Source organism: Pseudonocardia sp. D17 (assembly GCF_036984265.1).
Lineage (GTDB): Bacteria > Actinomycetota > Actinomycetes > Mycobacteriales > Pseudonocardiaceae > Pseudonocardia > Pseudonocardia benzenivorans.
In genome coordinates this window covers 1-54275 of sequence record NZ_BPRG01000064.1, presented here as the reverse complement: position 1 = coordinate 54275, position 54275 = coordinate 1, and the positions used below count along the sequence as shown (strand labels likewise).

The 54275-nt window shown below is 73.6% G+C and carries 54 protein-coding genes; 19 read left to right on the top strand and 35 right to left on the bottom strand.

From position 1 onward, the window contains the following. From PSD17_RS13220 to PSD17_RS13210, 3 genes are all read right to left on the bottom strand, one after another. Positions 1 to 933 (bottom strand): hypothetical protein (locus tag PSD17_RS13220; RefSeq protein WP_339122785.1); only part of this gene is annotated, 933 nt, incomplete at its 3' end. Between the two features lie 1731 nt (positions 934 to 2664). Continuing rightward, a complete protein-coding gene (gene moeZ / locus PSD17_RS13215) occupies positions 2665 to 3837 on the bottom strand; it encodes an adenylyltransferase/sulfurtransferase MoeZ (protein WP_013673274.1) in 1173 nt (390 codons plus the stop codon). Between the two features lie 65 nt (positions 3838 to 3902). Then, entirely contained in the window at positions 3903 to 4961 is a 1059-nt protein-coding gene (locus tag PSD17_RS13210) for an alpha/beta fold hydrolase (protein ID WP_339122784.1), read from the bottom strand. Between the two features lie 197 nt (positions 4962 to 5158). On the opposite strand from PSD17_RS13210, the gene PSD17_RS13205 reads away from it, so the two are divergent. The 3 genes from PSD17_RS13205 to PSD17_RS13195 all read left to right on the top strand — a co-directional run bounded on the left by PSD17_RS13205 (position 5159) and on the right by PSD17_RS13195 (position 9167). Further along, on the top strand, positions 5159 to 6139 hold the full coding sequence (locus tag PSD17_RS13205; RefSeq protein WP_339122783.1) for a hypothetical protein: 981 nt from the start codon (positions 5159 to 5161) through the stop codon (positions 6137 to 6139). Continuing rightward, entirely contained in the window at positions 6139 to 8466 is a 2328-nt protein-coding gene (locus tag PSD17_RS13200; protein ID WP_339122782.1) for a heavy metal translocating P-type ATPase, read from the top strand. The genes PSD17_RS13205 and PSD17_RS13200 overlap by 1 nt, the downstream gene beginning before the upstream one ends. 83 nt (positions 8467 to 8549) lie before the next feature. Beyond that, positions 8550 to 9167 carry a TetR/AcrR family transcriptional regulator gene (locus tag PSD17_RS13195; RefSeq protein WP_339122781.1) on the top strand — a complete coding sequence of 206 codons (618 nt, stop codon included), beginning with the start codon at positions 8550 to 8552 and terminating at the stop codon, positions 9165 to 9167. 39 nt (positions 9168 to 9206) lie between these two features. On the opposite strand, the gene PSD17_RS13190 is transcribed toward PSD17_RS13195, so the two are convergent. Genes PSD17_RS13190 through PSD17_RS13180 form a run of 3 tightly spaced genes read right to left on the bottom strand, consistent with a single transcriptional unit; the run spans position 9207 to position 11907 of the window. Then, the gene (locus PSD17_RS13190) at positions 9207 to 10109 is read right to left on the bottom strand and encodes an alpha/beta fold hydrolase (RefSeq protein ID WP_339122780.1); all 903 of its coding nucleotides are present in this window, start codon (positions 10107 to 10109) and stop codon (positions 9207 to 9209) included. Beyond that, complete coding sequence (locus PSD17_RS13185; RefSeq protein WP_013673268.1) at positions 10106 to 11005, bottom strand: AurF N-oxygenase family protein; 900 nt, start codon at positions 11003 to 11005, stop codon at positions 10106 to 10108. Before PSD17_RS13185 ends, PSD17_RS13190 begins: the two co-directional genes overlap by 4 nt. Then, the gene (locus tag PSD17_RS13180; protein ID WP_339122779.1) at positions 11002 to 11907 is read right to left on the bottom strand and encodes an SDR family NAD(P)-dependent oxidoreductase; all 906 of its coding nucleotides are present in this window, start codon (positions 11905 to 11907) and stop codon (positions 11002 to 11004) included. Before PSD17_RS13180 ends, PSD17_RS13185 begins: the two co-directional genes overlap by 4 nt. 128 nt (positions 11908 to 12035) lie before the next feature. Between PSD17_RS13180 and PSD17_RS13175 the strand changes: the two genes are divergently transcribed. The 4 genes from PSD17_RS13175 (at position 12036) to PSD17_RS13160 (ending at position 15791) form a co-directional block, all read left to right on the top strand. Continuing rightward, positions 12036 to 12779 (top strand): TetR/AcrR family transcriptional regulator, encoded by a 744-nt coding sequence (locus PSD17_RS13175; RefSeq protein WP_339122778.1) that lies wholly within the window; start codon positions 12036 to 12038, stop codon positions 12777 to 12779. After that, positions 12776 to 13084 carry a DUF4873 domain-containing protein gene (locus tag PSD17_RS13170; protein ID WP_013673265.1) on the top strand — a complete coding sequence of 103 codons (309 nt, stop codon included), beginning with the start codon at positions 12776 to 12778 and terminating at the stop codon, positions 13082 to 13084. Before PSD17_RS13175 ends, PSD17_RS13170 begins: the two co-directional genes overlap by 4 nt. A 61-nt stretch (positions 13085 to 13145) precedes the next feature. Next, complete coding sequence (locus PSD17_RS13165) at positions 13146 to 13820, top strand: ATP-binding cassette domain-containing protein (RefSeq protein ID WP_013673264.1); 675 nt, start codon at positions 13146 to 13148, stop codon at positions 13818 to 13820. Positions 13821 to 13850: 30 nt separating this feature from the next. Then, positions 13851 to 15791: a YhgE/Pip domain-containing protein gene (locus tag PSD17_RS13160; protein ID WP_339122777.1), complete on the top strand. Its 1941-nt coding sequence runs from the start codon at positions 13851 to 13853 to the stop codon at positions 15789 to 15791. A gap of 63 nt (positions 15792 to 15854) precedes the next feature. On the opposite strand, the gene PSD17_RS13155 is transcribed toward PSD17_RS13160, so the two are convergent. Together PSD17_RS13155 and PSD17_RS13150 are read right to left on the bottom strand one after the other, a co-directional pair. Then, positions 15855 to 16085, bottom strand: coding sequence for a DUF3107 domain-containing protein (locus PSD17_RS13155; protein ID WP_013673262.1), 231 nt, complete (start codon positions 16083 to 16085; stop codon positions 15855 to 15857). Between the two features lie 161 nt (positions 16086 to 16246). Beyond that, complete coding sequence (locus PSD17_RS13150; RefSeq protein ID WP_013673261.1) at positions 16247 to 16906, bottom strand: ferritin-like fold-containing protein; 660 nt, start codon at positions 16904 to 16906, stop codon at positions 16247 to 16249. 276 nt (positions 16907 to 17182) lie between these two features. On the opposite strand from PSD17_RS13150, the gene PSD17_RS13145 reads away from it, so the two are divergent. Then, entirely contained in the window at positions 17183 to 19033 is a 1851-nt protein-coding gene (locus tag PSD17_RS13145; protein ID WP_339122776.1) for a DEAD/DEAH box helicase, read from the top strand. A 3-nt stretch (positions 19034 to 19036) separates the two neighbouring features. Next, the gene (locus PSD17_RS13140; protein WP_428835519.1) at positions 19037 to 20290 is read left to right on the top strand and encodes an Rv3212 family protein; all 1254 of its coding nucleotides are present in this window, start codon (positions 19037 to 19039) and stop codon (positions 20288 to 20290) included. A 46-nt stretch (positions 20291 to 20336) separates the two neighbouring features. Here the strand turns inward: PSD17_RS13140 and PSD17_RS13135 are convergent, their stop codons facing one another. From PSD17_RS13135 to PSD17_RS13115, 5 genes are read right to left on the bottom strand one after another with little or no spacing between them, the layout of a single operon-like run. Then, positions 20337 to 20630 carry a hypothetical protein gene (locus PSD17_RS13135; protein ID WP_339122774.1) on the bottom strand — a complete coding sequence of 98 codons (294 nt, stop codon included), beginning with the start codon at positions 20628 to 20630 and terminating at the stop codon, positions 20337 to 20339. Further along, positions 20627 to 21517 carry a RecB family exonuclease gene (locus tag PSD17_RS13130; RefSeq protein WP_013673257.1) on the bottom strand — a complete coding sequence of 297 codons (891 nt, stop codon included), beginning with the start codon at positions 21515 to 21517 and terminating at the stop codon, positions 20627 to 20629. The genes PSD17_RS13135 and PSD17_RS13130 overlap by 4 nt, the downstream gene beginning before the upstream one ends. Positions 21518 to 21560: 43 nt before the next feature. Next, on the bottom strand, positions 21561 to 22424 hold the full coding sequence (locus PSD17_RS13125) for a PHP domain-containing protein (RefSeq protein ID WP_103380388.1): 864 nt from the start codon (positions 22422 to 22424) through the stop codon (positions 21561 to 21563). A 51-nt stretch (positions 22425 to 22475) separates the two neighbouring features. Then, positions 22476 to 23012 (bottom strand): PH domain-containing protein, encoded by a 537-nt coding sequence (locus tag PSD17_RS13120; RefSeq protein WP_013673255.1) that lies wholly within the window; start codon positions 23010 to 23012, stop codon positions 22476 to 22478. Positions 23013 to 23016: 4 nt separating this feature from the next. After that, complete coding sequence (locus PSD17_RS13115; protein WP_013673254.1) at positions 23017 to 23175, bottom strand: hypothetical protein; 159 nt, start codon at positions 23173 to 23175, stop codon at positions 23017 to 23019. A gap of 101 nt (positions 23176 to 23276) precedes the next feature. On the opposite strand from PSD17_RS13115, the gene PSD17_RS13110 reads away from it, so the two are divergent. Next, positions 23277 to 23672, top strand: coding sequence for an NUDIX hydrolase (locus PSD17_RS13110; protein ID WP_013673253.1), 396 nt, complete (start codon positions 23277 to 23279; stop codon positions 23670 to 23672). A 13-nt stretch (positions 23673 to 23685) separates the two neighbouring features. Here the strand turns inward: PSD17_RS13110 and PSD17_RS13105 are convergent, their stop codons facing one another. After that, positions 23686 to 24204, bottom strand: coding sequence for a MaoC family dehydratase (locus PSD17_RS13105; protein ID WP_325051295.1), 519 nt, complete (start codon positions 24202 to 24204; stop codon positions 23686 to 23688). Between the two features lie 292 nt (positions 24205 to 24496). Here PSD17_RS13105 and corA point away from each other — a divergent pair, with 292 nt between their 5' ends. Together corA and PSD17_RS13095 are read left to right on the top strand one after the other, a co-directional pair. Continuing rightward, positions 24497 to 25600: a magnesium/cobalt transporter CorA gene (gene corA / locus PSD17_RS13100; RefSeq protein WP_013673251.1), complete on the top strand. Its 1104-nt coding sequence runs from the start codon at positions 24497 to 24499 to the stop codon at positions 25598 to 25600. A gap of 18 nt (positions 25601 to 25618) precedes the next feature. Beyond that, positions 25619 to 26611 carry a DUF5914 domain-containing protein gene (locus PSD17_RS13095; RefSeq protein ID WP_103380389.1) on the top strand — a complete coding sequence of 331 codons (993 nt, stop codon included), beginning with the start codon at positions 25619 to 25621 and terminating at the stop codon, positions 26609 to 26611. On the opposite strand, the gene PSD17_RS13090 is transcribed toward PSD17_RS13095, so the two are convergent. After that, the gene (locus tag PSD17_RS13090; protein ID WP_013673249.1) at positions 26612 to 27406 is read right to left on the bottom strand and encodes a class I SAM-dependent methyltransferase; all 795 of its coding nucleotides are present in this window, start codon (positions 27404 to 27406) and stop codon (positions 26612 to 26614) included. It lies immediately after the preceding gene. A 66-nt stretch (positions 27407 to 27472) separates the two neighbouring features. Here PSD17_RS13090 and PSD17_RS13085 point away from each other — a divergent pair, with 66 nt between their 5' ends. Next, complete coding sequence (locus PSD17_RS13085) at positions 27473 to 28120, top strand: metallophosphoesterase family protein (protein WP_103380390.1); 648 nt, start codon at positions 27473 to 27475, stop codon at positions 28118 to 28120. 4 nt (positions 28121 to 28124) lie between these two features. Beyond that, positions 28125 to 28964 (top strand): chromosome partitioning protein ParB, encoded by an 840-nt coding sequence (locus PSD17_RS13080; RefSeq protein WP_339122773.1) that lies wholly within the window; start codon positions 28125 to 28127, stop codon positions 28962 to 28964. Positions 28965 to 29137: 173 nt separating this feature from the next. On the opposite strand, the gene PSD17_RS13075 is transcribed toward PSD17_RS13080, so the two are convergent. From PSD17_RS13075 to PSD17_RS13030, 10 genes are all read right to left on the bottom strand, one after another. Continuing rightward, on the bottom strand, positions 29138 to 30148 hold the full coding sequence (locus PSD17_RS13075; protein WP_339122772.1) for a 1-aminocyclopropane-1-carboxylate deaminase: 1011 nt from the start codon (positions 30146 to 30148) through the stop codon (positions 29138 to 29140). Between the two features lie 3 nt (positions 30149 to 30151). After that, on the bottom strand, positions 30152 to 30820 hold the full coding sequence (locus PSD17_RS13070; RefSeq protein WP_013673244.1) for a GntR family transcriptional regulator: 669 nt from the start codon (positions 30818 to 30820) through the stop codon (positions 30152 to 30154). A gap of 288 nt (positions 30821 to 31108) precedes the next feature. Further along, the gene (locus tag PSD17_RS13065; RefSeq protein WP_013673243.1) at positions 31109 to 32308 is read right to left on the bottom strand and encodes an ABC transporter ATP-binding protein; all 1200 of its coding nucleotides are present in this window, start codon (positions 32306 to 32308) and stop codon (positions 31109 to 31111) included. A gap of 7 nt (positions 32309 to 32315) precedes the next feature. Then, entirely contained in the window at positions 32316 to 33152 is an 837-nt protein-coding gene (locus tag PSD17_RS13060; protein WP_013673242.1) for a carbohydrate ABC transporter permease, read from the bottom strand. A 14-nt stretch (positions 33153 to 33166) separates the two neighbouring features. Continuing rightward, positions 33167 to 34126: a carbohydrate ABC transporter permease gene (locus PSD17_RS13055; protein WP_013673241.1), complete on the bottom strand. Its 960-nt coding sequence runs from the start codon at positions 34124 to 34126 to the stop codon at positions 33167 to 33169. Continuing rightward, on the bottom strand, positions 34123 to 35502 hold the full coding sequence (locus tag PSD17_RS13050) for an ABC transporter substrate-binding protein (protein ID WP_339122771.1): 1380 nt from the start codon (positions 35500 to 35502) through the stop codon (positions 34123 to 34125). The genes PSD17_RS13055 and PSD17_RS13050 overlap by 4 nt, the downstream gene beginning before the upstream one ends. A gap of 226 nt (positions 35503 to 35728) precedes the next feature. After that, positions 35729 to 36265: a general stress protein gene (locus tag PSD17_RS13045; RefSeq protein ID WP_013673239.1), complete on the bottom strand. Its 537-nt coding sequence runs from the start codon at positions 36263 to 36265 to the stop codon at positions 35729 to 35731. A 310-nt stretch (positions 36266 to 36575) separates the two neighbouring features. After that, positions 36576 to 37769 (bottom strand): acyl-CoA dehydrogenase family protein, encoded by a 1194-nt coding sequence (locus tag PSD17_RS13040; protein WP_013673238.1) that lies wholly within the window; start codon positions 37767 to 37769, stop codon positions 36576 to 36578. 42 nt (positions 37770 to 37811) lie between these two features. Then, positions 37812 to 38771, bottom strand: coding sequence for an HpcH/HpaI aldolase/citrate lyase family protein (locus tag PSD17_RS13035; RefSeq protein ID WP_013673237.1), 960 nt, complete (start codon positions 38769 to 38771; stop codon positions 37812 to 37814). A gap of 149 nt (positions 38772 to 38920) precedes the next feature. Next, complete coding sequence (locus PSD17_RS13030) at positions 38921 to 39808, bottom strand: PhzF family phenazine biosynthesis protein (protein ID WP_339122770.1); 888 nt, start codon at positions 39806 to 39808, stop codon at positions 38921 to 38923. Positions 39809 to 39858: 50 nt separating this feature from the next. Here PSD17_RS13030 and PSD17_RS13025 point away from each other — a divergent pair, with 50 nt between their 5' ends. Next, positions 39859 to 41169 (top strand): magnesium transporter MgtE N-terminal domain-containing protein, encoded by a 1311-nt coding sequence (locus PSD17_RS13025; protein WP_013673235.1) that lies wholly within the window; start codon positions 39859 to 39861, stop codon positions 41167 to 41169. Then, the gene (locus PSD17_RS13020) at positions 41162 to 41680 is read left to right on the top strand and encodes a DUF1003 domain-containing protein (protein WP_013673234.1); all 519 of its coding nucleotides are present in this window, start codon (positions 41162 to 41164) and stop codon (positions 41678 to 41680) included. Before PSD17_RS13025 ends, PSD17_RS13020 begins: the two co-directional genes overlap by 8 nt. Before the next feature lie 24 nt (positions 41681 to 41704). Here PSD17_RS13020 and PSD17_RS13015 read toward each other — a convergent pair whose 3' ends face one another. Then, positions 41705 to 42199, bottom strand: a complete 495-nt coding sequence (locus PSD17_RS13015; RefSeq protein WP_445261011.1) for a MarR family winged helix-turn-helix transcriptional regulator — start codon at positions 42197 to 42199, stop codon at positions 41705 to 41707. Positions 42200 to 42347: 148 nt separating this feature from the next. On the opposite strand from PSD17_RS13015, the gene PSD17_RS13010 reads away from it, so the two are divergent. Beyond that, complete coding sequence (locus tag PSD17_RS13010) at positions 42348 to 43502, top strand: Mrp/NBP35 family ATP-binding protein (RefSeq protein WP_013673232.1); 1155 nt, start codon at positions 42348 to 42350, stop codon at positions 43500 to 43502. A 57-nt stretch (positions 43503 to 43559) separates the two neighbouring features. Here PSD17_RS13010 and PSD17_RS13005 read toward each other — a convergent pair whose 3' ends face one another. The 6 genes from PSD17_RS13005 to PSD17_RS12980 all read right to left on the bottom strand — a co-directional run bounded on the left by PSD17_RS13005 (position 43560) and on the right by PSD17_RS12980 (position 48886). Continuing rightward, on the bottom strand, positions 43560 to 44816 hold the full coding sequence (locus PSD17_RS13005) for an aspartate aminotransferase family protein (RefSeq protein WP_339122769.1): 1257 nt from the start codon (positions 44814 to 44816) through the stop codon (positions 43560 to 43562). A 132-nt stretch (positions 44817 to 44948) separates the two neighbouring features. Continuing rightward, positions 44949 to 45875, bottom strand: coding sequence for an AEC family transporter (locus PSD17_RS13000; RefSeq protein ID WP_339122768.1), 927 nt, complete (start codon positions 45873 to 45875; stop codon positions 44949 to 44951). Between the two features lie 175 nt (positions 45876 to 46050). Beyond that, complete coding sequence (locus tag PSD17_RS12995; RefSeq protein WP_202946409.1) at positions 46051 to 46761, bottom strand: GntR family transcriptional regulator; 711 nt, start codon at positions 46759 to 46761, stop codon at positions 46051 to 46053. 57 nt (positions 46762 to 46818) lie between these two features. Continuing rightward, the gene (locus PSD17_RS12990) at positions 46819 to 47553 is read right to left on the bottom strand and encodes a maleate cis-trans isomerase family protein (protein WP_013673228.1); all 735 of its coding nucleotides are present in this window, start codon (positions 47551 to 47553) and stop codon (positions 46819 to 46821) included. A 34-nt stretch (positions 47554 to 47587) separates the two neighbouring features. Then, positions 47588 to 48355 (bottom strand): maleate cis-trans isomerase family protein, encoded by a 768-nt coding sequence (locus PSD17_RS12985; protein ID WP_013673227.1) that lies wholly within the window; start codon positions 48353 to 48355, stop codon positions 47588 to 47590. 15 nt (positions 48356 to 48370) lie between these two features. After that, a complete protein-coding gene (locus PSD17_RS12980) occupies positions 48371 to 48886 on the bottom strand; it encodes a DUF3830 family protein (RefSeq protein ID WP_339122767.1) in 516 nt (171 codons plus the stop codon). A 162-nt stretch (positions 48887 to 49048) separates the two neighbouring features. Between PSD17_RS12980 and PSD17_RS12975 the strand changes: the two genes are divergently transcribed. Both PSD17_RS12975 and PSD17_RS12970 read left to right on the top strand, forming a co-directional pair. Next, positions 49049 to 49993, top strand: a complete 945-nt coding sequence (locus PSD17_RS12975) for an NAD(P)-dependent oxidoreductase (protein ID WP_199796528.1) — start codon at positions 49049 to 49051, stop codon at positions 49991 to 49993. Then, on the top strand, positions 49990 to 51378 hold the full coding sequence (locus PSD17_RS12970) for an amidase (protein ID WP_339122766.1): 1389 nt from the start codon (positions 49990 to 49992) through the stop codon (positions 51376 to 51378). The genes PSD17_RS12975 and PSD17_RS12970 overlap by 4 nt, the downstream gene beginning before the upstream one ends. Before the next feature lie 73 nt (positions 51379 to 51451). Here the strand turns inward: PSD17_RS12970 and merB are convergent, their stop codons facing one another. Genes merB through PSD17_RS12955 form a run of 3 tightly spaced genes read right to left on the bottom strand, consistent with a single transcriptional unit; the run spans position 51452 to position 54229 of the window. Then, the gene (gene merB / locus PSD17_RS12965; protein WP_339122786.1) at positions 51452 to 52186 is read right to left on the bottom strand and encodes an organomercurial lyase; all 735 of its coding nucleotides are present in this window, start codon (positions 52184 to 52186) and stop codon (positions 51452 to 51454) included. A 40-nt stretch (positions 52187 to 52226) separates the two neighbouring features. Beyond that, a complete protein-coding gene (tatB, locus tag PSD17_RS12960; protein WP_013673222.1) occupies positions 52227 to 52658 on the bottom strand; it encodes a Sec-independent protein translocase protein TatB in 432 nt (143 codons plus the stop codon). Positions 52659 to 52696: 38 nt separating this feature from the next. Further along, a complete protein-coding gene (locus PSD17_RS12955; RefSeq protein ID WP_339122765.1) occupies positions 52697 to 54229 on the bottom strand; it encodes a S1C family serine protease in 1533 nt (510 codons plus the stop codon). Between the last annotated feature and the right edge of the window lie 46 nt (positions 54230 to 54275).

The following is a 54275-nucleotide window of genomic DNA, read 5'->3' as shown; positions in this document are numbered from 1 at the left end:
CCGGACCTCGGCCGGCGGGGCCTGCGGCTGGTCGGCGGACGCGGCACGGAACGACGGCGCACGGTTCGGGGGCGGGTCGTCCGACGACGCCCGGCCCGGCGCGGGCACCGACTCGGCGTGGGCCACCGGCTCGACGACGCGTTCGACGGGCCCGCGCGACGAGGCGAGCGCCGAGACGTCGTCCGACGCCCGGCCGGGGTCCGGTGGCGCGCCGGTGCCGATCTCCGGCACGGGCGAGCCGTCGCGGTGCTGGCCGCGGCCGCTGACGGCGTCCGGCCGCTGGTCGGCACCGCCCGTGCGGTGCGGCGGCGGGGCCGTCGGGTCCTCTACGACGCGACGCACCTCGGCGGCTGCACGGTCGGTGAGCGCGGGGTCGTCGACGAGCGGGACCGTCGCGGCCCCTGCCACGTCGCCGGACAGGCCCTGCACCTCCGCGCGCTTGGCGTCGCGCCGACGCTCCAGCGTCCGCCGGTTCTCCTCCAGCGCGGCGACCAGCGCCGCCTGCGCCGGGGTGCGCCGCGCGGGGTCGGTCGCGATGTCGAGCTCGCGCCGGATGTAGGCCAGCTGCTGCTCGGTGCGTCGCAGATCGTCGTTGGCGCTGGTCAAGGACTTGTACGTGGCGAGCTGGGTCTGCAGCAGCGTTCGCTGTGTCTCCAGGTAGGCCTTGCGGCGGAGCAACCGGTCGAGCGCGTCGGCGCGGGTCGCGCGCAGCGAGGCGGGGACGGCGTACCACTCGGACTCGGCCTTCGCGATCACGTCGAGCTGCGAGTCGACCGACGCCAGCACGACCTGCGCCCGGTCGGCCCACTCCCGCTCGCCCGACAGCTGCGGGACGGCCAGTACCGACGGGCTGGTCGCGCCGATGTCGGGGCTCGACGCGGTCAGTCCGTAGCCCGCGACCAGGAGGCCCACCGCGCCGAGGGCGACGAGCACCCGACGGCGGCGGCCGGTCGGCGCCGATGGGGTCCGCGACGGCCGAGGGGCGCGCGGCCGGCCGGTGACCGGTCCCTCCGGCCGCGGGCGGGGCAGCACGACGCCCCGTCGAGTGGCCTGGGAACGCGGCGCCTCGGCTACCGTCCCCGCCCTCCCGGGCGCCGTCGACGCCGGTGCAGGCGGTCCGGACGACGGCGATTCCGGCGCCGAGGACCCGAGTGGCCCGCGGCCCGCGGGTTCGTCGCCGGACGCTTCGACGCCAGACGCTTCGACGGCGGACAGTCCGCCGTCGGACCGCTCGGAACGCGACGGTCCCGGAGCCGGCAACTCGGCCGGCGCTCCCCCGTCCCCACCGGATCTGTCGAGAGTCGATTCCTCTGACGGTGTACCGGGGAGAACGGCGTCGTCGTCCTGCGCCGCACGCCCCGGGCACGTGGCTGTTCCTCCGAGCACGGACGGGTCCGCGGGCGCATCGGCCCCGGCCCCGGGCGCGTCCGCCCGACCGTCGAGCACCCCGCTGCCCGACCTCACGCGCCGCCACAGCTCGCCGCCCGGGTCCGAACCAGGGGCGGGCGCGTCGGGCGGCGGGTCGATCCTGGCCAGCCCCAACGCGACGAGTGCGGCGGCCGCGATCCCGACGGCAGAGGGTCCGGCGGCCGCAACCCCGTCCGTCGACGCCATACCTGCGACCGGCGCAGGCTCGCCGGGCGCGGAACTGCGAGGCGCTGCACTGCCAGGCGCGGCGCCGCTGGGCGGAGCATCGCCAGGCGCCGCGCCGCCCGCCGCCGGGCGGCCGGCGACAGCGCCCCCAGGCAGAGACACAGCTGCCGCGGCATTACCCGGCGCCACGCCCCCGGGCGCCACACCTCCAGGCGCAGAACCTGCAGGCGCAGCACTTCCAGGCGCAACACCCCCAGGCGCAGGGTCGACGACCGCGGCAGTCCGGAGCACAGGAGGTGCGGGCACGGGCCGGGCCCGTTGATCGAGGGGCAAGGCGTCGGGGTCGTCCGGCGACGCGACAACGACATCGCAGGCGTCGCGGCTCGCCGGAACCGGCGCGACCCGGACGGGGGCGGGCGGCACTCCGGCCGCACCGCCCGGCGCCGGCGCCGGGGTCGAGGTCGGCTCAGCGGCGCCGGTCGGCGGAACCAACGCGGCGTCGGCGGTCGGCGCGACCAACCCGGCACCGGCGGTCGGCGGCACCAACCCCGCGGCGCCCGTCGGCGGAACCAACCCCGCGGCGGCGAGCACCGCCCAGATCTCCGAGTCGACCGTCCGCCCGGGAGGAGGCGGCGCGGGCTGCGCCGCCGCGGCCCGGCTCTGCCGGCTCGCTTCGCGCCGGGCCTGCCGCGCGGCCGCGCGGTGCGTCGGCGAGCAGTAGAGCCGATCGGGCCGCCCGGGATTGGCGCTCGTGATCAGTATTCCGCAACCGGACAGCCCACAACGCTGCAGTCCGTCCACAACCGACACCCCCCAGGCTGCGACGGAGGACGTGTCACCCGGTCGCACAGATCGACGACACAGCACCGTCTTGATCTTCGTAGCCGAACGGTACCGGCCGAACGGGACAGATGTCGATGCTCCGACAGGAGTGACGAACCAGGCCGCCGTGACGCTGTGTACCTGCGAGTTCGCCCGATTCGGCAGCGTGCGCACGAACGACCGCGCCGCCGGTACCCGATGCGGTACCGGCGGCGCGGCGTGCCCGATCCGATGTGGACCGGCGGGAGATCAGTAGACGGGCTGCGAGGGGTCGATCTGCTTGATCCAGGCCAGCACCCCGCCGCCGACGTGCACGGCGTCGGCGAAGCCGGCCTTGTGCAGGGCCGAGAGCGCCTCGGCCGAGCGCACGCCCGACTTGCAGTGCAGGACGATCGGCTTGTCCTGCGGAATCTCGGCGAGTGCCTCGCCCGAGAGGATGCGGTCCTTGGGGATCAGCGTCGCACCCGGGATCCGGACGATGTCCCACTCGTTCTGCTCGCGGACGTCGATCAGCGCGAAGTCCTTGCCCGCGTCGATCATCTCCTTGAGCTCGGTCACGGTGATGGTGTGACCGGCCGCCGCCGACGCCGCCTCGTCGGTGACGACACCGCAGAACGAGTCGTAGTCGATCAGCTCGGTGATCTTCGGCGTGTTCGGGTCCTTGCGGATCTTGATGGTCCGCCAGGTGGTCTCGAGCGCGTCGTACGCGACGAGCCGGCCGAGCAGGGGCTCACCGATGCCGGTGATCAGCTTGATGGCCTCGTTGACCATGATCGAGCCGATCGACGCGCACAGCACGCCCAGCACGCCGCCCTCGGCGCACGAGGGGACCATCCCGGGGGGCGGGGGCACCGGGTAGAGGTCGCGGTAGTTCAGGCCCTTGCCGTCGGGAGCGTCCTCCCAGAACACCGAGGCCTGGCCCTCGAAACGGAAGATCGAACCCCAGACGTAGGGCTTGCCGAGGAGCACGGCCGCGTCGTTGACGAGGTAGCGCGTCGCGAAGTTGTCGGTGCCGTCGAGGATCAGGTCGTAGTCGCGGAAGATGTCGAGGACGTTGCTCGCCTCGAGCCGCGTCTGGTGCAGCCGCACTTCGACCAGCGGGTTGACCTCGCGGATCGAGTCCCGGGCGGACTCGGCCTTGGAGCGGCCCACGTCGGACTGGCCGTGGATGATCTGGCGCTGCAGGTTCGACGCGTCGACCTCGTCGAACTCGACGATCCCCAGCGTCCCGACACCCGCGGCGGCCAGGTACAGCAGCGCGGGCGAGCCGAGCCCGCCGGCGCCGATGACCAGCACCTTCGCGTTCTTCAGCCGCTTCTGCCCGGCCATCCCGACATCCGGGATGATGAGATGGCGGCTGTAGCGCTCCACCTCTTCCTTGGTCAGCTCGGCGGCCGGCTCCACGAGCGGCGGTAGCGGCATGCTTGCACTCCTCGGTATCGCGTGCGGTTCGCGCGTTCGGTGTCACGGCGGCGTGACGCCCGGTGTCACGACTCGACGTTGTCAACGCGCGTGACTGCGTCCATCTTCCCATCCCGTGACCGGTGCCCGGCCTCCACCGCGTCCCACATCCCCGCGACGGCGCAGGCCACGGCCTCGGGTGCCTCGATCTGGGCGACGTGGCCCACCCCGGGAAGCATGAGCAGCCGTCCGTCGCGCAGCGACCTGACGGTGCGCGCGGCGTGCCGGGGCGCCACCAGCCGGTCACGATCGCCCCACACGACCAGCGTCGGCGCGGTGACCGCGCGCAGCGCCGACCACAGCGACGCCGCGCCCGGGCGGAACCAGCCCGCGATCATGCCGAACGTCGCACCCGTGAACGCCTCCCCCGCCCACTCCAGTCGGCCACGCGCGACGATCTCCTCGGTGGCCTCGACCAGCCGGTGCTCGGGAGCCACCGACGGGTCCCCGAAGCAGAGCGCGACGACCTGCTCGGCCCGTTCCCGGGGGCCGACCCGGGCGAGCGCCCGCCGGGCCCGTCTGCCCAGGCCGGGGACGAGCGCCAGGACGATCCGCGGGTCGGACATCCGCCGCGGGTCGGGCCGCAGGTCCGGCACGGCGGGCGAGATGAGCGTCAGCGTCCGGACGAGGTCGGGGTGGCGGGCCGCGAGCAGCAGCGCCACGGCGCCGCCCAGCGAGTTGCCCAGCAGGTGGACCGGCCCGTCACCGGCGCCGCGCAGGAACGCCGCGAGCGCATCCGCGTTGGCCGCCGGGGTCCAGCGGCGCGGCTCGAGCGGGCGCGACAGGCCGAAGCCGGGCAGGTCGACCGCGACGCCGTGGGCCCGCGGCGCGAGCAGGCCGGCGAGGTCGGTCCAGTTCGTCGCCGACCCCGACAGCCCGTGGACGTAGACGGCGCGGGCCCCGGCCGCTCCCGGCGTCTCCCGCACGTGCAACGTCACCCCGCCCGCGGTGATCTCGCGGCCGGGCCAGGGCCGCCGCGCGAGGTCCAGCGGTGGCAGCGTCTGCCGGGGCGCGAGGACGGCGGAACGGGTGACCGGCGGGCGCACGGCCCCGTCCGACGCGGAGCCGGCGGCGGGTTCGGGCATCCGCCCAGCATCGCTCATCGCCCCGCGGCACACCACGACCGACGTCCGCGATACCCCCTGGTGGTATCGTCGGGCTCCGGTGGGCGACCGCACGGCGACGAGACCCGGGCCCCGGGCAGTCGTCCCGGGGGCGGACGCGTTGCACGGTGTGGTTGCACGGTGTGGTGGTGGCCCGGACGGCCGCCGGAGGAGGACCGATGAGGACGGGCGTCAGGCTCGGCGGGTACGTCGCCGCGCTCGCCGTGCTGTTCGCGGGAGCCTGGGGCGTCGGCTCGGCCGTGACCCCGCGCGCCGACACCGTCCCCGCGCCCGCCGCCACCGACGTCGCTGCCACCTGCGCGAAGGTCGCGGGCCGCGACCCGGCCCACGAGGCCGAGCACGGCCACGGCGGGCCCGCGGGACCGTCCTGCGCCGACGGGCCCGGGCCGACCGGTCAGGACCCGGTCGCCGCGGTGGAGTCGCTCGGTCTGTCCGCCACCCAGGCCGGGTACACGTTCTCGGTGCAGGACACCAGCTTCGCGCTGAACGAGCCCGCCGAGCTGGCGTTCACGATCAGCGGCGCCGACGGCCGGCCCGTCACCGCGTACGCCGACACGCATCACGGCGCGATGCAGGTCGTCGTCATCCGCCGCGACGCCGCCGGCTTCCAGCACCTGCAGCCCGCGCTGGGCGCCGACGGGGTCTGGCGCGCACCGTTGCGCCTGCCCGGCGGCGGGGTCTGGCGCGCCTACGCCGACTTCACCCCGGCCGGTGGCCCGCCGCTCGTCCTGGGCACCGACCTGTTCGTGCAGGGCGACTTCACGCCGTTCGTCTTCGCCGACAGCCGTACCAGCGCGGTCGACGGCTTCCAGGTCCGCGTCGACGGCAACCTCGTCCCGGGCAGGCAGTCGCAGATCTACGCGACGGTGAGCCGCGACGGGAAGCCGGTCCTCGACCTCGAGCCCTACCTCGGCGCCTTCGGCCATCTCGTCGTGCTGCGCCAGGGCGACCTGGCCTACCTGCGCGTCCAGCCGATCACCTCGACCGCACCGGCGCCGACCGACCGCGCGGGCCCCGGTACCGCGTTCACCGTCGACGTCCCGTCGCCGGGCGCATACCGGCTGTTCGTCGAGTTCGTCGAGGGGGGCGCGACGCACGTCGCGGACTTCTCGGTCCCGACCCCGGAGGCGAGCCGCTGATGAGCACGATCACCCCCGAGTCCGCGCAGGCCGACCCCCGGATCGCCGCCGCCCCGGCCAGCATCGAGCTGGCCATCGGCGGCATGACGTGCGCCTCCTGCGCCAACCGCATCGAGCGCAAGCTCAACAAGCTCGACGGCGTCGTCGCCACGGTGAACTACGCCACCGAGAAGGCGCGCGTCTCCTACCCCGACGGGGTCGCGCCCGAGACGCTCGTCGCGACGGTCGAGGCCGCCGGCTACACCGCCACGCTGCCGCCGCCCCCGGCCGCGGAGGCGCCCGCCGACGGCGCCGCCGGCGCCGGCGAGGCCGACCCGACCGCCGACCTGCGACACCGGCTGATCGTCAGCGCCGTGCTGGCCGTGCCGGTGGTCGTCGTGTCGATGGTCCCGGCGTTCCAGTTCACCTACTGGCAGTGGCTCGCGCTGACGCTGGCGGCGCCCGTCGTCGTGTGGGGCGCGTGGCCGTTCCACCGGGCGGCCTGGCTCAACCTGCGCCACGGCGCGGCGACGATGGACACGCTGGTCTCCGTGGGCACGCTGGCCGCGCTCGCCTGGTCGGTCTACGCGCTCGTGTTCGGCACCGCGGGGACGCCGGGGATGGTGCACCCCTTCACGATCACGGTCGAGCGCGGCAGCGGCGGGGGGCAGATCTACCTCGAGGTCGCCGCCGGCGTGACGGTCTTCGTGCTCGCCGGGCGCTACGCCGAGGCCCGGTCGAAGCGGGCGGCGGGTGCGGCCCTGCGCGCGCTGCTGGAGTTGGGCGCCAAGGACGTGGCGGTGCTGCGCGGCGGCCGCGAGGAACGCGTCCCGATCGCCCGGCTGGCCGTCGGCGACCGCTTCGTCGTGCGGCCGGGCGAGAAGATCGCCACGGACGGGACCGTCGAGGAGGGCACCTCGGCCGTCGACGTCTCGATGCTCACCGGCGAGCCCGTCCCGGTCGACGTCGGGCCCGGCGCCGACGTGGTCGGCGGCTGCGTGAACGCGTCCGGGCGGCTCGTCGTGCGGGCCACCCGCGTCGGTGCCGAGACCCGGCTCGCCCGGATCGCACAGCTCGTCGAGGACGCGCAGAGCGGCAAGGCCGCGGTCCAGCGGCTGGCCGACCGGGTGTCGGCGGTGTTCGTGCCGCTCGTCATCGCGGTCGCGGTCGCGACGCTCGGGTTCTGGCTCGGCGCGGGCGACGGCGCCGCCGCCGCGTTCACCGCCGCCGTCGCCGTCCTGATCATCGCCTGTCCGTGCGCGCTGGGGCTCGCCACGCCGACGGCGCTGCTCGTCGGCACCGGCCGCGGCGCCCAGCTGGGTGTGCTCATCAAGGGCCCCGAGGTGCTGGAGTCCACGCGCCGGATCGACACCGTCGTGCTCGACAAGACCGGGACCGTGACGACGGGCCGCATGGAGCTCGCCGCCGTCCACCCGGCCCGCGGTGTCGACCGTGACGAGGCGCTGCGGCTGGCCGGTGCCGTCGAGAACGGTTCCGAGCACCCGATCGCCCGCGCGGTGGCCGACGCCGCCCGGGCGGCGGGCGACCTGCCCGGCGTCTCGGAGTTCGAGAACGTCGCCGGGCTGGGCGTGCGCGGGTTGGTCTCGGAGCTGTCCGGGGAGCGGGTCGTCGCGCACGCCGTGCTCGTCGGACGTCCCGCCCTGCTGGCCGACCACGACATCACGTCGCCGCCGGAGCTCGTCGAGGCCAGGGAGGCCGCCGAGCGGGCCGGGGGAACCGCCGTCGTCGTCGCGTGGGACGGGCAGGCGCGCGCGGTCCTGACCGTCGCCGACGCGGTCAAGCCGACGAGCGCCGAGGCCGTCCGCAGGCTGCGCGCGCTCGGTCTGCGGCCCGTGCTGCTCACCGGGGACAACGGGGCCGCGGCCCGCGCGGTCGGCGAGCGCGTCGGGATCGACGCCGAGGACGTGATCGCCGACGTCCTGCCCGAGGACAAGGTCGCCGTCGTGCAGCGGCTGCAGGGCGAGGGCCGGGTGGTCGCGATGGTCGGCGACGGGATCAACGACGCGGCGGCGCTGGCCACCGCCGACCTCGGGCTGGCGATGGGCACCGGCACCGACGTCGCCATCGAGGCGAGCGACCTCACGCTCGTCCGCGGCGACCTGCTCGCCGTCGTCGACGCCGTGCGGCTGTCCCGGCGCACCCTCGCGACGATCCGCGGGAACCTCTTCTGGGCCTTCGCCTACAACGTCGCCGCCGTCCCGATCGCGGCGATCGGCCTGCTCAACCCCATGATCGCGGGCGCGGCGATGGCGTTCAGCTCGGTCTTCGTGGTGACGAACAGCTTGCGGCTCCGGGGGTTCCGCAGCGCCGTGGCCGACCGGGTCTGACCCGGATGTGACGCGGTCAGGTCGCCCGATCGGGGCTACCGACCGGTAGGCTGCGGGTCCCCACGAACGACGAGAGGCAGTCGATGACGGAGGCCCCGGTCCAGCGCGGCGCGCGGTTGTCGCGCAGTGCCCGGCGCGCGCAGCTGCTCCTCGCGGCGCGCGACGTCTTCGCCGCACAGGGTTACCACGCCGCCGCGATGGACGACATCGCCGAGCGCGCGGGCGTCAGCAAACCCGTTCTGTACCAGCACTTCCCCGGAAAGCTCGAGCTGTACCGGGCGCTGTTGACGACGTACGCGGACGAGCTCGTGGGGTCCGTGCGCGCGGCGATCGACACCACCACCGACAACCGCGAGCGGGTGCACGCCGCGGTCACCGCCTACTTCGACTTCGTCGCCGGCGAGGGTGGGGCCTACCGCCTGGTCTTCGAGTCCGACCTGCGGCGCGAGCCCGAGGCCGCCGCGGTCGTCGACGGGGCGCTCTCGCAGTGCATCGACGCCGTCGCCGCCGTGGTCACCGAGGACGCCGGGCTCGACGGCGACCGGGCACGTCTGCTGGCCGTCGGGCTCGTCGGGCTGAGCCAGGTCACCGCGCAGTACTGGCTCGACTCCGAGCAGACCGTTCCCCGCGACGAGGCGATCAGCCTGATGTCGGCTCTCGCCTGGCGGGGCCTGGCGGGCTTCCCGCTGGTCCACGACTGACGGTCCGCTCGGCCCGTCCCCGCTGCCGAACGGGCGGGCTCAGGCGGCCGAGTGTGCGCGGCGGGTCGCGGCGTCGAGGAGGCCCGCGATCCGCTCGGCCGTCCCCGCGGCCCGCTCGACGGGCAGCATGTGCCCCGCACCGGGGAAGATCGTCAGCTCGGCGGACGGCAGCCCCTCGTGGATCCGACGGGCCGCCCGCAGCGGCGTCAGCCGGTCCAGTGCCCCGGCCAGGATCGTGGTCGGGACGGTCGCGAAGCGGGCGAGGGCGGCGTCGCGCTCGTGGGCGTCGAGCGTCGGCCGGAAGCCCGAGACGGTCGTCGGGCGGCAGTCGGCGAGGACGCGGGTGGTGAGCCGCACGGCCGCCCGGTCGGGGTGCGACCCCAGCAGCAGCCACCGGATCCCCGGAGCGAGCAGGGCCGGGACGGCACTCAGGTGCTCGCGCCGGGTCCAGCGCGACGAGCGGTACAACCGCTGCTCGGCGGCCGTCACCCGGGCCAGCGCCTGCGGTCCCAACCCGAAGGCGCGTTCGGTGAGGCCGCCGCTGGCCGTGGCCACCATGGCCACCCCCGCGACGCGGTCGGCGACGAGCGACGGGTGCCGCTCGGCCAGCGCCATGATCGTCATGCCGCCCATGGAGTGCCCGGCGAGCACGAGCGGGCCCGTGGGCGCACGGTCGGCGACGACGGCGGCCATGTCGTCGGCGAGCTGGTCGATCGTCATCGTCGAGGGGTCGACGGGTGCGGACCGGCCGTGCCCGCGATGGTCGTAGCGCAGTACCCGGGCGTGCGCGTCGAGCCTGCGCGCCACGGGTTCCCACGTGCGGGAGTCGAGCGTCCAGCCGTGGGCCATGACGACGGTGACGTCGGCGTCGGCCGGGCCGGACTCCTCGATGTGCAGGGGCGTCCCGTCGGCGGCACCGACAGTGTCCGCATCCGCGGTCATACGAGGTGCGCCTTGCGCCACAACGCCTCCGAGGGGCCACCGATGAGTCCCTGCGCGCGCAGGAACGGCACGAGCTTGCGGGCCGACCAGCGCAGTGTCTCCTGGTGGTGCGGGTTCGCCAGCGCGGCCTTCCGCCCGACCTCGGGGTCGATGCCCACGCAGGCGTAGACGTCGGGATGGACGAGGTTGCGGGCGACGACGAACGCGATCCGCGCCGACAGGTACCTCCCGATCTGTTTCTGCGCGGCGTTGACCCGGGGCATGATCCGGATCAGCTCCTCGCGGGCGTACCGGACGTGCCGGGCCTCCTCCGTCACGTGGATCGTGTTCACGGCCCGGGTCAGCGGCTGGACGGTCTCGTCGCGCATGGCCTCGCGCTGCAGCTGGTCGAGGATCTCCTCGACGAACAGCGTGCCCGCGAACATCGCCGGGCCGTAGCCGATCGTCTTGAACAACCGGCCGAGCTCATGGGTGACGCGCCGCGGCGCGTAGTCGGGAACACCGTAGCGCTCCGTCATGCGCGCGAACATGATCGAGTGCCGGCACTCGTCGGCGATCTCGGTGAGCGCGTACTGGATGTGGCTGCGGCGCGGGTCGCGGTCGTAGGCGTAGCGCAGCAGCATCTGCATCAGGATGATCTCGAACCACAGGCCGATGCGGGCGATGCTCGCGACCTCGTGGATCGACAGCGTGCGACGCTGCTCCTCGGTCAGGCCGGCCCACAGCTCGGTCCCGTAGAGCGAGACACGGTGCTCGGGCAGGCCCCAGGCGCCGTCGACCAGCGGTGCGTCCCAGTCGATGTCGATCGAGGGCTCGTACGAGTGGTCCAGCGACGAGCGCAGCAGCCGGTCGGCGGTGGCCTCCCGGTCCTTGACGCGCGCGGCGGGGGTCGTCATCGGGTGCTCCTCTCTCCGTCGCGGGCGGGCGCGGTGGCCGGGACCTCGCGCCCGGTCAGCCTGCGCACCAGGCCCGCGGCCAGCGGTGACGAGTCGTAGTGGCCGGACTCGGCCTGCGCGCGCAGCCTGCGGACGACACCGCTGGTCACCAGGCCGGGGACGTGCCGGCCCGCCCACAGCTCGACCTGGCCGGCGAGGGTTCCTGCGGTGTCGCGCGGCGGGCGCCGGGCGGACAGGGCGCGCAGGACGGTGCCGACGATGTCGTCGACCTCCTCGCGGCGGACCTGGCCCTCCAGCGCCAGCCCGACCTCGCGGCCCGCGTCGTGGATCGGGGTGCGCACGTAGCCCGGGTAGACGGTCGTGACGTGCAGCTCGGTGCCGTACTCGAGGCGCAGGGCGTCGGCGTAGGCGGTCATGCCGCGCTTCGCGACGCTGTAGGCGGAGACGAACGGCAGCGTGACGTAGGCCAGCTCGCTGGCGACGAACACGATGCGCCCCTTCGCCCCGCCGCGCCGCGCGCGGGAGGCCTGCAGGGCGGGCAGCGCCGCCGCCGTGACCCGCCACGCGCCGAGCAGGTTGACGTCGATGACGCGCATCGCGTCGGGGTGGAGAGGCCCGCCCGCGTCGTTCGGGATGCCGATGCCGGCGTAGTGGACGACGGCGTCGAGCCCGCCGAGGCGGTCCACCGCGGCGGCGACCGCGCGGTCGACGGCCGCGTCGTCGGTGACGTCGCAGGCCAACACGCCGTCGCCACCCTCGCGGTCCAGGCCGATGACGTGCGCGCCGAGGTCGCGCAGCCGGTCGGCGGTGGGCGCACCGAACCCGCCCGCGGCACCGGTGACCAGCACGCGGCTCGCCGCCGTCGGCCGGGACCGTTCGCGGAACAACCCGCTCCGTGACATGCCGCTCCTCTCCCTTGCCGTTACCGCCGGTAACTGTTACCACTGGTAACGTGCCGCAGCGCGAGCCTCCTGTCAACCCGGAGCCACCCCCTGCCGCGTCCCCTCACACCGGCCGGGACGCACCCCCGGTGAGCCGGGACGAGCGCCGCACCCGGCGGCGGAACGAGATGGTCACCGCCGCGGTCGAGGCCGTCCGCACGCACGGGGCCGGGGTGTCCGTCGCCGAGATCGCGGCCCGCGCGGGCATCACCAAGCCGGTGCTCTACCGCTACTTCGCCGACCGCGCCGACCTGCAGCGCGCCGTCGGCGAGCACGCCGTGGGGATGCTCATGCAGCGGATGGTCCCGGCGCTGTCGGCCGAGCTGGAGCCCCGCGAGCAGGTGGCCGCCGTCGTCGACGCGTTCCTCGCCGGGATCGAGGAGGAGCCGCAGCTGTGGCGGTTCGTCGTGCACAACCCCGTCGAGCGCGAGGCGGGCACCGAGCTCGTCGACGACGCCCGTGAGCAGATCGCCCGGATGCTCGCATCGCTCATCGGCGAACGGCTGCGCGCCGCCGGTCGCGACTCCGGCGGCGCCGAGGTGTGGGCGCACGGGCTCGTCGGCATGGTGCAGAGCGCGGGCGACTGGTGGCTGGAGCGCCGGACGATGAGTCGCACCGCCGTCACCGGCTACCTGACGAGCCTGATCTGGGGCGGCATCTCCGGCACCCTCGACGGGGCCACCGGTGATCGTTTCCCGGGAAACGGTTCCGCCCGCCGGAGCGAGTCAACCGGTGCGGACGACGGCGACCGCACCGGTCCGGGCACCCGCCCCGGCGCAGGGTCGTTGCGCGCCGTCCCCGATCCGCCCGCTGCCGGAGAGGCGAACCGATGACCGACCACGATCACGACGGCTACCGCGGACCCGCGACCCTGACCGTCCGCGGCCGGGAACTCGCCGTGCAGGCGCTGCTCGACGCGCGCCACGAGCCCCTCGACGGCCGGATGCACTGGTTCGGCCGGCTGACCGGCGACGACCTCGCCGACGCGCTCGGCTCGCGCACCGCCGACGCGGTGCTCACGACGCCCCTCGGCCGGTCGTCGGCCCGGGTCGGGGACGTCGACGCCTGGGGCCGCTACCGGGTCTCCGGCGTCGGCACCCCGCCGTTCGGCGTCCCGGCCGTGCACCTGGACGACTGAGCCTGCGCCGACACGCGCGCGACACCCTGCGGGCCGGGGGCCCGCACGGGAGGATTCGCGCATGTCGGAGGTGGGGCAGCCGGTGCTCGTCGCCCGCGGGGTGACGCTCGCGACGCGGCACGGGCGGGTGTTCGAGGGGATCGACGTGTCCCTGCCGCGCGGCGGGCTGCTGAGCGTGCACGGCCCCGCCGGCAGCGGTCGCACGATGCTGCTGCTCGCGCTGTGCGGGCGGGCCCGGGTGTCCTCCGGCGAGCTCGCCGTCGCCGGCCGGACCGACGGCCCCGGGCTGCGCCGCCGTGCCGCGCTCGCCCCGACCGGCGGCGCGGTCGCGCTCGAGCCGGAGCTGACCGTCGGCGCCCACGAACGGGAACGGCTGCTGCTCGGGCCCGCCCCGCGCTCCCTCGACGACGCCGCCGCGCTGGTCGGCCTCGCGCTCGACCGCTCCACCCACGTGGCCGACCTGCCCCGCGTCGAGGCGGTACTGCTGGCCGTCGCCCTCGCCGCGCTCGGCGAGCCGGACCTGGTCGCGGCCGACGACGTCGACCACGGGCTGGGCGCCGACGACCTCGAGCGCGTCGGCGCAGCGCTGCGGGCCCTCGCCGACGCCGGGACGGCCCTCGTCACGACGAGCCACGATCCGCTGCCGTACGCCACCGCCACCCTGGCCGTGGGCACGGACGGGCTCGTCCGGAGCAGCCCCGTCGCCACCGGCGGCGGCCGCCACGAGAAGCCCTGACCGGGAGTACGTCGTGATCGGGAGTACGTCGTGACCGCGTTCCGCCTCGCCGCCTTCGAGCTCGCCCGGTTCCGCACCCCGCTGCAGCGCATCGCGCTCGTGTTCGCCGTGTGCGTACCGCTGCTCTACGGCGCGCTGTACCTGTGGTCGAACTGGGACCCGTACAACCGCCTCGACAGCATCCCCGTCGCCGTCGTGAACGCCGACGCACCGGTCGTGGTCGAGGGCCGCACCGTCGACGCGGGCGGGTTGTTCGTCGACCAGCTCAGGGCCGACCCGATCTTCGACTGGCGGTTCGTCGACGCCGCCGAGGCCGACCGCGGGGTCCGCGAGGGCGACTACTACTTCGAGATCGATGTCCCCGAGGACTTCAGCGCCGACCTCGCGAGCGGGGCGTCGGGCACGCCACGGCAGGCCTCGATGTCGATCGTGCTCAACGACGCGAACGGCTACGTCGTCGGGAAGATGGCCCAGACCGTGCAGTCCGAGCTCCAGAACCGCATCGACGCCGCGGCGGTCGCGGCCTACTTCGAGTCCGTCTTCGGCAACCTCGACCGGCTGCGCGCGGGCATCACCCAGGCCGCCGACGGCGCGAACGCCCTGCGCGACGGTGCCGGCCAGGCCCGTGACGGTGCGTCCGCGCTGGCCGACGGCCTCGGCTCGCTGCAGGCGGGCGCCGACCGGCTCGCGACCGGCGCGCACCAGGTCGCCGACGGCGACGCGCGGATCGCCGACGCCGTCGTGCCGCTGGCGAACCGGGTCGCCGACGCGATCCCCGACGTCGCGACGAGCGCCCCCGACGCCGCGAACCGGGCGAAGGACCTCGCCACCCGGGCCGCGGACGCGGCGTCGACCGTCGCGGGCGGGACGGACTCCGTGCAGGCCTCCCTCACCGCGCTCGCCGCGGCCGACCCCGGCCTCGCCGACGAGCCCGCGTTCCGGGCGGCCCAGGCCGCGGCGGGCCGCGCGGCCACGGCGACCGGCGACGTCGCGACGAGGGCGGGCCAGGTCCGTGACGTGGCGACGACCGTCGCGAACGGCGCGGCGGCCCTCGCCGCCGACGCACCACAGCTGCAGGCGCGGGCCCGTCAGGCCGCGGCCGACGTCCAGGCACTCGCCGACGGCGCCGCGGCTGTCGCGACGGGCGCCGACCAGCTCCGCACCGGCCTCACCTCGGCCGCCGACGGCGCCCGCACCCTCGCTGCCGGGACCGACCGGCTCGCCACCGGCGCCGACCAGCTCGCGACGGGACTGTCGTCCGCGATCGGGGAGCTCCCCGTGCTCTCCGACGACCAGAAGCGGCGCGACGCCTCGACGCTCGCCTCCCCGGTCGCGGTCACGACGACGAACCTCAACCCCGCCGTCGTCTACGGCCGCGGCATCGCACCGCTGTTCTTCGCGATCGCGATGTGGGTCTTCGGGATCGTCGCGTTCCTGCTGCTGGAGCCGCTGTCGGCGCGGGCCCGGGCGAGTGCGCTCCCGACGCCCGTCGTCGCGCTGGCGGGGTTCCTGCCGCCGCTCGCGATGGCGCTGGTGGCCGCGGCGCTGCTGTACCTGGTGGTCGATCTCGGGATGGGGCTCGACCCGGCGCATCTCGGCGGCACGCTCGGCCTGCTCGCGCTCGGCACGACGACGTTCATCGCCGTCGCCCACATGCTGCGCGTCTGGCTCGGTGGGATCGCGAGCGCGGTGATCCTGGTGCTGCTCGTCCTGCAGCTGACGACGTGCGGCGGGATCTACCCCGTCGAGACGCTGCCCGCGCCGTTCCGGGCGCTGCACCCGGTGCTGCCGATGTCGTACCTGGTCGACGGCCTGCGTGTGACCCTGTCCGGCGGCTCCGGCGCCCACCTGGCCCGGGACCTGCTGGTGCTGGGCGGCTTCCTCGTCGTCACACTCGCGCTCACGGTCCTGGGCACCGCTCGCCGTCGGCGCTGGTCGCTGCCGGAGCTCAAGCCCGAACTCGCCCTCTGAACTGCGGAGACACCGCGGGCCCGGCAGGACGCGCCTGCCGGGCCCGGGTGCGGGATCCGAGGGTCAGCCGCCGACGGCGAAACCCACCTTGCGCACGTCGGCCGGCGCGATCTCGATGTAGGAGATGCGCGCGGCGGGCACGACGAATCGGTTGCCCTTGTCGTCGGTCAGGCTCACGAGCCCGTCGTCGGACTTCAGCGCGTCGCGTACCAGCTGCTCGACCTCGTCCGGGGTCTGGTCGCTGGACACCACGAGCTCCCGCGGGCTCTCCGCGATGCCGATCTTGACCTCCACCGGAGACCTCCAGGTCACGTGTCGTCGTTGCCGCATTCCCGTGGGAAGGGCCCCACGGGATCGATGCGACCCAGGCTAGTCGAGCCCCGCGGCCGCGGCGGCGGCGGCACGTCCGCCCAGGGCGAACAGCGGGTCCCGGTAGCGGGTCCCGCCAGCGAGTCTCAGTTGAGCCCGAGGTTCGCCATGCGCTTGCCGTGGTTGGACTGCACCCGCTTGATCAACGCGGCGATCCCGGCCAGGTCGCCGGAGCCGCGGACGATGAAGTCGGCCAGCTCGTCGCGCTCGGCGACGATGTGCTGGGCCTGGGTGACCGCCTCCCCGAGCAGCCGCCTGCCCCACAGCGCGAGCCGGTCGCGCACCTGCCGGTTCTGCGCGCAGGCGGCCTTGACCTCGCGTTCGGCGAAGGCGCTGTGCCCGGTGTCGGCCAGCACCCGGCGGACCAGCTCGCTCGTCGCGGGATCGACCCAGCCGGCGACCTCGCGGTAGAAGTCGGCGGCCAGCCCGTCGCCGACGTAGGCTTTGACCAGCGACTCCAGCCAGGTCCGGGGCGCGGTCGTCGTGTTGTAGGAGTCGAACGGCGCGACGAACGGCGCCATCGCCTCCTCCACGGCCACCCCGTGCCCGACGAGGTACTCCTCGAGCAGCTTGTAGTGCCCCATCTCGGCCGCAGCCATCGCCGACAGCGCGGCCCGCCCCGCGAGGGTCGGCGCGGTGCGGGCGTCCTCGGCCAGCCGGTCGAACGCGGACAGCTCGCCGTAGGCCAGCACCCCGAGCAGGTCGATCGTCGCCTGGGCCGGTACCGCGCCGGACGTCTCAGCCATGGGCCACGCCCGCCATGCGCCTCACCATGGTCCGAAGCCTAGTGTCCGCAAGGCGCGCACGGGTTCCGCAGCTCGCACGACTCCCCGCGGAGCCCGTCGGGCCGGGCAGCGGCAAGTGTCACGTCGCGCTCGGCGTGTCCGGCTTCCCCCCGGCAGCACTCCAGCAGGTATGATGAGGCCAGCGCAGCGCCCTGCACGACGTTTTCCAACCTTTCCCGGGCGCGCGCCCCGACCCGGCGGAGCCGGCTCCACAAGCGGAGCCGATCCATCGACGACATGGTGCGTGCAGCGCCTCGTCCGGTTCTCCCGCCCGAGCGTCCCGACGCCGGTGGTCGACGAACCGAGAACGGCTCCTGTGCGCGGAGAGAGGCGATCCCCCTGTCCGTCACTAGCGACGACACGAACGACGACATCACCACCGAGAACCACGGCGCCGAGAACCACGGCGCCGAGATCGACGACACCGGCACCGCCCCCGAGCTGAACGGGGCCGAGCAGGCCGAAGAGGCGCACCCGCTGCAGGCGGGCGCACCCGTCCGCGCGGACTCCCCCACCTTCGCCGAGCTCGGCGTCCGTCCCGAGATCGTCTCGGCACTCGCCGAGGTCGGCATCGAGCGCACGTTCGCCATCCAGGAGCTCACGCTGCCGCTGGCCCTGGCCGGCGAGGACCTGATCGGCCAGGCCCGTACGGGCACCGGCAAGACCCTCGGCTTCGGCGTCCCGCTGCTGCAGCGGATCGTCCCGCCGGCCGAGCGGCCCGCCGCCACCGCCGAGGGCGAGGCGGCCGACCGCACCAAGGACGTGCCGCAGGCGCTCGTCGTGGTGCCGACGCGCGAGCTGTGCGTCCAGGTCGCCCAGGACCTCACCGACGCGGGTCGCGACCTGGGCATCCGGGTCACGGCGATCTACGGCGGCCGGGCCTACGAGCCCCAGCTCAACGCGCTGCGCAAGGGTGTCGACGTGGTCGTCGGCACCCCGGGCCGGCTGCTCGACCTCGCCGAGCAGCGGCACCTCGCGCTGGGTCGCGTCGGCGTGCTGGTCCTCGACGAGGCCGACGAGATGCTCGACCTGGGCTTCCTGCCCGACGTCGAGCGCATCCTGCGCATGCTCCCCGAGGAGCGCCAGACGATGCTGTTCTCGGCCACGATGCCGGGCCCGATCATCGCGCTGTCGCGGGCCTTCCTGAACCGTCCGACGCACATCCGCGCCGAGGAGTCCGACCAGGGCTCCATCCACGAGCGCACGAAGCAGCACGTCTACCGCGCCCACGCGATGGACAAGGTCGAGCTGCTCACCCGGGTCCTGCAGGCCAAGGACCGGGGCCTGACGATGATCTTCGCCCGCACCAAGCGCACCGTCCAGCGTGTCGCCGACGACCTCGCCGAGCGCGGGTTCGCCGCCGCGGCCGTGCACGGTGACCTCGGCCAGGGTGCCCGCGAGCAGGCATTGCGCGCGTTCCGCTCCGGCAAGGTCGACGTGCTGGTCGCCACCGACGTCGCCGCGCGCGGCATCGACGTCACCGACGTGACCCACGTGATCAACTACCAGTGCCCCGAGGACGCGAAGACCTACGTCCACCGGATCGGCCGCACGGGCCGCGCCGGCAAGGAGGGCGTGGCGGTCACCCTCGTCGACTGGGACGAGATGCCGCGGTGGAAGCTCGTGTCCGACGAGCTGGGCCTGGGCATCGACGAGCCCGTCGAGACCTACTCGACGTCCGACCACCTCTACACCGACCTCGACATCCCGACCGACGCGACCGGCCGGCTCCCGCTGTCCAAGCGGACCCGCGCGGGGCTCTCGGCCGAGTACGTCGACACCGAGGGCGACCACCAGGGTGCCGGCCGCAGGCGCAACCGCGACGAGGGCGCCCGGCGTCCCCGGAAGGCCTCCCGCGCCCGGACCCGCACCCGCGGCGGGGTCAGCGTCGACGCGGCCGCGCCCGCCCAGCCGGCCGAGGGCGCGCCCACCGGGATCGCACCCTCGTCCGGGCCGGACGGCGCCGAGGGCGAGGCGGCCAGGCCGCGCCGCCGTCGCCGCCGCGGTGGCCGGCGCTCGGGCGCCACGGGTTCCTCCGCCCCGGAGGCCTCGGGCGGCGAGTCCGTTCCGGACGCCGCTGCAAGCTGATCGGTGCTGCGCGCGCGGAGCCCGGTCCGTCCTGAGCGGCGGACCCGGGCCGACGTGATCGTCGCCGTCGTGCTGGCGGTCGTGGTCCTCGGCGGCGGGGTGCTGTACTGGCGCTCCAGCGCCGCGGCCACGACCGAGTCGGTCACGGCGGCGCCGGGGACGTTCCCGCAGCCGCCCTCGTCGGCCGCGACGGTGCCGGCCGGGTTCACGCAGGCCTGGCGGGAACCGAGCGCCGCGACGTCGGCACCGCTGGTCGTCGGGCCCGCGGTCGTCACGGCCGACGGCGGCGCCGTCACCGGCCGCGACGCCACCACGGGCACCGCGCACTGGAGCTACACCCGCACCGCGCAGCTGTGCACGGCCGGCAGCGGGTTCGGCGAGGTCATGGCCCTGTACCGCAACCACGACGCCACCGCGTGCAGCGAGTTGACGGTGCTGGCGCCGTCGTCCGGCGCCCGGCGCGCACAGAGCAACCCCGACGCCCTGCCGGGCACCAGGCTGCTCGACACCGGCACGCTCGTCGCGATCACCGGGGCGAACTACGTGCAGGTCGTGCGGTCGGACCTGGTGAAGACGACCGAGTACGGGACCGTCGTCACCCCGGACCAGCCCGGCCGGCAGCCGCGGCCCGACTGCGACTTCGGGTCGTTCGCCGTCACGCAGGGCCGGCTGGCGGTGCTCGAACGCTGCCCCGGTGAGAGCGACGACCGGCTGACGGTCGTCGCCCCCGACGGCGGGTCCGACGCCACCACCCCCTCGGTGGTCTTCTCGCAGCCCCAGCCCGGCCCGCACGGCCAGGTCGTCGCCGCCTCCGGCGACCGGGTGGCCGTCGCGCGGCCCGCGCCGGCGCGGCTGGAGGTCGTCGACGGACAGGGCAATCTGGTCTCGACGTTCGCGGTCCCGGTCCCGGACGCCGACCTCGCGGCCGACCCGCCCGGCGGCGTCGCCCGCACGACGTCGGACAACCAGCACATCTACTGGTGGACGGGCTCGGCGACGGTCGCGATCGACCGCAGCGACCTGACCCCGGCCTGGACGCTGCCCGACACCTCCGGACCCGCCGTCCGCTACGGCGACAGCGTCCTCGTGCCGGTGCGCGGAGGGCTGCAGGTCGTGAACCCGGCGACGGGCGCCGTCGGCCGGACCATCCCGGTCGACCGCGGCAGCTGGACGGGGCCGGTGGTCCCGGGCGTGGCCGGGTCGGTCCTGCTCGAACAGCGCGGCCCCGAGCTGGTCGCGCTCACCCCGGCGCGCTGATCCGGCCGGGAGGAACCGGTCGTCGCGGGCCTGCCGTGAGAACGGCTCAGAAGAGCCAGTAGCCGCAGAGCACCGCGACGGCGACGGCGAGGACCAGCAGCGACGCCAGGAGCCCGATCCGGTCGCGCCTGCGGTCGGCCGTGACCTGCGCGACGACGCCGACCACGGCCGCTACCCCGTGCCCGACGAGCATCCCCGTCCCGGGACCCGGCGAGCCGGTGCGCGTGGTCACCGCCCAGCCGACGAGCAGCACGACGAACAGCGCCACCAGCCCGCCCGCGAGGATGCCGGACAGCCCGCGCAGCCGGCGCCCGGACGCCGCGACACCGGGCCCGGTCACGCGACGCCCTCCTCCGGCAGGTCGCGCAGGAACGCCCAGGGCTGCGGTGACGCGACGGCGGCCCGGCCCTCGGGGCAGTGCCGCCGGACGTCGCAGGTCGCGCAGGACGGCGACGGGCGCGGTGGGAACAGCGTCTCCGGGTCGCCGCCGTCGGCGAGCGCCTGCGCGGCGGCGTCGGCCTCGGCGGCGAGCGCGTGCGCGGCGTCGAGGTGCCCGCGCATCGACGCGGCGTCGTGCTCCCAGACCGCGACGTCGCCCGTCGGCACGTGGTGCAGCTCGACGCGCCGGCACGGCCGGTGCAGGGCAGCGCCGGTGGCGGCGGCGTAGAGGGCGAGGGCACGGGCCGTACGGGCGTCGTCGTCGGTGGGCACGTGCCGCCCGGTCTTGTAGTCGACGACCACCGCCTCGCCCGCTCGGGTGTCGATGCGGTCGACCCGCCCCTCGACGACGAGCCGCGACGCGCCGCCGCCGACGGTCTCGGACACCCAGCGCTCGACGCCCGCCGGATCCGACGCGGTGTCGCCCAGCTCGTGGTCGACGACGTAGCTCGCGAGCCAGCCCCGCGCGGCGCGCCGGTAGCGGCCGGCCTGCGCGGCGTCGCGGAACCCCTCCGACGACCAGTTCCGGTCGAGCAGGTCGGCCGCGGCGGCGGGCGTGCGCGCCCGGGCCGGCAGCGCGAACAGCGCCCGCAACGCCAGGTGCACGACGGCGCCGAGCGTGTGGTGGGCCCAGGCGCCGCCGCGGGCCGGCGGCGGCCGGTCCAGGTAGCCCATCCGGAACCGGCGCGGGCAGGTCTCCCACGTGGCCAGCCGGGCCGGGGTGACCCGCGGCAGCGGCCGGACGTCGACGCCCAGGTCGAACCCGAGCTGGCCCGCGTCCGCACCCATGGCCGCCACGGTAGCGGCCGGGCCCGCGGACCCGGATGCGGGCTCAGCCCGTCACGAGCTCGACGCCGTCGGCCTTCGCGAGCAGCGCCTCGAACTGCTCGGGATCGGTCGTCTCGGCCGCGATGGGGATGGTCTTGTTCGTGCCGTGGTAGTCGCTGGAGCCCGTCGTGAGCAGCCCGGTCTCGGCCGCGAGCCCCCGCAGCAGCGCCCGGTCCTGCGGGCTGTGGTCGCGGTGGTCGACCTCGACACCGGTCAGCCCGGCGCCCGCCAGCTCCGCGATCACCGACGGCTCGACGACCCGCCCACGGCTGCGGGCCAGCGGATGGGCGAAGACGCTGACCCCACCGGCGTCCCGGATCATCTCGACGGCCCGGCGGACGGGCGTGTCGGCCTTCGGGACGTAGTACGGGCTGCCGGTGTAGAGCAGCTCGGCGAACGCCTGGTCGACCGAGGCGACGACGCCCGCCGCGACCAGCGCGCGCGCGAGGTGCGGCCGGCCCGCACTCGCGCCCTCGGGCAGCAGCGCGAAGACCTGCTCGGTGTCGACGGGATAGCCCGCCGCGGCCATCTTCGCGGTCATGGCACGCAGCCGCTGCGTCCGCTCACCGCGCAGCCGTTCCTGCTCGGCCGCGACCGCCGGGTGTGCGGGGTCGAACAGGTAGCCGAGCAGGTGCACGGCCACCCGGCCACCGCGCCCGTCGTCGGAGACGCACGAGAACTCCGCACCGCGGACCAGCCGCATCCCGGCGGGCAGCGCGGCGACGGCCCGCGCCCAGCCGCCGGTCGTGTCGTGGTCGGTGATGGCCAGGACGTCGACGCCCGCGGCCGCCGCCGTCGCGACCAGCTCCTCGGGCGTGTCGGTGCCGTCGGAGGCGGTGGAGTGGGCGTGCAGGTCGATGCGGGGCACGACCGGACGTTAACCCGCGTGCCGCGGCGCCGCCCCCACCACCCGGGACCCTCAGCGCCGCCAGCGGGGCTTCGACAGCATGCCCGTGGCGCGGGTCTTGCCCTTCTCACCGAACACGAGCTCGGAGAGGGCCTCGTAGATCTCCTCCGGGCGCGGCATGTAGTCGATCTTGTTGAGCGCCTGGATCTGGCCGGCGGACTCGACGACCATCGTCCCGTAGCCCAGCGTGCGCCCGGCGAGCGTGCGCCGGAACGTCAGGTCGGTGACCTTGCCCAGCGGCATCATGCCGACGTTGTGGACGATGATCCCCTGCGCGAGCATGACCCGCTTGTCGGTGATGACGATCCGCTCGATCCACCACAGCATCGTGAGGACGGTGAACCGCAGCAGGGCGACGAGCGCGAGGTAGAACGTCAGGTTGTCGAGGATGACGCTCTTGGGCATGTTGAGCTGGATGACCAGCATCAGGGCGAGGAACAGCCCCGTCTGCAGGATGTGCTTGGTCATCACCGCCCAGTGCTGACGCACCCGGATGACCCTGCGCTCGGTGGGGAGCAGGTACTCGTCGATCTCGCGGGGTGCCAGCACGGGATCAGAACAGCTGCTGGAAGAACGAGATGACCGACGTCGCGGCGTTGTTGAGGATGCTCCCGAGGTTCGACAGGAAGCCGGCCGCCGCGGACGGCGACGTGATGACGAAGAAGATCACGAGAGCGATCGCAAGAATGCCGACGATCTTCTTGACGTTCACCAGGACCCCGATCCGGCACGAGTTGACGCTGACTTGATCGTTTCTACCGGCACCCCGGTCGTCGAGGAACCGGCCACCCGGGCAGCGTACCGTGTCAATCGATGACCGAGGGTAGCCGACACGTGCCCTGTGTGGGTGCAATCGTCCACGACGACCACGGCAGGTTGCTCCTGGTGCAACGTGTCAACGACCCGGGTGCCGGCCTGTGGTCGGTCCCGGGAGGCCGGGTGGAGCCCGGGGAGACCGACGCGGACGCGGTGGTCCGCGAGCTGGCCGAGGAGACCGGGCTCGTCGTGGAGCCCGGCCCGCTCGTCGGCCGGGTGGTCCGGGGCCCGTTCGACATCGCCGACTACCGGTGCACGGTCGTCGGCGGGACGCTGCGTGCCGGTGACGACGCGGCCGACGTCCGCTGGGTCGATGCCGCCGGCTACGCGGCACTGCCGCTCGTCGACGGGCTCACCGAGACACTCGGCGCCTGGGGCGTGCTGCCCCGCTGAGATCGGACGCCGATCAGACCTGCGGGGCGGGGCGGCCGGGCTGCTCGCCGCCGCGGGTGTCGCCGTAGGAGCGCTTGGGGACCATCACCTTGCGCCGGAACGTACAGACGACGGTGCCGTCCTGCTTGTAGCCGATGGTCTCGACGTAGACGACCCCACGGTCGTCCTTGGACTTCGACTCCGTCTTGTCCAGGACCCGCGTCTCGCCGTAGATGGTGTCGCCGTGGAAGGTCGGCTTCGTGTGCTTGAGGGACTCGACCTCGAGATTCGCGATGGCCTTGCCCGAGACGTCGGCCACGGACATGCCCAGCAGCAGCGAGTAGATGTAGTTGCCGACGACGACGTTCTTGCCGAAGTCGGTGGTCTCCTCGGCGTAGTGCACGTCCATGTGCAGCGGATGGTGGTTCATCGTGATGAGACAGAACAGGTGGTCGTCGTACTCGGTGACTGTTTTGCCCGGCCAGTGCTTGTAGACAGCCCCGACCTCGAATTCCTCGAAGTACCGACCGAACTGCAACGTCTTCGCCTCCATCAACGAGTCACCTGGTGGACGGGGTAATCTAACCCGTGGTCCAGCGGGATCGACCGGCCTCGGCCGGCCGCCTTCGTCACACCGACGGAGCAGCGAAGAAGGAGGTGGGCGCGGTGCCGACGGCACCCGGTTGCAGTAGTTGCCGCGTCCCCGCGAGGTGGTCCGCCGCAGGCTGAGCAGCTGCCGCAGGCCCGTGCAGGGACGCGAGACGCGTCGTGTTCCCGTACAGGGCGTCGCCGGTCGACGATCGACCGCGACACGGCCCTGCGCCTTGCCAGGCCTGGAGGTCCCCATGCCGCCGCTGTCCTCGATCCGCCCCGTCATCCGCGCGAGCGCGCGCAACCGGCTCAACGGCCGGGCGCCCACGACGCTGCCGAAGAAGCTGCGGGTCCCGATGTCGGCCTACGTCGTCGACTGCGCGGTCTACGTCGACGGCGGACGCCTCCCCGGCCGGTGGGCGCACGACGCGGCCATCGAGGAGGTCCGCAGGCGCGGCGACGGATTCGTCTGGATCGGCCTGCACGAGCCGTCCGACGAGCAGATCAACGGCATCGCCGAGACGTTCGGGCTGCACGAGCTCGCCGTCGAGGACGCCGTCAACGCCCACCAGCGGCCCAAGCTCGAGCGCTACGACGACACGCTGTTCATGGTGCTCAAGACGGTCTGCTACGTCGGCCACGCCGAGCCGAAGACGGCCAACGAGCTCGTCGAGACCGGCGAGGTGATGGTCTTCGTGGGCCGCGACTTCGTGATCACCGTCCGGCACGGCCGGCACTCCGGGCTGCGCGAGGTGCGGCACAAGCTGGAGTCCGACGCCGAGCAGCTGGCGCTGGGGCCCGCGTCGGTGCTGCACGCCATCGCCGACCACGTCGTCGACAGCTACCTCGAGGTCACCGAGGCCATCGAGGACGACATCGACGAGATGGAGGCCGAGGTCTTCACCCCGCGTTCGACGATGGACGCCGAACAGATCTACGTCATGAAGCGCGAGGTGCTGGAGCTGCGCCGGGCGGTGACGCCGCTCGTGGCGCCGATGCGCAAGCTCACGGAGGGCTACTCGTCGCTCGTGCCGCACGAGGTCCGGTCGTACTTCCGCAACGTCGACGACCACCTCTCGACCGTCGCCGAGCGCGTCGCGGGCTTCAACGAGATCCTGACGACGCTGGTCGACGCGATGCTCGCCCGGATCAGCATGCGGCAGAACAACGACATGCGGAAGATCACCGCGTACGCGGGGCTGATCTCCGTGCCGACGATGATCGCGGGCATCTACGGCATGAACTTCGACTTCATGCCCGAGCTGCACTGGCGTCTCGGATATCCGCTGGTCATCGTGCTCATCGCGCTGATCTGCGGTGGGCTCTACCGCAACTTCAGGAAGAACGGCTGGCTGTAGAGCGCTAGCCTCGCGGGGGTGACGGATCGTCCGCGCAACCCGCTGCGCAGGCTGCGCACGCCGGCCTGGTCGCAGCAGGACCCGGCCTGGCGTGAGGCCGCTCCCGCGCTGATCGACGCCGCGCTGCGCCGCGCGCAGGAGCGGCCGGCGGGCGGCTGGTTCGTGCTGGCCGCCGCCCGCGAGATCACCGCTCGCCGGGCGTTCGGGCGCGTCGTGGCCGGCCGTGAGGTCGTCGCCTGGCGGTCCGCCGACGGCGTCCTGCACGCCGGCCCCGGGGCCTGCCCGCACCTCGGTGCCGCACTGTGCGACGCCCCCGTGCACGACGGCGCGCTCGTCTGCCGCTGGCACGGCCTGGCCCTGCCGCCGGAGGGCCGGCCCAACTGGCGCACCTACCCGGTGTACGACGACGGCGTGCTGGCCTGGGTGCGGCTCGACGGCGAGCCGCCCACCGACGCCCCGGTGCTGGGGCCGCGGCCGCCACGGGGGGCCGGCATGGCCGCGGTCGCGACCGTCGTCGGACGGTGCGAGCCGCAGGACGTCGTCGCCAACCGGCTCGATCCCTGGCACGGCGCGTGGCTGCACCCGTACTCGTTCGCGTCGCTGCGCGTCCTCTCGGCGCCCCCGCGCGACTGCCCGCCCACCGAGGACCGCTTTCTCGTCGAGGTGACGTTCCGGGTCTCGCGAGGACTCGGGGTCCCCGTGCACGCCGCGTTCACCTGCCCCGACCCGCGCACCGTCACCATGGAGATCGTCGACGGCGAGGGCACGGGCAGCGTCGTCGAGACCCACGCGACGCCCCTGCGCCCCGGCCCCGACGGGCTGCCCCGCACGGCGATGATCGAGGCCACGATCGCGACGTCCGACCGGGCCGGGTTCCGGCACGTCCGCCGGGTCGCGGGAGCCGTCCGTCCGCTGATGGAGCGCACGGCGCGCAGGCTCTGGCGCGACGACATGGACTACGCCGAGCGCCGCTACGCCGTCCGGACGGGACGCGCCGGGACGCGCGGCTAGCTAGACCGCGGGCACGCCCTCCGGCGGGGTCTCGATCTCCGCGACCTCGGGGTCGAGCAGCGGGTCGTCTGCGGGCGGTCCGGGTCGACGGCCCAGGAACGTGTGCACGACGTGGGTCTGCCAGCCGTCCATCGTCTGCACCCGGATGTCCTCGAAGCCCGCGGCCGACATGCGCCCGGTGAACGTCTCGACCCCGTCGAACGCCAGCACGCTGCGGCGCAGGTAGCGGTAGAGGTCCGAGGAGCCGGTGCGCAGCGTGCCCAGCGGGATGATCACCATGCCGCACACCAGGTTCCACTTCAGCCGGCTGCGGAACGAGTCGCGCACCGAGTACTCGTGCACCGCAAGGGGTGCCCCGGGGGCGAGCAGGTCGTACATCCGGGCGAGACCGGCGTCGCGGTCGCGCAGGTTGCGCACGAGATACGCGGCGAGGATGCCGTCGAACGGGCCGGTGACGCCGACGCGGTCGAGGTCCTCGAGCCGCGAGTGCACGAACCGCACCCCCGGCGGCCAGTTCTTGCGCCTGGCCTGCGCCAGCATCTCCGCCGACGCGTCGACCGCCGTGACCTGGGCCCCGGGCGCGGCGTCGAGCAGCGCGGCCGTCGACGCACCGGTGCCGCAGCCCAGGTCGAGCAGCCGCAGCCCGGCACCGCGGCCGAGGCCCATCCGGCGGGCGGAGAGCCGGAGGTGCTCGTGGTACCCGGGATTGGACCCGACGAGCTTGTCGTAGCTGCGCGCGTGCTCGTCGAACGCGCGGGGGACCGACGTCGGGTCCACCTTCTCGGTTCCGGGCACGCTCGCATCCTGACGCACCCGCGTGCGCCGCCCAAGCCGGACGCGCCGCCTCTACGCTGTGGATCGATGGTCAGAGCCCTTGCGGTCAGCGACGAGGAGGTCGCCGGTCTGCGCACCGACGCGGTCCGGCGGCTCGGCGTGGACGTCGTCGTCGCGGCCGGGGACCTGCCGTTCGACTACCTCGCCGAACTCTGCGACCGCACCGACCGCCCCGGCGTGCTCGTGCCCGGCAACCACGACGTCGACCTCTCCGGCTACCGCCAGCACCGCGGCATGTGGACCCGTGCCGGGCATCCCTGTCCCTGGCCGGGGCCCGCCGGCTTCGTCGACGCCGACAGCCGGGTCGTGGACGTCGCCGGCCTGCGCATCGCCGGCCTCGGCGGGTCCGTCCGCTATCGGCACGGGCCCAACCAGTGGACCCAGGCGCAGCAGGCACGACGGGCCCGCCGGCTCGTGCGGGGCGCCCGCCGGCTGCAGCGTCGCGACGGGCGGGGCGTCGACGTGCTCCTCACCCACGCCCCGCCCCGGGCCTGCGGCGACCGCGAGGACGGCCCGCACCACGGCTTCGAGTGCCTGCACGACGTCGTCGCCGCGCTGCGCCCGCGGGTGCTGCTGCACGGGCACATCCACCCGCACGGCGAACGGGTCCCCGACCGGCGGATCGGCGCGACGCGGGTGGTCAACGTCGTCGGCCGGAAGATCCTGGAGCTCTGAGGGTATGGAGACGGGATTCGGGCAGGTCGACGCCGAGTACGACTTCCTGCGGGCCCGCCGCCGGGCGGTGCTCTCCCGGCTCGCGACGTGGCTGCGCCGCGAACCCGACGACGTCTCGGAGATCCTGCCGTTCGACGAGGTCGTCGACGCGCTGGGCCGCACCGGCGAACGGCGGCTGGGGCTGCGCGTGATCGACCTCGACTCGATCGTCGGCTCGGTCGACCGCACGCACGACTTCGACCGCCACTTCCGCCCCCGCAACCAGCGCACCCGGGAGCGCTGGGAACGGCTGGCCCGGGCGCAGCGGCGTGGCGAGACGATCCCGCCGATCGACGTCTACCGCGTCGGCGGGCTGCACTTCGTCCGCGACGGCCACCACCGGGTGTCGGTCGCGCACGCGCTCGGACTGCGGTCGATCGAGGCCCGGGTCACCGAGGTGACGACGAAGCTCGCCCCCGACGGCGTCGTGCACCGCGGCGACCTCATCATCAAGGACCTGCGCCGGGTGTTCCTGGAGCGGGTCCCGCTGACCGGGGCGGCGCTCGACTCGATCGTCGTGCGCGACCCGTGGAGCTACGCGGAGCTGTCGGAGACCGTCGAGGCCTGGGGTTTCCGGCTCATGCAGCACGAGAACCGCTACCTCGACCGCGCCACCGTCGCCCGACGCTGGTGGTCCGAGGAGTTCCTCCCCGTCGTGCGCATGCTCCGGCAGGCCGACCTGATCGGCGACCGCACCGACGCCGAGGCGTACCTGCAGCTCGCCTGCCAGCGCTACCGGCTGATGCGCACGCACCGGTGGGACGACGAGGTCGTCGCCCGCCTGCGCGCCGACCCCGGCAACTGATCGCCCCTTCGGACCCGCCCGACCGGCCGGACCCCACCCGGGCGCAACCTGACTGCTGTCCGACGCCCGGCCCACGACGCCCAGGTTGCGCTCGAGTAGTCGGCCGCAACCTCACCGCTGCCCGGCGCTCGGGAGACGACGCTCAGATTGCGCCCGGCGTCGGCGGCCCGGTGTCAGGAGCGGAACAGGGCACTGTAGGCGTTGAGCGCGGGCTGGCCGCCGAGGTGGGCGTACAGGACCGTGGAGTCCTTGCCGATCTCGCCGGACCGCACGAGGTCGATCAGCGCGGCCATGGACTTGCCCTCGTAGACCGGGTCGAGGATGACGCCCTCGAGCGCGCCGGTGAGCCGGATGGCGTCGAGCGTCGACTGCACCGGGACGCCGTACTCGTCGCCCGCCCAGCCCTCGAGCACCACGATCTCGTCGTCGCGCAGGTCGCGGCCCAGCCCGATCGTCGCCGCGGTGTCGTGGGCGATCTTCGCGACCTGCGCGCGGGTCTCGTCGAGCTTCGCCGACGCGTCGATCCCGAGGACGCGACGCGGCCGGTCCTGGCCCGCGAAGCCGGCGATCATGCCGGCCTGCGTCGACCCCGTGACGCTGCAGACGACGATCGTGTCGAAGAAGACGCCCAGCTCCTGCTCCTGCGCCGCGACCTCGTCGGCCCAGCCGGCGAACCCGAGCCCACCCAGCGGGTGGTCCGAGGCGCCGGCGGGGATCGCGTAGGGCACCCCGCCCTGGGAGCGGACGTCCTCCAGCGCCTGTTCCCAGCTGGACTTGAACCCGATGCCGAACCCCGCCTCGACCAGCTCGACCTCCGCACCCATGATGCGCGACAACAGGATGTTGCCGACGCGGTCGTTCACGGAGTCGGGCCAGTCGACCCAGCTCTCCTGCACGAGCCGCGCCTTCAGCCCCAGTTTGGCCGCGACGGCCGCGACCTGCCTGGTGTGGTTGGACTGCACCCCGCCGATGGAGACGAGGTGCGTCGCACCCGCCGCCAGCGCGTCCGGGACGAGGTACTCGAGCTTGCGGGTCTTGTTGCCGCCGTATGCGAGGCCGGAGTTGCAGTCCTCGCGCTTGGCCCAGATCGAGGCGCCGCCGAGGTGCGCGGTCAGGCGCTCGAGCGGATGCACCGGGCTCGGTCCGAACAGCAGCGGATGGCGGGGGAAGTCGGACAGGGCCATGGGTCAGTCCTCCGTGTCGGAGACGTCGGTGAGCAGGGCGAGGGTCTGCCAGTTCTCCCGGGCGGCCGCCGCGGCACCCTCGACGTCCCCGGCGGCACAGAGCGCGACGATCCGGTCGTGCTGGGCGACGGAGCCGCGACCGGCGAGCGAGCCGAAGCGCATCCGTTCGACGCGGCGCAGCACGGGACCGAACTGGTCGAGCACCGCGCGGACCGCCGCGTTGCCCGAGGCCGCGACCGCGACCTCGTGGAAGTCGTCGTCGGCGGCCACGGCGGCGTCCACGTCGTCGGCGCGCAGGGCGGCGGCGAACCGGGCGTTGGCGGCGTGCATGGTGTCGAGGTCCGACGCCGACAGCAGGGGCACGGCCTCGCGCACCGCGAGCTCGTGCATCGCGGCGACGACCGACTGCGCCGCGGCCGTCTCGCGGGCCCGGACGGGGCTGACGACCGTCGAGTGCCCCGGCCTGGTCAGCACCAGCCCGGACCGTTCGAGACGCCCGAGCGCCTCCCGGATCGGGGTGCGGCTCACGCCGAGCCATTCGGACAGCTCCGCGTCGAGAAGCCGCTCCCCCGGCGCGAGCGTGCCGTCGACGATGGCGTCGCGGATCGCGGTGTAGGCACGGTCGCGCAGCAGCGACGTCGCGAGCACACCATCACGGGCGGGAACCGGCATGCGAAATATTGCACACTGCACACCGCCGGTCCGTCAACCCCACCGCATCTCTGCTCACTGCCGAACGTGCCACCAGCGCGTCGGCCGAGCGCTCACGACACGTCCGCACCCGCCCGCCCCGAATGCAGGAACGGCACTTTCCCGCAACCGGGTTGCGGGAAAGTGCCGTTCCTGCAGAACCAGCGGCGAACCAGCGGCACACCGCCGGAGCACCGGCATCCCGGCGCTTTGCACGCACACAGGAGCGGCGCCCTCCCGCAGGAGGACGCCGCTTCCGGTGGACGAGCGTCAGGCGTTGGCGGTGGCCGGGTCCTTGCTGGTCAGGTTCGCGCCGGAGTGCGGGTCGAAGATCTGGATCTTGTCGGTGTCGACCCACACCTCGGAACGCTCGCCCTCCCTCGCCTGCGAGGTCGCCGACAGCCGCGTGACGAGCTGCCCCGCGCTGTCGGGGACGTCGGCGGTGCCGGCGTCGGCGGCGAGCTCGGCGAGGTCGTCGGACATGGCCTGCTCGCCCTCGATCTTGAAGTAGGCGAACTTGTCCGACCCCATCGACTCCAGGACGTCGACCTCGGCGGTGAACACCGACCCCCGCGCCCGGACGTGGTCCTCGACGACGCCCGCGTCCTCGAAGTGCTCCGGCCGGATACCGACGATGACCTCGCGCGGCGCGTCGGCCGCCTCGAGCGCGCGCCGGACCCGGTCGGGCATCCCGAGGTCGCCGAGCGAGGTGCGCAGCGACCCGTTCTCCAGTGTGGCGGGCAGGAAGTTCATCGCGGGCGAGCCGATGAAGCCCGCGACGAACAGGTTGGCCGGCTCGTCGTAGAGATGCTGCGGCGAGCCGATCTGTTGCACCACACCGCTCTTCATGACGACGATACGGTCGCCGAGCGTCATGGCCTCGGTCTGGTCGTGCGTGACGTAGACCGTGGTGGTCTCCAGGCGCTGCTGCAGTTTGGAGACCATCGTCCGCATCTGGACGCGGAGCTTGGCGTCCAGGTTCGACAGCGGCTCGTCCATGAGGAACGCCTTCGGGCTGCGGACGATCGCCCGCCCCATCGCGACGCGCTGGCGCTGCCCGCCGGACATGTTGGCGGGCTTGCGGTCCAGGTGCTGGGTGAGGTCGAGGATCTGCGCGGTCTCCTCCACCTTGCGGGCGATCTCGGCCTTGTCGACCTTGGCCAGCTTCAGCGGGAACGCCATGTTCTCCCGGACGGTCATGTGCGGGTAGAGCGCGTAGGACTGGAACACCATCGCGATGTCGCGGTCCTTGGGCGCCTTCTCGTTGACCCGGGCGCCGCCGATGCGCAGCTCGCCCTCGGAGATGTCCTCCAGCCCGGCGATCATGTTGAGCGTCGTCGACTTCCCGCAGCCCGACGGCCCGACGAGGATGATGAACTCGCCGTCGGCGATCTCGATGTTGACGTCGTCGGCGCCGAGGGTGCCGTCCGGGTACCGCTTGTAGACGTGGTCGAGAACGATGTCTGCCATTGGAGTCCTACCCCTTCACTGCGCCGGAGGTCAGGCCGGCCACGATCCGGCGCTGGAAGAACAGCACGAAGATGATGATCGGGATGGTGAGCAGCACCGCGGCCGCCGCGATCGAGCCGGTGGGCTCGGCGAACTGCGAGGCGCCCGTGAACTGCGAGATCGCCACCGTCGCCGTCTGCGAGCGCGACGTCGAGGTCAGCGAGACCGCGAACAGGAAGTCGTTCCAGCAGAAGATGAACACCAGGATCGCGGTGGTGAAGACGCCCGGCGCGGCCAGCGGCACGATGACGGAGCGGAACGCCTGCAGCGGCGTCGCACCGTCCATCTTGGCCGCCTTCTCCAGCTCCCACGGGATCTCGCGGAAGAACGCCGACAGCGTGTAGATCGCCAGCGGCAGCGCGAAGGTGATGTAGGGCAGGATCAGGCCGGGCCACGTGTCGAAGAGCCCGATGGCCCGCTCGATGTCGAACAGCGGGCTGACCAGCGAGATCTGCGGGAACATCGCGATCAGCAGCGAGACGCCGACGAGCGCCTTCTTGCCCGGGAAGTCGAGCCGGGCGATCGCGTAGGCCGCCATCGTCCCGATCACGACGGCGATGACCGTCGAGATCAGCGCGATGCCGATGGAGTTGCGCAGGGCGCTGGTGAAGAGGTTGATCTGGAAGATCTGCGCGTAGTTCGACCACGTCCAGCTGCGCGGGATGAAGTTGCCGTCGGTGATCGTGTCGGCCGTCTTGAACGAGAGGCTGACGATCCACAGCACCGGGATGAGCGCGTAGAGGATCACCAGGAGGTTGATGAGGCCCCAGCCGATCTTCTTGTTGGCGGGAGCCGTCGCCGTCATCGTCGCCACTCAGATCACCGCTTCCCCGTCGGCTCGGAGCCCGGGGCCGCGGCCCCGAAGATCTTGATGAACAGCAATGCGATGAGCGCGACGGCGACGAAGATCAGGACGCTGATCGCGGAGCCGATGCCCAGGTTGAAGGCCTTGAACAGGTTGTCGTAGCCCAACATCGAGACCGAGCCGGTGCCGTTGGACCCCTGGGTGAGGATGTAGATGTTGTCGAAGACCCGGAACGCGTCGAGCGTGCGGAACAGCAGCGCGACGAGGATGGCGGGCTTCATCATCGGCAGGATGATCTGCGTCAGCCGCTGCCAGGCACCGGCACCGTCGACCTGCGCGGCCTTGAGCAGGTCGTCGGGGACGAGCGCGAGCCCGGCCATGAGCAGCAACGCCATGAACGGCGTCGTCTTCCAGACCTCCGCGAGGATGATGATCGCGATGGCCGACGCCTGCCCGGTCAGCGGCGCCGAACCCTCGGACAGCATCGCCGCGAGGTAGCCCTTGTCGGGCGTCCACGCGAACTGCCACGAGAACGCCGCGACGACGGTGACGATCCCGTACGGGATGAGCACGACCGTCCTGGTCAGCCCGCGCCCGACGATCGTGCGGTGCATGACCAGCGCGAGCGCGAGGCCGAGCACGAACTCGATCGCCACGGAGACCACCGTGATGATCACCGTGATCAGGAACGCCTGCCACCAGTAGGCCGAGGTGAGCACCGCGCCGTAGTTGGACAGCCCGGCGAACTCCCGTTCGGCGGGGAAGCGCAGGTCGTAGCGCTGCAGCGACAGCCAGATCGCGTAGATGATCGGGTACGCCGTGACGGCGACCATGATGATCGCGGCCGGGGCGCACAGCCACAGCCCGAGCCGCCGTTCGGCCTTCTTGCCCTCGGAGAGGGGCTGCTTGCCCGCGCGGTGCGACGGTTCCTGCTTGGTCGTCGCAGCGGCGAGCGCTCCGCTGTCGAGTGTCACGGGACCAACCCCTCCGAGTTCTCCGCCTTCCGGATCTGTTCGGCGAGACCCGCGACCACCACCGGCGGGTCGATGTCGCCGGGCGGGTTCAGCGCGTCGGACAGCACGATGGAGATGCTCTGGTAGGCCGGGGTCTTCGGGCGGACGCTGGCGTTGTCCAGCGACTCCTTGATGGCCTGCCACGCCGGGTACTTCTCCTGGAACGCCGGGTCGGAGTACAGCGCCTCCAGCGTCGGCGGGACACCGCCGTCGACCGCGTTGACCAGCTGGTTGTCACGGTCGCGCAGGCACTGCACGGCGTCGAACGCGAGGTCCTTGTGCAGCGACGTGCTGCTCACGCCCAGGTTCAGGCCACCGATCGTGACGGTCGCGGGCTTGCCCGGGATGACCGACGGGTAGGGGGCCCACGCGAACTCGTCGATGACGCGGCGGCCGGTGTCCTGTGAGGTCGCCTTGCCCTGCGCGTCGATGAACGTCCCGCCACCGCCGCCGTCCGGCGGCGGGGTGTTGATCGAGGCGTAGACGAACGGGTAGTTGAGCTGGAACGCCGCCTCGCCCGCCTCCATCGCGAGCCGGCCGTCGTTCTCCTTGTTGACCGACAGCGACGGGTCCGCTCCCTTGGCGGTCGCGACCCGCTGCATGATCGTCGCGGCCTTCACCGCGGCGTCGCCCTTGTCGATGAGCACGTCGCCGTTCTCGTTGACGACCTGGCCACCCGCGCTGGTCAGCAACGTGTTGAACCAGACGGTGATGCCCTCGTACTGGGCGCCCTGCACCTCGATGGCCGCCGGCAGGCCCTTGGCCGCGAGCGCCTCGGACTGGGCGATCATGTCGTCCCACGTGGCCGGCGGGTTGGGCGCGAGGTCCTTGCGGTACCAGAGGATCTGGGTGTTCGTGTTGAGCGGGGCTGCCCAGAGCTCGCCCTGCCAGGTCCCGGTGTCGAGCGGGCCGGCCAGCGTTCCTTCCTTGACCTTCGCCGCCTGGTCCGCCGGGAACTTCTCCAGCCAGCCGGCCTCGGCGAACTCGGCCGTCCACGTCACGTCGATGCCCATGATGTCGACGGACGGGTCGCCCGCGACGAGCCGGCGCGCGAGCTGCAGCCGCTGGTCGTCGGCGCTCTTCGGTAGCGTCTGCTGCACGATCGAGTACCGGCCGCCGGACTGCTGGGTACACGCGGCGGCCGCCGCCGCGTACTGCTTCGCCCCGTCGGCCGGGGTGTAGAAGTTCAGGACGGGCGGCCCGGCCGGCGCACTCCCGCACCCCGCGATGGTCGCGGCCGCGAGCAGCGCGGCGCCCCCGATCGCGAACGTCCGGAACCTCCCGCGTCCCTGCCGTCCCTGCCGTCCCTGCCGCCTCCGCCCGAGCGGCTGCCCCATACCGGCCTCCCGTCAGGAGCCGACGAGGCGCTCGCGAACGGCGACACGTCGGCGTGTTCAGCCTGTGACACCGGTCACGAGATCGCGCCGGTGCACCGAACGTACGGAGGGTGGACGGTGCTCGCAATTCGAACATGGGAGACCGAGACCGGACCGCAATCTTCGCGTCCGGATGGTCGCCCGGCGGCGGCCGAAGAGATCGACCTCCGGCGACCGGCCCGCCCCGTCAGCTCCCGGCGGGCCGCTGGCCGGCGCCCGGCGACATCGCGAGCTTCGCGAGCAGCTCACGAGCCTTCTCGGCGTTGCGCGGCTGGCACAGGACGTCGTACCGGCCGGCGACCATCTGGCTCGCCGACGTGAAGTCGCGACGGCCGCGGGAGGCGCCGTAGCCGACCGCGGCGAGGATGATGCCGAAGATCATGCCGCCCACGAGTCCGATGAGGACGGCGACGAACGGCGCGGTCGTCGTCCCGACGAGCCCCAGCAGCAGGCCGAAGAACAGACCGAACCAGGCGCCGGACGCGCCGCCCGACATGAGCACGCGCCCCCAGGTCAGGCGGCCGATGACGCGCTCGACGAGCATCAGGTCGACGCCGACGATCGTGACGTCCCGAACCGGGAAGTCGCTGTCGGCGAGGTGGTCGACGGCCCGCTGCGCCTCCTCGTAGGTGGCGTAGGAGCCGACGGGCCAGCCCGTCGGCGGGGTGGGCAGATTGGGCAGACCGGGCACGGCGCGCCCGGAGCCGCCGAACGGTGCGGTCACCGGAGACTCTCCTCGACGATTCGGGACACCTGGATGGTCAGGCACCCATCATGCCAACGCACACGAGCCGGACACAGTGCCCGCGACGGGCCGGACCAGCCGCGGTCGTGCCGGTGACGTCGCGCACGGCGACCCCATCTGATCACACCCCGTGGTCGGCGGCAGGACGCGACGCGCCGGACGACCAGGGCCGATCACTCCGTTCGGGGGCACACGAATCCGTGTGGAGGCGTATCGTCGGCCCTCCCGTGGGGGTCGGGAGACGGGCCGGCGGCCGCGATCGGGAGTGCGGCCGCCGGCCCCGCCCAGGTCAGCGCGAGCGGTACTCGCGCAGGAGCCCCCGGGAGATGATCGTCTTCTGGATCTCCGACGTGCCCTCGCCGATGAGCAGGAACGGCGCCTCGCGCATCAACCGCTCGATCTCGTACTCCTTGGAGTAGCCGTAGCCGCCGTGGATGCGGAACGCCTCCTGGGTGACCTCGGCGCAGTACTCCGACGCGATCAGCTTGGCCATCCCGGCCTCGACGTCGTTGCGCGTGCCCGCGTCCTTCAGCCGCGCCGCGTTGACCATCATGTGGTGCGCCGCCTCGACCTTGGTGCCCATCTCGGCGAGCTTGAACGCGATGGCCTGGTGCTCGGCGATCGGCTTGCCGAACGTGCTGCGCTGCTGGGCGTACTCGACCGCGAGCTCGAACGCCCGGATCGAGATGCCGCAGGCGCGGGCGGCGACGTTGACCCGGCCGACCTCGACGCCGTCCATCATCTGCGAGAAGCCCTTGCCGGTCTCCCCGCCCAGGATCGCCGACGCGGGGATGCGGTAGCCGTCGAACACCGCCTCGGTGGTGTCGACGCCCTTGTACCCCATCTTGTCGATCTTGCCGGGGATCGTGAGCCCGGGCGCGACCTCGCCGTACCCGGTCGGCTTCTCGACCAGGAACGCCGTCAGGTTCTGGTGGGGCTTGGGCTTGCCCTCGTCCGTCCTCACCAGCAGGGCGATCAGGTTCGAGGTGCCGCCGTTGGTCAGCCACATCTTCGCGCCGTCGATGACGTAGTCGTCGCCGTCGCGCACGGCCTTCGTCTTGATCGCCGCGACGTCGGAGCCAAGGTCGGGCTCCGACATCGAGAACGCGCCGCGGACCTCACCGGCCGCCATCTGCGGCAGCAGCCGCTGCTTCTGCTCGTCGGTGCCGTGCTGGGTGAGCATGTAGGCGACGATGAAGTGCGTGTTGATGACGCCGGAGACGCTCATCCACCCGCGCGCGATCTGCTCGACGACCAGCGCGTAGGTCAGCAGCGACTCGCCCAGGCCGCCGTACTCCTCGGGGATGGTGAGGCCGAAGAGCCCCATCTCCTTCATCCCGTCGACGATGTCCTGCGGGTAGGTGTCCGCGTGCTCCAGCGCGGTGGCGTGCGGGATGATCTCCTTGTCCACGAACGTCCTGACGGTGGACAGGATCTCCTGCTGGACGTCGGTCAGACCGGCGGTCTGGGCGAGGCGGGCCATCTGCTGCTCCTCGGGGTCTCGGGTGGGTGCGGCGGGGGCGGCTCACGCCTCCGGCGGGGTCCACCGGTCGGTGCGCTCCATGCCGGCGGCCCGGCCCTTACCCGAGATCACCAGCGCCATCTTGCGGCTGGCCTCGTCGATCATCTCGTCGCCCAGCATCGCCGCGCCCCGCTTGCCACCGGCCTCGGAGGTGTACCAGTCGTAGGCGTCGAGGATGTTCTCGGCGTGGTCGTAGTCGGCCTGGGCCGGGCTGAAGGTCTCGTTGGCGGCGTCGATCTGGCCGGGGTGCAGGACCCACTTGCCGTCGAAGCCGAGCGCGGCCGACCGGCCCGCGACGCGGCGGAACCCGTCGACGTCCTTGATCTGCAGGTACGGGCCGTCGATGGCGAGCTTCTCGTGGGCGCGCGCGGCCATCAGGATGCTCATGAGGATGTGGTGGTAGGCGTCGCCGACGTCGTAGCCGGGCGGCTGCTCGCCCACGACCAGGGACTTCATGTTGATCGACGCCATGAAGTCGGCCGGGCCGAAGATGATCGTCTCGACGCGCGGCGAGGCCGCGGCGATGGCGTTGACGTTGGTCAGCCCCAGCGCGTTCTCGATCTGCGCCTCGATCCCGATCCGGCCGACCTCGTAGCCCATGGTCTTCTCGATCTGGGTGAGCAGCAGGTCGAGCGCGACGACCTGCTCGGCCGTCTGCACCTTGGGCAGCATGATCGCGTCGAGGTTGGCGCCCGCGCCCTCGACGACCTCGGTCACGTCGCGGTAGGTCCACTCCGTGGTCCAGTCGTTGACCCGCACGACGCGGATGCGCTCGCCCCAGCCGCCCTCGTTGAGCGCCGCGACGATCGTCTTGCGCGCGCCCGGCTTGGCCAGCGGCGCGCAGGCGTCCTCGAGGTCGAGGAAGACCTGGTCGGCGGGCAACGTCCGGGCCTTGTCGATGAACTTCTGGCTCGAGCCGGGGACGGCGAGACAGGAGCGGCGGGCGCGGGTGCGGGTGGTCACGGAGGCGACTCCTCGTCGGGTCGGCACGCAGGACTGCGCAGGCTTGTGGCGATGCTGGCACGGACCGGGCCCCGACACCCGCCAGAGGTGATTGGTTTCTCACCCACGCGAGGTGAAAGGCCTGTTCGGCCGCCCCGTCGAGACCCGGCTCACTCCGCGGGGCGGGCCGTCAGGACCCCCGTGGCCACCGGTGCGACCCCACCCCGCACGGTCGTCGCGACGGCCGCGCCGGCGCGGGTGGTCACGGTGACGTCGAGCCGGGACGGGCGCCCGATCTCCGCACCCTGGGCGATCGTGAACGACGACCCGCCCTCGGCCGCGAGCAGGCCGCGGTCGGCGAGGAACACCCCCAGCGCCACGGCCGCCGATCCCGTCGCGGGGTCCTCCACGACACCCGAACCCGGGGCGAACATCCGCAGGTGCACCTCCGGCAGGTGCTCCAGGGCCGCGACGACGAGCCCCGTCCGCCCGGCCGTCAGCGCGCGGACCGCACCGGCGTCGCACTGCGCGCGGGCGACGGCGTCGGACCGCACCGGGAGCACCACGTAGGGCACGCCGGCCGCGGTCGACCCGGCCGGGACCCGGTCGTCGACGTCGGCGGCCGTGAGCCCGACGGCCTCGGCCAGTGCGACCGCGCCCGCGGGGTCGACGCCGTCGAGCACCTCGGGCGTCCCGCCCGTCACGCGTGCGCCGGCCGCGTCGACGTGCACCGGGAGCAGCCCGGCGCCGCACTCCTGCACGACGTCGCCCCCGCCGATCACCCCGTCGCGCGCGAGCACCCACGCCGCGCCGACGCTCGGATGCCCCGCGAACGGCAGCTCGACGGCCGGGGTGAAGATGCGCACCCGGTAGTCCGCGCCCTGCCGCGTCGGCGGGAGCACGAACACCGTCTCCGACAGCGCGAACTCGGCCGCGATCGCCTGCATCGCCGGGCCGCCGAGACCCGCCTCGCCGGCCCCGTGCACGACGGCCAGCGGGTTGCCGGCGAACGGCCGGTCGGTGAACACGTCGACGACGTCGTAGCGCATCCCGTTCATGCGCCGACCTTAGGTCCCACCAGGGATGACGCCGCTCTAGGCTGGCCCGCGTGGCAGCGACCCAGGTCTTCGTGGCGCGCATGGCGGGTCTCGCCGTGTTCGGGCCCGACGGCGAGCGCATCGGCAAGGTGCGCGACGTCGTCATCTCGCTGCGCGTCGATCCGAGCCCGCCGCGGGTGCTGGGCCTCGTCGTCGAGCTCGCGACGCGGCGGCGGATCTTCGTCCCGATGCTGCGGGTGACGGCCGTCGACCCCGCGGCGATCACCCTCGCGACGGGCTCGGTCAGCCTGCGCGGCTTCCACCAGCGACCCAACGAGGCGCTCGTGATCGGCCAGGTCCTCGACGCGACGGTGACGCTCAGCGACTCCGGCCAGGAGGTCGTGGTCGTCGACGCCGCCATCGAGCCGCTCCGGTCGCGGGACTGGGTCGTCGGCAGGCTCGCGGTGCGGCCGCGGCGCTCGCGGCTCACCCGGCGCGGCTCGGTGCAGGTCGTGCCGTGGAGTGCCGCGCAGGGGCTGACCCTGACCGACCGGCAGGGCACCGAGGGGTTGCTCTCGGTGTTCGAGGCGATGCGCCCGGCCGACGTCGCCGCCGCGCTCTCGGAACTGCCGCCCAAGCGCCAGTTCGAGGTCATCGACGCGCTCGACGACGAGCGGCTCGCCGACGTCTTCGAGGAGATGTCCGAGTCCGACCAGCGTGAGCTGCTCGCCCACCTCGACTCCGAACGCGCCGCCGACGTCCTCGAGGCCATGTCGCCCGACGACGCCGCCGACCTGCTCGGCGAGCTCTCCCCGGCCGAGTCCGACCGGCTCCTCGCGCTGATGGAGCCCGAGGAGTCCGAGCCCGTCCGCCGGCTGCTGAGCTACTCCAGCGACACCGCGGGTGGCCTGATGACGCCCGAGCCGATCATCCTGCGCCCCGACGCGACCGTCGCGGAGGCGCTCGCCCACATCCGCAACCCCGACATCCCGCCGGCCCTGGCCAGCATGGTGTTCGTGTGCCGGCCGCCGTCGGCGACCCCGACGGGCCGCTACCTCGGCTGCGTGCACGCCCAGCGGCTGCTGCGCGAGGCACCGTTCGACCTGGTGGCGGGCATCGTCGACAGCGAGCTCGCCCGGCTGACCCCGGAGGCCACCCTCAGCGAGATCACCCGCTACTTCGCGGCCTACAACCTGGTGGCGGGACCCGTCGTGGACTCCGAGGACCACCTGCTGGGTGCGGTCACCGTCGACGACGTGCTCGACCACATCCTGCCCGTCGGCTGGCGCGACGAGATGACCGAACCGGGCGACGGGTTCGTCGGCAACGGGTCACGCTCCGGCGGGCTGCCGGCCGAAGAGCTGGGGGCCGACCGTGCCTGAGCTGCACAGCACCCGCAAACTCGACCAGCCCGTCTCCAGCAGGCGCCGGTTCGAGGTCGACCCCGAGGGCTTCGCCCGGCTGTCGGAGAGGATCGCCCGGTTCCTCGGGACGGGCCAGTTCCTCGCGATCCAGACGGTCATCGTCGTCGTGTGGATCGGGCTCAACCTGTTCGCGGTGAGCCTGCAGTGGGACCCCTACCCGTTCATCCTGCTCAACCTGGCCTTCTCCACCCAGGCCGCCTACGCCGCGCCGCTGATCCTGCTCGCGCAGAACCGCCAGGACGACCGCGACCGCGTCGCACTGGAGGAGGACCGCACCCGCGCCGAGCGCACCAAGGCCGACACCGAGTACCTCGCCCGCGAGCTCGCCGCCCTGCGCATCGCCATCGGCGAGGTGGCGACGCGCGACTACCTGCGCAGCGAGCTCGACAAGCTGGCCGAGCGCCTCGGGGCGGATCCACCGCGCGCCGAGGCCGAGCGTCGGCGCCAGGTGAGCAGGCACGAGCACTGACCGACCGGTCCGGTCCCCACCGTCCTACACGACGAGCCGCAGGCTGATCGTCTCCAGCGCCCGGAGCTGCTCGTCGTCGAGCCGGTCGACGAAGTGCGCCAGCACGCCGGCCAGGTGGGTCCGCGCTGCCACCCGCAGCCTGCCGAGGCCGGCCTCGGTGAGGTGCGCCGCCACGCCCCGGCCGTCCCCCGCGACCGGCGAGCGCGTCACCAGCCCCGCCCGCTCCAGCCGGTCGACCAGCCGGGTCACCCCCGACCGCGACAGCAGCACGGCGTCGGCCAGCTCGGTCATCCGCAGCTGCCGCTGCGGCGCCTCGGCCAGCTGGACCAGCACGTCGTAGGCCGCGAGCGACAGCCGCTGCTCGGCCTCCAGCTCGTTCTCGAGTACCCGGGTGATGGTGGCGTGCGCCTTCAGGAAGGCCCGCCACGAGGCGAGCTGCTCCTGCGTCGGCACGGCCCGCCGTCCCCCCGGATCGCCAGCGCGGGCCCGGCCCGCGGTGGCGTCGGCGATGTCCGTCACGTCATCAGATGCTACGGAGGTGAGGGTCGGCCCGACGACGCACGTAGGATGGAGTCCTCCCGCCGGGGTCAGCCGCGGGTGGGGCGAGGCACCGCCGCCCGCCCGGGACACCGCACCAGCGCCCAGCAGCATTGCAACGGAGAACCTGATGTCCGTCATGGGAAACACCGGATCGCAGACCGTCGAGCAGGCCGTCCGCGCCGCGCTCGCCAAGGTCGACGATCCCGAGATCCGCAAGCCGATCACCGAGCTCGGCATGGTGAAGAGCGTCGAGGTGTCCGCCGACGGCGTCGCGCACGTCGCCGTGTACCTCACCGTCGCGGGTTGTCCCATGCGCGACACGATCACCACGCGCGTCACCGAGGCCGTCACCGCGGTGCCCGGGGTGCGCGACGTCGTCGTCGAGCTCGACGTGATGTCCGACGAGCAGCGCAGCGAGCTGCGGCGCAGCCTGCGCGGCGACTCGGCCGAGCCCGTCATCCCCTTCGCCCAGCCCGGCTCGCTGACCCGGGTCTACTGCGTGGCGTCGGGCAAGGGCGGGGTCGGCAAGTCGTCGGTGACGGTCAACCTGGCTGCCGCGATGGCCGCACGGGGGCTCTCGGTCGGCGTCGTCGACGCCGACATCTACGGCCACTCCGTGCCGCGCATGCTGGGCACCACCGCCCGGCCCACCAAGGTCGACGACATGATCATGCCGCCGCAGGCGCACGACGTGAAGGTCATCTCGATCGGGATGTTCGTCGACGGCAACACCCCCGTCGTGTGGCGCGGGCCGATGCTGCACCGTGCGCTGCAGCAGTTCCTCGCCGACGTGTTCTGGGGCGACCTCGACGTCCTGCTGCTCGACCTCCCGCCCGGCACCGGCGACATCGCGATCTCCACCGCGCAGCTCATGCCCAACGCGGAGCTGCTCGTCGTGACGACGCCGCAGCAGGCCGCGGCCGAGGTCGCCGAGCGGGCCGGCAGCATCGCGCTGCAGACGCGGCAGCGGCTCGCGGGCGTCGTCGAGAACATGTCGTGGATGGAGCTGCCCGACGGCTCGCGGATGGAGGTCTTCGGCTCGGGTGGCGGGCAGACGGTGGCCGACTCGCTGAGCCGCGCGCTGGGCGCTCCCGTCCCGCTGCTGGGCCAGATCCCGTTGGCGCCCGAGCTGCGCGAGTGCGGCGACTCGGGCACGCCGATCGTCCTGGCCGCACCCGAGTCCCCAGCGGGGAGCGCGCTGCGCGCGGTCGCCGACAAGCTCTCGACGCGTGCCCGCGGCCTCGCCGGCATGAGCCTGAACATCACCCCGGCCGGCCGCTGAACCTCCCCTGCGCCGTTCGTGCAGTGGGGGCCGGCGCCGGCGAAATCGGTCAGGGCGTCAGGTGGTCGCGTCCGTCAGGGCCTTCGACCAGAGGGCGATGCCCTCGTCGACCTGGTCCGCGGTGACCACGAGCGGCGGGATCATCCGCACGACGTGCCCCTCGGCCCCGCAGGTGAGCAGCAGCAGGCCGTGCGCCGACGCGGCGGCGTGGGCACGGGCGGCGGTCGCGCCGTCGGGCCGGCCGTCGGGCGTGACGAACTCCGTGCCGACCATCAGCCCGCGGCCCCGGACGTCGCCGATGCCGGGGTGGTCGGCCGCGAGGTCGCGCGCCGCGTCGAGCAGCCGCAGGCCCTGCTTCGCCGCGTTGGCGACGAGTCCCTCGTCCTCGATGACGTCGAGCGTCGCGAGCGCGGCCGCGCAGGCGACGGCGTTGCCGCCGTAGGTCCCGCCCTGCGACCCGGGACGGCCCTTGGCCATCAGCGCGGCGGGCGCCGCGATCGCCGACAGCGGGAAGCCGCTGGCCAGCCCCTTGGCGGTGACGATGACGTCCGGCGTCACGCCCGGCGCGTGCTGGTGGCCCCAGAACAGGCCGGTGCGCCCGAAGCCTGTCTGCACCTCGTCGGCGATCAGCAGGATGCCGTGCCGGTCCGCGCGCTCGCACAGCCCCACGAGGAACGACGCGGGCGTCGGCACGTAGCCGCCCTCGCCCAGCACGGGCTCGACGATGAACGCGGCCACGTCGGCGGCCGGCGCGGCGGTGAGGAGCAGGCGGTCGAGCTCGCGCAGGGCGAAGGCGACGGCCTCGTCCTCGCTCCAGCCGTAGCGGTAGGCGTAGGGGAACGGCGCGAACGCGACGCCGCTCATCATCGGGGTGTTGCCGGAGCGGATCTTGGCGCCCGACGTCGTGAGCGCGGCCGCGCCCATCGTGCGCCCGTGGAAGCCGCCGTCGAACGCGACGACCAGCGGGCGCCCCGTGGCGTGCCGCGCCAGCCGGACCGACGCCTCGACGGCCTCGCTGCCGGAGTTGACGTAGAAGACGCTGTCGATCCCGGCGGGCAGGACGTCGCCGAGCCGCTCGGTCAGGCGCAGCAGCGGCTGGTGCATGACGGTCGTGTACTGCCCGTGGATCAGCGTCGCGACCTGCTCCTGCGCCGCCGCGACGACCCGCGGGTGGCAGTGCCCGGTGCTGGTGACGCCGATCCCCGCGGTGAAGTCGAGGTACCGGTTGCCGTCGGTGTCGTAGAGGTGGACGCCCTCGCCGCGGGCCACCTGAACCGGGGTGGCCTGCACGAGGAGCGGAGACAGAGATGCCATGGCGCCGGGCTCCGTGTGGTCGGGTGAGATTGTCGCGTTGTCGAGTTGTCGACAATCCGTACCGATGGAACCACGCCGGTCCCGGCCGGGGCAAGCCCGTGCGGCGAGCAGGCCCGGTCCGGGGTGCCGGCGTCAGGCGAGCAGCGCCACCACGCCGATCATGACCGGGATGCTGACCACCGTCGTGACCAGGCCGGCGTCGCGCGCGAGCGACTGGCCCTGCCGGTAGCGCACGGCGTAGGCGAACATGTTCTGCGCCGTCGGCAGCGCCGCACAGACCGCGACGGCGAGCAGTGCCCCGCCCGACATGCCGAGCGCCGTCCCGGTTGCGACCGCGATCGCCGGCTGTCCGAGGTTCTTCAGCACCGACACGACGACGAGCGGGACACCTGTGCCGCCGCGTCCCGGTCGCGCGGCGCCGTGCAGCGAGATCCCGAACGCGAGCAACATCCCGGGCACCGCGATCCCCGCGACGAGGTGCACGGGCGCCATCACGATCTCGGGCGGGTGCCAGCCGGTGAACGCGACGACGAGCCCGGCGCACGTCGCGATCGCGATGGGGTTGCGCAGCGGCGCCGACGCCGTCCGCAGCACCGACAGCCGGCGGCCGCTCTCCCGGCTCGTGACGACGTCGAGCACGGTGGCGCCGACCGGCCCGAGCACCGCGAGCTGGAACAGCAGCACGGGCGCGATCGCCGACGGGTCCTTGAGGACGTAGGTGACGATCGGCAGCCCGAGGTTGCCCGCGTTGACGTACCCCGAGCACATCGCGCCGATCACGCTCTCCCCCACCGGGCGCCGCCGGGCGACGGCGAAGACCAGGTAGAGCAGGCACGCCGCGGTGCTCGACATCGCGGTCACGAGCAGCGCCCCGGAGAAGACGGCGTGCACGTCGGATGTCGAGATCGTCGAGAACAGCAACGCCGGGCTGGCGACGAAGAACGCGGCCCGCGAGAGCACCTCGACCGCCGAGGGCCCGAGGATCCCGGACCGGCCGATCCCCCAGCCGACCGCCACGACGACCGCGAGGACGAGGAACCCGTCGAGGACCCCGGTCACCGTGCCGTCACGGCTTTCGACCGTAGTGCGGGCCGCGCCGGGCCGGACCGTGACGTGCGGCTCACGCCGGGAGCGCTCCGCGCGGGTTCGGCGGTCGCCCGCCTGCATGCGCAGACCCCGACGACGGGGTTCGGCGAGCCGAGACCGGAAATGCCGCGCGGCGGGGCACGCGGGATCAGGCGGCTCCCGCGGGCGGGGTCGGCTCGGTGGGCACGTTGCCGACGACGGGCGCCACGTCGAGGATGCGGGTCACCGCGTCCGCCATGTGCGTCTCGAGCGTCGCGACGAGGCGGTCGGCGTCGCCGTCGCGCACCGCGTCGCGCAGGATGCGGTGTTCCTCGACGAGCTCGGCGGCGGGGGCCGGGTTCTGCTGCAGGGCGGCCAGGCACATCCGGGTCTCGACGAGCAGCGCGTCGGCCATCCGGCGCAGCCGTGGGCTGCCCGAGGCGGCGACGAGCTCGTGGTGGAAGCGGTGGTCGGCGTCTGCGAGCCCGACGGCGTCGCCCGCCGCGGCGGCCGCCGCCATCTCCTCGAGCGCCGCGCTGAGGACGGTGACCGCGGCGGTCCGGTCGCCCGCGAGGATCAGCAGTCCGGCGGCCCGCTCGACGGCCGCCCGTGCGGTGTAGACGTCGCGCACGTCGGCGGCATCGAGGTCGCGGACGAACAGCCCGCGATGGCGTTCGCTGCGCAGCAGGCCCTCGGCGACGAGCCGCTGCATGGCCTCGCGCAACGGACCGCGGCTGACCCCCAGACGCGTCGCGAGCTCGACCTCACCGAGCTGCGTGCCCGGCGGCAGCGTGCCGCGCATGATCGCCTGCCGCAGCCGGTCGGCGACGATGGCCGCGGTGGACCGTCGGCTCACCGGCTCGAGATCGCCCAGATCCAGCTCCACCTCGTGTCTCCTCGTCGTCCGCCCGGTCCGGAAGTCGGCGCAGCCCGGTGGTCAGCCCGCCGCGAACAGCGCGCCGAGCCCGGGGCGACCGCGGTCGGCGCCCGCGAGCCGCAGTCCCTGCCAGATGCTGACCTGGTTGGCCGTCAGCACCGGCTTGCCGACGCGCGCGTCGAGGTCGTCGAGCAGCTCGACGGTGTGCAGCGCGGTGTCGGGCAGCAGGACGGCCTGTGCGTCGGGGTGGTCGGCGGCCGCGGCGAAGTCGAGCACCAGGTCGGCGGGCAGCGTACCGACCTCCGCGGCCGTGATGATCCCGCGCGCCGACAGCGACAGCACACTGATGCCCGCCGTGCCGAGGAACTCGACGAACCGCTCCGCGACGTCGTCGGGGTAGGTGGCGCCGACGGCGACCCTGGTGACCCCGAGCCGGCGGCACGCGTCGACGAACGCGAACGACGTGCTCGACGCCGGGACGCCCGCGACCTCCTGCAGCGCCGCGACCTGCGCGGCCGCGCCGTCCCAGCCGAAGACGAAGCTGCCCGACGTGCAGGCCCAGACGATCGAGTCCAGCGGACCGGCCTTCGCCGCGACCTGCGCGGCACCGGTGGCCAGGACCTCGTCGCCGCCGATGTCGAGCAGCGCGTCGACGCGGTGGGCGTCCTCGCGCATCTCGGTGTGCACCAGCGGCAGCCTGCTGCCGTCGCCCAGCAGGCCCTCGGCGCGCGGGTAGTCGTCCTCGGCGGAGTAGCCGGGGTACAGGATTCCGACGGTCGTCGCAGCGTCAGTCATGATTGTCGACAATCCTACGAAACGTGCGGTGCGGTCAAGCCACCGACAGCCGATGGGGTGTCCTCAGCAGGGTCCCGCCGCCCACCGCGTCGCGCCCGATCGCCCGCAGCGCGGCCCACATCGTCACCTGGTTCGCGGTGATGACGGGCTTGCCCAGCGCACGCTCCAGCGGCTCGATGACGTCGTAGGTGGGCAGGTTGGTGCAGCTGATGAACAGCGCCTCCGCGTCGGGGCGGTCGACGGCACGGACGATCTCGACGACCTCGTCGTAGGTGACCCGCCAGATGTTGCCCAACAGCCCCAGCCCCTGCCGGGCGACGGTCTCCACCTCGTGTTCGGCGAGGAACGACGCCAGCCGGTCGGTCACGGCGTCGATGTAGGGCGTCGCGACGGCGAGCCGCCGGACACCCAGCAGCTGCAGGGCCTCCACGAGGGCACCCGACGTCGTCGACACCGTGGGCGCACCGGCCTCGAGCATCGTCCGGCGCAGCACGAACTCGCCGCTCGCCCCGCCGACGAAGCTGCCCGACGTGCAGGCGAACGTCACCACCCCGGGCTGCGGGGTGAGGACGTCGCGGGTGGCGCGGCGCAGGGCCCGCCGGTCGCCGATCGCGACGGCCATCTCCACGGTCACGGGAGTGGTGAAGAACGGGAGCCGCGTGAGGTAGAGCGAGACGTCGTCGGGAGCCCATCGCCAGAGCTCACGATCGAGCGCGAAGTCGAAGGGCGCGACCACTCCGATGCCGGGCTGGTTCTCCTCCGGCGTGGACTCGACGAGTCCGACGGAGAGCTCGGTGGGCATGCGCGCCCCCTTCGATCAGTCGGTACCCGACGAGCCCGTCAGCCGCGAGTACACGAGCCGCTCACCCACGCTGCCGGACCGCCACACGTCGTGACACGCCTCCGCCATCACGTCGAGACCCTCGACGATCGTGGCGTAGACGTTGCCCGGCACCCACCCGACATCGCCGTTGAGCAGGAGGTTGTTACGACCGTAGAAGATGGCCAGATCGATCACCCCGGGGAGGTGGTCGATGTTCTGGTCGGCCTTGAACGACTGGTCGAGCATCCCGCCGGAGAAGGAGAAGTAGACGACGTCCCCCGGGATGGGCGTGACCGTGGTGTTCTCGTAGCCGATCTCGTCGCCGAAGCGCGGGACCATCGTGTAGACCTCGTTGCGCGCGTACTTCGCGTGCTGCGCGTCGCCACCCAGCTCGCCACGGCCCAGGGCCTCCCAGACCGCCGCCGAGGTGCGCGGTGCCTCCTTCTCCAGCAGCTCCGCCACGCAGGAGACACCCCGCTTGGCGAGCGTGATGCGGATGAGCTTGGACAAGAGGACCACCCCGAGCTGAAGGACCGTGTGGGAGCCAGAGGCCGCAATGCCGCTGATTGTTGACAATCATACGAGGGCTTCCTAGCGTGTCAATTGCCGCCCCGGCCCACGCCCGAGAGGACCTCGCAGTTGACCGTCTCCGCAGGTCAGAGGTCTATTGCTGTGCTGCACGCCGGCGACACGCCGCCCGGGCTCGACGCGGCCGTCACCGACGTCCTCGGCGACGCCGACGTCCGGCTCGCGACGGCCGACGAGCTGCCCGCGGCCCTGCCCGGGGCCGACACCCTGCTCGTGTGGGACTTCACCTCCGACGCCGTGCGCGACTGCTGGGCGGCCGCCGACGCCGTCCGGTGGGTGCACACCGCGAGCGCGGGCGTCGACCGCCTGATCTTCCCGGGGCTCGTCGAGTCCGACGTCGTGCTGACGAACTCGCGCGGGGTCTTCGACACCCCGATCGCCGAGTACGTCGCGGGGCTCGTGCTGGCCTTCGCCAAGGACCTGCCCCGCACCCTCGCCCAGCAGGCGCGCCGTGAGTGGCACCACCGCGAGACCGAGGACGTCGCGGGGACGCGGGCCGTCGTCGTCGGGGGCGGGCCGATCGGACGGGCCGTCGCGGCGATGCTCACCGCGATCGGGCAGCGCGTCGACCTCGTGGGGCGCACCGCGTCCGACGGCGTGCACGCCATCGACGACCTGCCCGCGCTGCTCCCCGAGGCCGACACCCTCGTGCTCGCCGCGCCGCTCACCGACCGCACCCGCGGCCTGCTCGACGCCGCGGCGATCGACCTGCTCCCCCGCCGCGCGCGGGTGATCAACGTCGGCCGGGGCCCGCTCGTCGTCCAGGCCGATCTCGTCGCCGCGCTCGAGCAGGGCCGCATCGCGGGAGCCGCCCTCGACGTCTTCGAGACCGAGCCGCTGCCGGCCGATTCTCCACTGTGGACGATGCCGAACGTGATCGTCTCCCCGCACATGTCCGGCGACACCACGGGATGGCGTGACAACCTCGTCGCGCTGTTCGCCGACAACCTCGCCCGCAGCCGCGACGGCAGGCCGTTGCGCAACGTCGTCGACAAGAACCGCGGCTACGTCTCGGAAAGGCACCGATGAGCTCCACCGCCGACCTCTCGGCCACCGAACTGCTCACCGCCTACCGGACGGGCGAGCTCTCCCCCGTCGAGGCGACCCGCGACGCCCTGGAGCGCATCTCCCGGCTCGACCCGCACGTCAACGCGTTCTGCCTGGTCGACGAGGCGGGCGCGCTCGCGACGGCCAGGGAGTCGGAGGAGCGTTGGCGACGCGGTGCGCCGTGCGGCGTGCTCGACGGCGTGCCGACCTCGATCAAGGACATCCTGCTGACGGCCGGCTGGCCGACCCGGCGCGGCTCGGTCACCTCCGACCCGGCGCCGGGCGAGGTCGACGGCCCGCCCGTGGCACGCGTTCGCGAGCAGGGCGCGGTGCTGATCGGCAAGACGACGACGCCCGAGCTGGCCTGGAAGGGCGTCACCGACTCGCCGCTGACCGGCGTCACCGGCAACCCGTGGGACCCCACGCTGACGGCGGGCGGCTCGTCGGGCGGGAGCGCGGCGGCCGTCGGGCTCGGGATGGGCGCCCTGTCGCTGGGCACCGACGGCGGCGGGTCCGTCCGCATCCCCGCCGGGTTCACCGGGACCGTCGCGCACAAGCCCACCTACGGCCGCGTCCCGCACCACCCCGCCAGCCCCTTCGGCACGCTGGCCCACGTCGGCCCGATGACGCGCACCGTCGCCGACGCCGCGCTGCTGCTCGACGTGATATCCGGGTTCGACGTCCGCGACCCCTGGGCCCTGCCGACACCCGTCCGCCGCTGCGTCGACGCGCAAGGCGACGGCGTGTCCGGCCTGCGGGTCGCGGTGAGCCCGACGCTCGGCCACGTCGACGTCGACGCCGAGGTCCGGGCCGCCGTCGAGGCCGCCGCCGGCGTCTTCGCCTCGCTCGGCGCGACCGTGGAGTACGTCGATCCCGGCTTCGCCGACCCCGTCGAGGCGTTCGAGACCCTGTGGTTCACCGGTGCGGCGAAGTCGATGGAGGCGCTCGACGCCGCTGCGCGGTCCCGGATGGACCCGGGGCTCGTCGACATCGCGACCCAGGGCGAGAAGGTCAGCGCGGTCGAGTACCTCACCGCGATGGCCGTCCGCAACGACCTCGGCAGCCTGATGAACGAGTTCCACCAGCGCCACGACGTGCTGCTCACGCCGACCCTGCCCATCGCCGCGTTCCGGGCCGGGCAGGAGTCGCCCGACGGGCGGCGTTGGACGACGTGGACCCCGTTCACCTACCCGTTCAACATGACGCAGCAGCCCGCCGCCAGCGTTCCCTGCGGCTTCACGGCCGCCGGGCTGCCGATCGGCCTGCAGATCGTCGGCCCCCGCCACGCCGACGCCCGGGTCCTGACGGCGGCATACGCCTTCGAGCAGGCGACCGACCACCACCTGCGCCGCCCACCCCTCCTGTGAGTGGCGCCCCTGTGAGTGGCAGCCGTCGCCGACCGCGACCAGTCGGCGGTCCCGGACGCGGAGGCGGGGCCGGTCAGGCCGGGAGGCCCCAGAAGGGGCCGCGGAGGCCGACCTCGGCGAAGTAGGCGGCCGCGGCGACGGGCCCGCGCCGGACGTACCCGCGGTCCATACGCCCGACGTACCAGCCGCTGGCCAGCCGCCAGAGCGTCGGCAGGTCCAGCACGTACCCGCGCGGGCGTCCGGTGGCCGCCAGCCAGGCGTCGACGCAGTGGGTCGAGCAGAAGAGCCGCTGGTGGGAGCAGGCGTGCACGACGTCGTCCCAGATGCGCGCGGTCGGGATGAGGAAATGGGCGACCTGGTCGCCGTCGGGCGGCGCCCTTCTGTCGACGGACCAGGCGTGCGGGGCCGCGCAGGCCGGGCACCGGGTCGCGACGAGCACCTCGGGCTCGGCGTCGAGCAGGTGCGGGATCGCGAAGGAGTCCCACGCGCAGCCGCCCCACCACAGCGTGCGCGCCCCCATCACCGAGAAGCCCAGCGGCACCGAGGCGAAGGGATGGGCCAGCACGACGCGGTCCCGGTCGCCGGGATCGAGAACGAGATCGCGACGGTCGTGCAGCCGCTCCAGCGCCGCCCTGACGACCGCTGCGGACCACCCCGTCCGGGTCACCAGGTCCGCCGGCGACGGCGCGTCACCGGTCTCGGCGAAGTGCCGGTAGACCGCGAGCCGGACGTCCTCCGTCGCCGCGCCGTCCGCCGCCGCGCCGTCCGTCGCCGCGGCGTCGTTCGCCGGGCCGCCCGTGCCCGCCATGGCGGGGGTCGGCGCGGCCGGGCGAGGGTCGGTCACGCGGTCACGTGGCGTCCGGGTCGATCGGGGGACGCTCGTTCGGGGCCAACGGCGTGGCGGCCGGAGCCGAGCCGTTGGTCGCCGCTCCGCCTGGGGCCTGGTTGACCTGCGTGCCGTCGCCCGCGACCGCGAAGCCGTTGGGCTTCTCCAGGCTCACCGGCCGGGAGGGACCGTCGTCGAACAGCGTGCGGCGGACGGCCGTGCGCGGGTTGAAGTCGCGCAGGCTCCGCAGGTCCTCCAGCGGCTTGCGCAGCTCGTCGAACTCCGGGCCGAGCTCCTTCTGCAGCTGGTCGCGCGCGCCGGTGGCGTACTCCCGGACCTGACGGATGGTCCTGCCGAGCCACGCGGCCGCACCGGGGAGGCGCTCGGGACCGAGGATGAAGAGCCCCGCCACGACGAGCACCAGGATCTCGCCCCAGCCGACGCTGTCGAACACGTCGCCGATCCTACCTGCGACTCCGCGTCGGTCGACCGTCAGTCCGAGGCCAGCACGGCCGTGACGGTGAGTGGCCGCCCGTCGCGGACCAGCTCGATCGGGACGCTCTGTCCCGGCGCCAGCTCGCGGACGGCGACGACGAGCTCGTCGGCACCCGCGATCGTCCGGTCGCCGACCTTGAGGATGACGTCGCCCTCGACGATGCCCGCCGCGGCCGCCGCTCCCCCGGCGACGACGTTCTGCACCTGCGCCCCGTCGGTCGTGCCGTCGGTCACCGACTTCGCGTTGACGCCCAGGTCGGCGTGCTTGACCGAGCCGTCGCGGATGAGCGCCTCGGCGATGCGCCGGGCGTCGTCGATCGGGATGGCGAAGCCCAGGCCGATCGACCCGCCCTCGCCCTGGCCGAGACTGCGGATCGCCGTGTTGATGCCGACGACCGCGCCCGTCGAGTCGACCAGCGGGCCGCCGGAGTTGCCGGGGTTGATCGCGGCGTCGGTCTGGATGGCGTCGATGACCGCGTTGGTGTCGCTGCCGCCGCTGTCGAGCCGGACGGGCCGGTTGACGGCGCTGACGATGCCGTCGGTCACCGTGCCCGCGAGGCCGAGGGGCGACCCGATCGCGAGCACCCCGTCGCCGACGGCCAGCGACGACGACGAGCCGATCCGCGCCACCGTCGGGTTGGCGACGGCGACCTTGACCACGGCGAGGTCGGTCTTCGGGTCGCGGCCGACGATCGCCGCGGGCATCCGCTGGCCGTTGCTGAAGATCGCCTCGATCGTCGCGCCGTTGCCCTGGGCCGCAGGCGCGACGACGTGGTTGTTGGTCAGCACGTAGCCCGCCGGGTCGATGACGACGCCCGAGCCCGTCCCGCCCTGGTCGCCGACCTTGATCTCGATGGACACGACGGCGGGCAGCACCCGTGCCGCGATGTCGGCGACCGAGCCGGGAGGTCGTTCCTTGGAGTCCGACGTCGACGTGAGCGTCGCGCCCGGCTCGGTGAGGCCCTGTGCGCCCGACGCCGTGAGGTGCCCGACGACGCCCCCGACCGCCCCGATGGCCAGCGCGATCACCGCGAGCAGGGCGAGGGCGCGGGGATGCACGCGCTTGCCGAACAGCACCTCCCGGACGCTGAGCCGGGCACCGGAACCGGGGGCGCGGTCGGGTGCGGCGTCGCCCTCCACCGGTTCGCCGAGGCGCGCCGCGCTGCCGGGATCGCGCCAGGGGTCGCGGTCGGCCGGGGCGCCGGGCCCGTCCCAGAGCGCGGGGCCGCCGGGCTCGCCGACCGCGCCCGCGGGCGTCGGCGGTCGTTGCAGGCCCGCGACGTCGGCGTGGCTGCGGGAGAAGGCCGCGGCGAGAGCCGCGGGCGGCGGGGCGGCGCCGGCGATCCGTCCGTCGGACGAGCCGTTGCGCAGCGGCGCGAACCCGCCCTCGACCCCGGACGGGCGGCCGAACGCCGACCGCTCCCCCGGGTCGACGGCCGGGCGCTCCAGCGGGCGCGGGGCGAGCCGTGGTGGCCCGGCCGACGCCTCGGCGGGAACGGCGTCGGCGCCGTCCGCGGCGGGCGCCGCCACCCCCGGCGTCTCGGCAGGAACGGCGGGGGGGCCCCCCCCCCCCCGC

What these genes read in the sequence shown, in the direction of transcription:
- moeZ (WP_013673274.1), bottom strand. Translation starts at nt 3,837, where the DNA reads ATGCCGCTACCGCCGCTCGTGGAGCCGGCCGCCGAGCTGACCAAGGAA.
- PSD17_RS13210 (WP_339122784.1), bottom strand. Translation starts at nt 4,961, where the DNA reads ATGCCCGAACCCGCCGCCGGCTCCGCGTCGGACGGGGCCGTGCGCCCG.
- PSD17_RS13205 (WP_339122783.1), top strand. Translation starts at nt 5,159, where the DNA reads ATGAGGACGGGCGTCAGGCTCGGCGGGTACGTCGCCGCGCTCGCCGTG.
- PSD17_RS13200 (WP_339122782.1), top strand. Translation starts at nt 6,139, where the DNA reads ATGAGCACGATCACCCCCGAGTCCGCGCAGGCCGACCCCCGGATCGCC.
- PSD17_RS13195 (WP_339122781.1), top strand. Translation starts at nt 8,550, where the DNA reads ATGACGGAGGCCCCGGTCCAGCGCGGCGCGCGGTTGTCGCGCAGTGCC.
- PSD17_RS13190 (WP_339122780.1), bottom strand. Translation starts at nt 10,109, where the DNA reads ATGACCGCGGATGCGGACACTGTCGGTGCCGCCGACGGGACGCCCCTG.
- PSD17_RS13185 (WP_013673268.1), bottom strand. Translation starts at nt 11,005, where the DNA reads ATGACGACCCCCGCCGCGCGCGTCAAGGACCGGGAGGCCACCGCCGAC.
- PSD17_RS13180 (WP_339122779.1), bottom strand. Translation starts at nt 11,907, where the DNA reads ATGTCACGGAGCGGGTTGTTCCGCGAACGGTCCCGGCCGACGGCGGCG.
- PSD17_RS13170 (WP_013673265.1), top strand. Translation starts at nt 12,776, where the DNA reads ATGACCGACCACGATCACGACGGCTACCGCGGACCCGCGACCCTGACC.
- PSD17_RS13165 (WP_013673264.1), top strand. Translation starts at nt 13,146, where the DNA reads ATGTCGGAGGTGGGGCAGCCGGTGCTCGTCGCCCGCGGGGTGACGCTC.
- PSD17_RS13150 (WP_013673261.1), bottom strand. Translation starts at nt 16,906, where the DNA reads ATGGCTGAGACGTCCGGCGCGGTACCGGCCCAGGCGACGATCGACCTG.
- PSD17_RS13145 (WP_339122776.1), top strand. Translation starts at nt 17,183, where the DNA reads ATGGTGCGTGCAGCGCCTCGTCCGGTTCTCCCGCCCGAGCGTCCCGAC.
- PSD17_RS13130 (WP_013673257.1), bottom strand. Translation starts at nt 21,517, where the DNA reads ATGGGTGCGGACGCGGGCCAGCTCGGGTTCGACCTGGGCGTCGACGTC.
- PSD17_RS13110 (WP_013673253.1), top strand. Translation starts at nt 23,277, where the DNA reads ATGACCGAGGGTAGCCGACACGTGCCCTGTGTGGGTGCAATCGTCCAC.
- PSD17_RS13105 (WP_325051295.1), bottom strand. Translation starts at nt 24,204, where the DNA reads ATGGAGGCGAAGACGTTGCAGTTCGGTCGGTACTTCGAGGAATTCGAG.
- corA (WP_013673251.1), top strand. Translation starts at nt 24,497, where the DNA reads ATGCCGCCGCTGTCCTCGATCCGCCCCGTCATCCGCGCGAGCGCGCGC.
- PSD17_RS13085 (WP_103380390.1), top strand. Translation starts at nt 27,473, where the DNA reads ATGGTCAGAGCCCTTGCGGTCAGCGACGAGGAGGTCGCCGGTCTGCGC.
- PSD17_RS13080 (WP_339122773.1), top strand. Translation starts at nt 28,125, where the DNA reads ATGGAGACGGGATTCGGGCAGGTCGACGCCGAGTACGACTTCCTGCGG.
- PSD17_RS13075 (WP_339122772.1), bottom strand. Translation starts at nt 30,148, where the DNA reads ATGGCCCTGTCCGACTTCCCCCGCCATCCGCTGCTGTTCGGACCGAGC.
- PSD17_RS13070 (WP_013673244.1), bottom strand. Translation starts at nt 30,820, where the DNA reads ATGCCGGTTCCCGCCCGTGATGGTGTGCTCGCGACGTCGCTGCTGCGC.
- PSD17_RS13065 (WP_013673243.1), bottom strand. Translation starts at nt 32,308, where the DNA reads ATGGCAGACATCGTTCTCGACCACGTCTACAAGCGGTACCCGGACGGC.
- PSD17_RS13060 (WP_013673242.1), bottom strand. Translation starts at nt 33,152, where the DNA reads ATGACGGCGACGGCTCCCGCCAACAAGAAGATCGGCTGGGGCCTCATC.
- PSD17_RS13050 (WP_339122771.1), bottom strand. Translation starts at nt 35,502, where the DNA reads ATGGGGCAGCCGCTCGGGCGGAGGCGGCAGGGACGGCAGGGACGGCAG.
- PSD17_RS13040 (WP_013673238.1), bottom strand. Translation starts at nt 37,769, where the DNA reads ATGGCCCGCCTCGCCCAGACCGCCGGTCTGACCGACGTCCAGCAGGAG.
- PSD17_RS13030 (WP_339122770.1), bottom strand. Translation starts at nt 39,808, where the DNA reads ATGAACGGGATGCGCTACGACGTCGTCGACGTGTTCACCGACCGGCCG.
- PSD17_RS13010 (WP_013673232.1), top strand. Translation starts at nt 42,348, where the DNA reads ATGTCCGTCATGGGAAACACCGGATCGCAGACCGTCGAGCAGGCCGTC.
- PSD17_RS13005 (WP_339122769.1), bottom strand. Translation starts at nt 44,816, where the DNA reads ATGGCATCTCTGTCTCCGCTCCTCGTGCAGGCCACCCCGGTTCAGGTG.
- PSD17_RS12990 (WP_013673228.1), bottom strand. Translation starts at nt 47,553, where the DNA reads ATGACTGACGCTGCGACGACCGTCGGAATCCTGTACCCCGGCTACTCC.
- PSD17_RS12985 (WP_013673227.1), bottom strand. Translation starts at nt 48,355, where the DNA reads ATGCCCACCGAGCTCTCCGTCGGACTCGTCGAGTCCACGCCGGAGGAG.
- PSD17_RS12970 (WP_339122766.1), top strand. Translation starts at nt 49,990, where the DNA reads ATGAGCTCCACCGCCGACCTCTCGGCCACCGAACTGCTCACCGCCTAC.
- merB (WP_339122786.1), bottom strand. Translation starts at nt 52,186, where the DNA reads ATGGCGGGCACGGGCGGCCCGGCGAACGACGCCGCGGCGACGGACGGC.